This window comes from Cytobacillus sp. Bac17, from assembly GCF_024519925.1.
In the GTDB taxonomy this organism is placed as follows: Bacteria; Bacillota; Bacilli; order Bacillales; family Cytobacillaceae; genus Cytobacillus; species Cytobacillus pseudoceanisediminis.
Window position 1 is genome coordinate 1 of the sequence record NZ_JALJRC010000010.1, and the last position, 57671, is coordinate 57671.

The window sequence follows — 57671 nt, forward strand, 5'->3', positions numbered from 1 at the left end:
GGAATATAACCAGCATCGTTATCAATGGGGCTTAAATAAAATGACCCCGGAGCAAAACCGGGGCCATTTACTAGCCGCATAGGCGCTTTTTAAACTGTCCGTAAATCGGGGCACAGTTCAATAAGGAAAAGGCTGGTTCTTTTTAATTAGCCGCCCAACTTGAAAAATCAACGTACCTTCTTTTCTTATGGGCATATGATGTGTTGATAAATCTGTGAAGGGAATGACATGTATTGTATCATCCTAATGCGTATTCCTATCCATATTACCCTTTAGTAAATGCACCTGTATTCCATACTGACAACATGTTAAGAAGCAATCAGGATCATTTTCAGCAGCTTTGTGAAACGGTCCTTGAAGGGGTCAAAAGGGAAGCTTCGGTACTTGAGCTATACACGCAGCTTGCAGAACAAGCCCCTAATGAAGAGCATAAACAAAATATTATTCAGGCTATTGAAGGAAAGAAAGTCCATTTAACCCATTTTTGCAATCTTTATTACAATTTAACAGGAACACAGCCGGAGTATCAAATTGGCGAAGTATCCATTGATCATTATCGGGATGGCCTGCAGAGGGCTTATCAATTGGAAATGGAGGGCTTCCAGGAGAATCAGCGCGGTTCCGCACTTTCTCAGCTTCCTCAGGTTCAAAATGTGTTCATTTGGGCTATGACAGGGGAACAGGAAAATGCAGCACGCCTTGTTACACTAAATGACCGGATTACCGATTATGGCCCTCAGCCATTTGTCGTTGATATTGAGGAAGCGACAAAACAAAATAACACTTTCCGGACGGCGATTTGGACAGGAGAGCATTTGCAGCTGACATTGATGAGCATAAATGCAGGAGAGGATATCGGACTGGAAATTCATCCTGAACTTGATCAATTCTTAAGAATTGAAGAGGGGGAGGGAATCGTCCAGATGGGAGATAGCAAGGATCAATTAGATTTCCAGCGTAAAGTAGCAGACGATTTTGCCATCATCATCCCTGCAGGAAAATACCATAACGTCATCAATACAGGCAGCAAACCTCTTAAGCTATACTCTATCTATTCCCCGCCGCAGCATCCGTTTGGGACGGTGCATCAGACGAAAGCAGATGCCATGGCTGCTGAGGAAGAGCATCAGCAAGGAAATTAAAAGAAAAGGGATAAAACAAAAGCGGTCAGGGCACATTCGCTTTCGTTTCATCCCTCTTTAATTTGGATTAGAATCTCATTACATAAATTACTCTTGTCTGGTAAGTATATTTAATAAATCTAAAGCTGGAGAATTTTATGAAGAATTTAGTAAAGGTTCTAATACCCAAACAACTATATTTATTAATCATCCTGTCAACAGGCTTGCTAAACCATGTAATATTGATTCCTAATTTATTGACAGCTGCCGGAAGAGATAGCTGGCTGAGTGTGATTGCAGCCTATCCGATTTCACTGTTTTTCATATGGCTTATTTACTACATACTAAAAAACTCATCTGATGAAGGCTTCTTTTTCATGGTGAGAAAGCGTCTCGGACGGACATTTTCCGTGCTCTTATCGGTTCCTGTGATTCTTTTTTTAATTACGGGCTCCTATATAACATTCAGGGATTTAATGATTTGGCTGAATGCGTATTTTCTGGCAGATGCTTCTGTCCTTATGATTAATATAATTTTAATACTGGTATGCATGATTATGACACTTTCCGGTGTGAAATATATGGCTATATCAAGCGGCATACTGCTTCCGCTTGTTATGCTTTACGGCGTATTCATTTCCGTTACAAATACTAGATTGAAGGACCCCGGCCTATTGTTCCCGCTGCTTGCAGACGGAGCAGAGCCGCTCATGTATGGTATTCTCTATACTCTTTCGGGATTGTTTGAGGTTTATATCATCATATTACTGCAGCCGTATTCACAACAAGCCTTTAAGTTTAAGCATCTTGTTATTCTTTTGACGCTTCTGGCAGGATTAATTTTAGGGCCGCTCACAGCCTCGATCATGGAATTTGGACCTGAAGAAGCGACTAAATTTCTTTACCCTGCCCATGAACAATGGAGGGTATTAAGCATTGGAGAGTATATCTCTCATCTGGACTTTCTCGCTTTATATCAGTGGCTAAGCGGGGCATTAATCAGAATCGGCTTATTTATGTATTTAGCAGGCGCATTTTTTCCAGCTAAAAAGAAACATTATCGATTAAATCCGAAGTTGGTCTTTTCTTTATACCTCATCTTGTTTGGGCTAATGAGTATAAAGATTGAAACGTATACCTTTTATCAGGTTATCTATAAGTATTATCTGCCGGTCAGCATGGTGTTTTTTCTGTTGTATATCCTTTTGTCAGCTTTGATTATATTAGTTTTGAAGAAAAGGGATGAAAACCATGGCAAGAACAAGAATTCCAAAGTCCAATCCTCAACATAAAGAGAATGGCTGCATAAAAGCAGAGAAGTTAAAACAGCAGTTTTCCAAAAGCGGGGATTTTGTAAGCAATGTCCATGCTGCTGAAAAAGATGAGTTGGAAATTTTCTATTTCGATACTTTGGCCGATACCAAATATTTGGATCAATATATCTTGCCAAAGCTTGCTGCTGAAAAGGACGGAACTGCAAAAGATAAGCTAAGGATTTTATTCCAAGCTGACCTGGTAACGGAAAAATCAATTGATGACTTGTCTTTATTGCTTTTTGAGGGGAATTTCCTGTTCCTGGCTGATCAGCACTTGTTGAGTATAAAAGCAGCAAACCTTCCAAAACGGCAGCCTGAAGAGTCTGCACTTGAGACTTCCATTAGAGGCCCAAAGGATGGGTTTGTTGAAGATCTGCAAACAAACATATCTTTAATACGCAGAAGGCTCAATACCAGCACTTTATGTGTTGAAAAATATACAATTGGAAAACGGAGCAAAACGAAAGTGGCACTCATGTATATAGAAGATATTATTGATCAGCGTGTTCTGCAGGAAATCCACAAACGAATGGGGAAGGTTGAGCTCGATATCTTGACCAGTATCCATGAACTCGACTCCTTAATAAGGGACCGCCCTTTTTCGATATTCCCCAGTCTTGATTATACAGGCCGTCCGGATTTTATCGTTCAGGCACTGAATCAGGGCCGGTTTGCCATTCTGGTGGAAGGAAACCCCACCGTTACCTTTGCCCCGGTCAGTTTATTGCTGCAGACTAAATCACCTGAAGACCATTACATCAATTATGCGTTTGTAAGTCTGGAAAGAATCATCAGGATGATTGGGATAACGGTATCCGGTTTCCTTCCAGGGGTATGGATTGCATTTTCCGCCTTTAATATTGAACAGATTCCTTACCTGATGGTTGCCACTATCTCCGTGTCCCGATTTGGCCTGCCTTTGAGTGCGCCGATTGAAATGTTTATCATACTGCTTTTGTTTGAGCTTTTTAATGAAGCTGGAATCAGGCTGCCTAGAGCCATTGGACAGACAGTGGCAGTATTGGGCGGTTTAATTGTCGGTGATGCAGCCATAAGGGCCGGATTAACCTCTCCAACCATGCTCGTTGTTTCGGCCATTACGTATATTTCGTCTTTTACCCTAGTGAATCAGTCCCTTAGTTCCGCCATTACCATTGTTAGATTTATCGTTATCATCGTGAGTACTTTTTTAGGCTTGTTCGGTGTTATCGTATGCTATATTCTCACTGTTTTATATTTATCGACACTATCTTCTTTTGGCGTTCCTTATCTTTCATCCATAGCCCCAATAAGCTGGAGGGAAAGTGTAAAGGCATTTCTGATGCTGCCTGTGCAATTTTATAAATCCCGTGCCTCGGCAACTAGCCCTGAAGATCCAACGAGGGGGGATAAATAATGGCAAGGAACGTAATACTGATGATTGCCGCATCCTGTATTTTGCTTTCAGGTTGTGCCGGCATCAAAAATATACAGGATTTAACCTATATTGTATCAATCGGGATGGATTATGATGAAGAAAAAGATGAATATACAGTCTATCTCCAAGGGCTGAATTTTTTAAATGTCGCTAAGCAGGAAGGCGGAAAGACAGCTGAGCCAGTCCCTATATTTGTGGCTTCAGCGAAAGGGGAAACGTTAAATTTAGCTGTAAGGAAGCTGTACAAATTATCCGAACCTCCCTTATTCTTTGGCCATGTAAAGACTCTAGTCATCTCCAAACGGATCGTTCAGCACAAATTTAAGGAGGTGGTGGAGGAGGTTGGGAGGAATCGTTCTATTCGTCCTACACTTCATATCGTGACAACAGACGAATCCATTGAAGAGGTTTTTAATATTAATGCTCTGTTTAATTATCCAGCTATATATACTGTTTTATTTAAAAAGGATTTTTACGAGGTTGCCCAAAATGAAATTCGGCCCGTACCTTTAATGAAGTTTCTGCGGGAATATTATGAACCGATGAATGCAGCGAAACTGCCCTCCGTTAAAATTAATAAATCAGGCTGGAAAGCAGAAAAGGATTACCCGGTATTATATTTTGATGGTTATACCGTTTTTCAAAACAAGAAATATATAAAGGAACTTGCATTTGAGGATTCTTTATTTCTTAACTGGATAATGGAAAATTATATAGCTTTAGATGAAAGAGTCGAAGAAGATGGTAAATTGGCTGCAGCCGTAAAGCTGGAAAGTCCGGAGCTGAAATTTAAGTATGAGGAAAATGCCCCTTCCCCGAAATTCTCCATTGTTTTATCCATACGTGCTGATTTACTGGAAAGAGTAGAGGACATTTCTCCTGATCGATTGAGAAGCTTGGTGGAAGAGAAAATAAAAACAAAACTGCGATCCCTTTATTTGGATGGGGTAGAAAGAAAAATTGACTATCTTAATGCCGGTGAGAAATGGTTTCGTATGCGTCCAGAGAAATTTGCGGAATTAAAAAAACATGGTAATTTTTATTTGGATGAAAACTCTCTTACTGACATTCAGGTGAATGTTCAGATTTTAAATTTCAACAGCTATAAGTTTAATGAATGAAAAATTTCTTCTGGGAAGACGCTGAATACCTCTTCTTTTTTAGCAAATTTTACTCTAAAAAAAGATAAATAATCCTGGACTTTTTTGGCACTAGTCGAAGTATCAGCGGCAAACCCGTTATGGCCAGTAAGACTATAGAGGTGGACCAGTAAGCGAAGGGGCTGGATTCAGGAACAGAGAAACCGCAGTTTTGTCACCCATGGCGCGACAAAGTTAGGTTTCTCCTTTGTTGAGTATAGCCCATTTGTACTTTACCATTAATAATAAAGTACTATATTTTGAAAGGATGAGTGTACATGGCTCAATCTAATCTAAAAGTAGCTGTACAGAAGTTCGGTAATTTTCTGAGCTCTATGGTTATGCCGAATATCTCTGCTTTTATAGCATGGGGTCTTATTACAGCTTTATTTATACCTACTGGGTTCTTCCCAAATGAAAGCCTTGCCAAAATGGTCGATCCAATGGTTAAGTACTTGCTTCCGCTTCTAATTGGTTATACCGGAGGGAAGCTTGTACATGATCAGCGCGGTGCCGTTGTTGGTGCCATCGCGACTATGGGGGTCATCGCAGGCGCGGAAATTCCTATGTTCCTAGGCGCCATGGTTATTGGTCCTCTTGGCGGCTATGTGATTAAGAAGTTCGACCAGATGATCGAAGGCAGGGTGCGTGCAGGCTTCGAAATGCTCGTGAACAACTTCTCTGCAGGAATTCTTGGTGCAATTGTTGCCATCCTTGCATTCCTGGGAGTGGGTCCTGCTGTTGATGTATTTACCGGCTGGCTTGTAGCTGGAGTTGACTGGCTGATTGGCACAGGACTTCTGCCGCTGACAAGCATCTTAATTGAACCGGCAAAAGTATTATTCTTGAACAATGCCATCAATCATGGTGTTCTTTCGCCAATCGGCGTTGAACAGGTAAAAGAAACAGGACAATCCATCCTGTTCCTGCTTGAAGCAAACCCTGGACCTGGTATTGGTGTCCTGCTTGCTTATATGTTCTTTGGAAAAGGCAATGCAAAGAAATCTGCTCCTGGTGCCGGAATCATTCACTTCTTCGGCGGGATTCATGAAATTTATTTCCCGTACATCTTAATGCGTCCTATGCTCATTATTGCTGTCATCCTGGGCGGAATGAGCGGTGTGTTCACACTGGTTCTTTTAGGCGGCGGATTATTCGCTCCTTCTTCACCGGGCAGCATTATCGCCATCACGGCTGTGACGCCTCATCATGCAAGTGCGTATATTGCAAACTTCGCAGGTGTTCTTGTGGCTGCTGCTGTTTCATTCATCGTGTCTGCATTTATTATGAAAACAGGCAAGCAGGGTGAAGAAGATATTGAAGAAGCTGCGAAAAAGATGCAGGAAATGAAAGGCAAGAAAAGCTCTGTATCCAACGTGTTTGAAGGCGGTCAGGCTGCAATGCCCGATAATGTATCCAAAATCTATTTTGCCTGTGATGCAGGAATGGGCTCAAGTGCCATGGGTGCATCACTTCTCCGCAAAAAGGTGAAGGAGGCGGGCATGGAAATTGCTGTTACGAATACAGCGATTTCCAATCTCCCATCAGATGCTGAAATCGTCATTACACAGGAAGAACTGACACCAAGGGCACGCCAGAAAGTGCCGAATGCATTTCATGTATCGGTTGATAACTTCCTGTCAAGTCCGGAGTATGATAAGCTGATCAGCGCACTTCAGTTCCCGGCTAACTCGGAACTGCACGAAATCGTTGAAGATGCTGAAGAAAATGTTCCTGACATCGTGGATGAAGAAATGGCTCATGATGACGATTTATTGCGTCCGGAAAATATTTTCCTGAACAAGGAGTTTGCTGATAAGGAAGAAGCGATCCGCTTTGCAGGAAGAGTGCTTGTCGATGCAGGCTATGTGGAAGAAAGCTATATTGAAGCCATGATTGAACGTGATAATATCACTTCCACATACATGGGAAATGATGTAGCGATCCCGCATGGAACCGAAGAAGCCAAAAAAGCTGTGATCAAATCCGGCTTTACAGTTATCCAGGTGCCAAATGGTGTTGATTTCGATGGCCAAAAGGTCCGTCTGATCTTCGGAATTGCAGGCAAAGACGGTACACATCTTGAAATCCTGTCAGGAATCGCGGTAACATGTTCTGACATGGATAATATCGAAAAATTGGCTGCGGCTGTATCTGTCCAGACCATTATGGATATTATCGGCAAAAAATAAAACTAAAGCTATTTCCGAATAGAAAAGCGTCATTCTGCGCTTTTCTATTCAGTGTTTTTGTCACTAATTTTAGAAATGAGCTGATCTCATGTATATTACATCGAGGGAAAAAGCCATTATTGAATTGATTATAAAAACATCGGGTAAACACACGGCATTGTCGATTGCCTCTTCGTTAAATGTCAGTGCGAGGACGATTCAGAGGGATTTAAAGGCAGTTGAGAAAATCGTCAGTGAGTTCGAATTAAAGTTAACCCGCAATATAAACCAGGGCCTTGCGATTGAAGGGAAAAATGAGCAGATTTTCCGGCTGATCCAGCATTTGACCAGCAGTGAACCGATCGACCAGCCTCCTCAGGAAAAGAAGCTGCGCCTTCTTATAGCCATTCTTGAAGAAGACTTATACAAGACTCAGGTTCTGGCAAGCTACCTCGGCATCAGCACGGCAACCCTATCAGCCTATCTGGATGAACTTGCTGAATGGCTATCTGTATTCCAGGTGCAGCTGACGAGAAAACGGGGAGTCGGTGTAGAGCTTCACGGATCAGAAGCCAACAAACGAAGAGCGCTTGCGCATTTTTTCCTTCAATATTTTCATGAAGAATTAATTGAGAAACTATTTTTGCTGGAAAAAGGAAAGCTTGGTGAAGAAAGGATTCTTCATTACTTTGAACCGGATAATTTTTTCCAAGTGAACAGCATTGTTCAGACTGTTTTTTCTGGTGCACCTGCCCGGTTTGCTGATAGCGGATACCTGGAGGTTGTGCTGCATGTAAGCATTTCTCTGCAGAGGACCCTAAAACAGCTTTTTGTGGATCAGAATGATGCCCTTCCTGAAAAGGAAGTTATTGTTGAATACGGTTTGATGCAGCAGATAACAAGCAAGCTGGAACAAAAATTTGACTGCAGTTTTTCAGAAGGGGATATCCTATACCTCGCACGAATACTTAAAGGGACCAAATTAAGCGGAGCCGAGGCTTTTCCATATGACAGCATTCTGCTCGCCCAAATGATCAAGAACGTGATTAAATCTGTTTCGGAACAGCTGCATGTGGATTTGACCAGGGATTTTTCCTTATTTCAGGGACTGCTGGCCCACATGGAGCCATCCATATTCCGCATGAAACAGAATATGGAATCCTATAACCCGCTTAAAGAAGAAATTATGCGTAAATATCCGGTTCTGTTCATGGCTGTAAAAAAAAGTCTTGAAGAGGAATTTACTGATATTGATCAATTTTCCGATGACGAGATCGCGTTCATCGTCCTTCATTTTGGCTCAGCCCTGGTCATGCAGGAAGAGAATCTTTCCATTAAGGCGCTTGTCATTTGTCCGACAGGCATCGGAACATCCAAGATGCTAAAGAGCAGGCTGAAAAAAGAAGCAGCTGAAATTGATGTGATCGAAATCAAGTCGATGAAGGAAATTTCAGAGGGTGCTGATCTGAAAGAATATGATTTAATCCTTTCTACAGTCAGACTTCCTTTTATAAATGCTGAGTACATATTGGTGAATCCGCTCTTAAGCGATGAAAATATTCTTACCATAAAAAACTACTTGCAAAACAATATTGAAAGCCTGACAAAAGGAAAAGAATATCAGCCGGAGGAAGGGTTCAAACAGGCTGAACAGAGTAACCTTTCTTTATCCGCAATGCTTGAGGAAGTAAGAGATATCCAGGAGAGCATCGAGTCTCTTATTCATAACTTTCGTTTTTACCGGATGGATGGAGGAGATAGCCAGGAGCAGATTCTTAAGAAAATGCTTAGGAATGCCGAAGGAGATAATTTGCTGACGAATGCTGAAGATGTCCTGCAATCATTAAGGGAGCGGGAACAAAAAGGCGGGCTTGGCATACCTGAAACCAATATGGCACTCTTTCATGCCCGCAGTAAAAATGTCCGTGAACTTATTTTTCAGGTTGCCCACCTCCCTGAGCCATGCATGGTAAAGGGGATGGACGGGAGAGATGTTATTCTAAAAAACCTTCTGCTCATGCTGGCACCGTTCGAGCTAAGCAGAAGAGAGCAGGAGATATTAAGCTTAATCAGCACAAATATCATTGAGACAGAGGAAGCGATTCTAATTTTTTCTTCAGCCAATGAAGACATGATTTACAAGAAGCTGGAATCGATTTTTACAGAATACCTGCAGTCCCATTTTAAAATAAATCAGTAAAGGAATGATTTGATGAAACAAGCAGTGCATTTTGGAGCAGGGAACATAGGAAGAGGTTTTATCGGAGCCCTATTTTCACAGTCAGGCTACCATGTAACTTTTGTTGATATTGCCGACGAAATCATTAATCAGCTGAACGAAGAAAAGCATTATCAAGTGCTGCTGGCTGCAGATGAACAGGAATCCATGATAATTGAAAATGTTTCAGGATTGAATAATCTAAAACAGGAGAATGAAGTGATAGAGGCCATTAAGCAGGCTGACTTCTTAACAACAGCGATTGGCCCTAACATCCTTCCGCGGATTGCCCCATTAATTGCAAAAGGCCTGGCTGCAAGAGCAGCTGCAGGAAATAACGAAAAGCTTTATGTCATTGCATGTGAAAACCAGATCTCTGCGACTGACCTTTTAAAAGGCTACATTATGGAGCATCTTGACAGAGATGTAAATCTGGCCGGTGTATCTTTCTTAAACTCCGCCGTAGACCGAATTGTCCCAATCCAAAACAACCAGGGATCACTGGATGTTCTTGTTGAACCGTACCATGAATGGGTGGTGGAGGTGACTGAAGATATTCCGCATATCGAAGGAATGAAAATTGTTCCGGAGCTTGCGCCATTTATCGAAAGAAAGCTGTTCACGGTTAACACAGGACATGCTGTTATTGCTTATTTCGGATACCTGGGCGGAAAAGAAACCATCGACCAGACACTTGCAGATGAAGAAATTTATAAGCAGGTTCAGGCAACACTCCGAGAAACAGGTGCCTATTTGATTAATCGATATGATCTGAATCCGGAGGGCCATCAGAAATATATTGATAAAATTATCGGCCGGTTCCAAAATGCCCACTTGAATGACGGTGTCACACGAGTAGGACGCTCGCCGATAAGGAAGCTTGGCCCTGAAGACAGACTGGTTCGTCCGGCCCTGCAGGCACAAAAAGCAGGCTTTTCTTACACAAACCTGGCTAAAGCCATTGCTGCGGCACTAATGTTTGATAACAGGGAAGACGAGGAAGCAGTAAAGCTACAGGAGATGATTCAAGAAAACGGAGTGCCAAACGTGCTGAAAGAAGTATGCGGACTTGAAGAATCAAGCGAGCTTGCTATAGAAGTACTGAAACAGTATGAAGCATTGAAATAATAAATTGGATTAGAGGCTGCTGAAATGATTCGGCAGCCTTATTTTTTTGGAGTTTTTCGGTGGGGTGGGGTGCGGCAATGAAATTTTACTAAGATTTTACTGGGGTAAAGGTAGCCAGTTTTGGTTGTGCATGATGGGCAAAGTTGGTGGACAGTCAGGAAAATAGGTTTCATGGAGGGCTTATGAAGCCCAAAATGGGTGGAGTGATAAGAAAATGGTAGTCATGTAGTACTCATGAAGCCCAAAATGGATGGAGTGATGAGGAAAAGGTCGCCATGGCGAGCTTATGAAGCCCAAAACGGATGAGGTGCCGAGGAAATGGTAGCCATAAAGTGCTCATGAAGCCCAAAATAGGTGGAGTGATAAGAAAATGGTCGTCATGTAGTGCTCATGAAGCCCAAAACGGGTGGACCGTGGAGGAAAAGGTCGTCACGGAGGGCTCATGAAGACTAAAAAGGGTGGAGTGATAAGAAAATGGTCGTCATGTAGTGCTCATGAAGCCCAAAACGGATGAGGTGCCGAGGAAATGGTCGCCATAGAGAGCTTATGAAGCCCAAAATTCATAAAGTCCATAAATTCAGTCTTCATCAGGTGGCAAAGGTGAAGTGAACTTCTATAATAAAGCCGAAATCCCAGAACCAACCATCAAAATGGGAGTTAATCAAAGGGAATAAAGCCGAAATCCCGGAGCCAGCCACAAAATGGGAGTTAATCAAACGGAATAAAGCCGAAATCCCAGAGGCAGCCAACAAACTGGGAGTTAACCAAAAGGAATAAAGACGAAAACTCGAAGCCAGCCACAAAATGGGAGTTAATCAAACGGAATAACAACAAAACCCAAGAGTCAGCCATCAAAATGGGAGTTAATCAAAGGGAATAACGACGAAACCCCGGAGCCAGCCATCAGAAGGGGCGTTAATCATAAGGAAGATCATCGAAACAAGGAAATTTTTAAAACTGGATTAATCAGATTCCAGTAAGATTGAACTGAACAATGCTGTTTAAATTAAATACTCGTTCTAAATATTTAATTTTCAAAAAATATTGACAACTATCTAAAAAACAGATAAATTATAAAATAATATAAAGTTATAACATTATATTCTTTCAAGGGAGATACATAAATGCAGATAGATAAGAGTCTACATATACCTCTTTATAGACAAGTAGAGCAGATTCTGGAAGAGAAGATCATTTCAGGCCAATGGGAGGTGGGGAGCCAGCTGCCGACTGAGCAGGAGCTGTCCGATCGATTCGATGTTAGCACCATTACTGTTAAAAGAGCTGTGATTGAGCTTGTGAATAAAGGTTATCTCTTCAGACAGCGAGGCAAGGGAACCTTTGTATCCGGATCTGCAAAAGAGCAGGACCTTAATTCCATCATTTCGCTTTCCGGTGCGGAACAGGAACATCCGCATGAAATGCTCAGCTTTAAATATGAAACAGCAGGTTCTGAAATTGCCCAGAAGTTACGGATTGATCCTGAGGATGAGGTGATCAAAATTGAGAGATTAAAAGTGGAAAACAATGATCCTCTCGCATTGGAATATACCTATCTTCCGGCGGATAAATGTCAGGGGCTTACACCTGAAATGATCAATAACGACTTAATTTTTAACATCTTAAAAAATAGATTCCATATAGCACTAAAACGAGCCAGGGTATTTATCCGGCCGTATATTCTTCCTGATCATCAGGCTAAGCTGCTTCATGTGGAACCGGGGACCCCAGTATTTGAGTGGGAGCGTACTACATACACAAAGCAAGAAGACATCATTGAATTCTCTAAATTCTATATCCGCAGTGATAAAGAGGTTTATTATACAGAGGTTCAATTGTAAAAAAATGCTGAAATACAAATGAACGTTTTATAAATATAAAAGATATAAAGTTATAATATTATATCTTTATATTTTATATATAAATCAATCTCTTTAAATAGATTGATCCAAATTTAAAAGGGGGTATCGCTTTTATCAAGTCTTCATCTTAGAACAGCTCCTTAAGTTCACAAAAGCAAAAATAAACGAGGGGGAAATGAGTTGAAAAAGAAAGCTTATTTAATTGTATTGCTTTGTTTATTGCTTGTCACGGCTGCAGGATGCAGCGGCCAAACTGGAAGCTCTGCAGATGAAGGATCAGGAAAAAGTGATGAAAAGACACTTGTATTAGCGGCTTATGGAGGAAGCTATGAGCAAAAAATGAAGGAGGACTTGATCCCAAAGTTTGAGAAAGAGCATGGCGTAAAGGTGAAATATATTACGGGAAGCTCTGTTGATACCTTATCTAAGCTTCAGGCTCAAAAGGATAATCCTCAGATTGATGTAGCTTTCCTTGATGATGGTCCTCAAGCTCAGGCAAAGGCGTTTGGATTGCTGGCGCCATTGGATGAGAGTGTTGTTACGAATCTGGCAAATGTCTATGATATTGCAAAAGACAAGGATAATGTCGGCGTTGGATTCGGAATCATCTCAACCGGCTTGGCTTATAACAAGGATGTCTTCGAACAGAATGGCTGGGAACCGCCGACTTCCTGGAATGATTTGGCCGACCCGAAGTTTAAAGGAAAACTCGTACTCCCTTCCATTGCCAATACGTATGGGGTTCATTTCCTGCTCATGACAGCGATTGCCAATGGCGGAGATGAAGAAAACATTGAACCAGGCTTTGAAAAGATGAAGGAAATTGCCAAAAACGCGATCACTTTTGATAAAACAGCTGACGTTTCAAATTACTTCCTTCAAGGGCAGACAGTCGCAAGTGCATGGGGAAGCAGCCGGGTATTTACCCTTCAGGATAGCGGATTCCCAATTGAGTATGTCATTCCGGAAGAAGGGGCTCCAGCGTTGATGGCAACCGTCAGTGTGGTGAAGGATGCTCCAAACGGCGATCTTGCACAGAAATTTGTCAATTTTGTTCTGGATGAAGAAGCTCAGCTTCTATTTGCCAACTCCTTGTTTGACGGTCCTGTTAATAAGAATGTAAAGCTTGAAGGTGACATTGTCGATAAAGTGGCTTATGGGGAAGAGGAGATTGCCAAATTGATCAAAGTCGACTGGGAAGCTGTAAATGCAAAACGAGCAGAGTGGACAGAACGGGCCAATAAAGAAATCGAAGTAGCCCATTAAAAGAGAGGGGAAGCGAATGAGTTACTTAAGCCTGGAAAACGTGGTCAAGACCTTTAATAAAACAGAAGTGGTTAAAAAGCTCAGCCTTGACATCCAAAAAGGGGAACTGGTCTCCTTTTTGGGGCCATCGGGCTGCGGAAAAACGACAACACTGAATATGATCGCCGGATTTCTGGAGGTGGATGGCGGGAAGATTGAGGTGGACGGCAAACCCGTTCACCTGCTTCCTCCCAATAAAAGAGAAATGGGCATGGTGTTCCAAAATTATGCTTTGTTTCCGCACATGACGGTTTTTGATAATGTCGCCTATGGACTTAAGCTGCGTAAAGTGCCAAAAAATGAAATAAACAAAAGGGTTCTGGAAGCATTGGAAATGGTACGTCTGGCTGGCTATGAAAAACGCTATCCAAAGGAATTATCCGGGGGACAGCAGCAGCGTGTTTCATTGGCAAGGGCCCTGGTCATTAAACCGAAGGTGCTTCTCCTTGATGAACCACTCAGCAATCTTGATGCAAAGCTGCGCCAGGAAATGCGTGAAGAAATAGTGGATATCCAAAAGCAGGTGGGGATTACAACGATATTTGTCACACATGACCAGGAGGAAGCATTGGCCATATCGGACCGAATCGCGGTCATGTACGAGGGCCGGATTGAACAGGTAGATGATCCGGCATCCATATATAACCATCCAAAGACTGATTTTGTGTCTCAGTTCATAGGGGAAGTCAACCACATTCAGGGGAAAGTCCTGGAAACCTATGAAAATAAGAAATGCAAAATGCACTTTTTTGGGAATGAACAGATCGTTTCAGTTCCATCTGTAAAGAATTCCGAAGTTCACTTTTTCATACGGCCGGAAAAAATCCAAATCGCCTTAGCACAATCAAATGATAGAAATGAGGCTTTTCAAACCAAGGTGGAAAGGAAAATGTTCCTCGGAGCCAAGACACGGTACATTCTGAAGGTACAGGACCGGCATCTGATTGCAGATATTTCCAATACCGTTTTAAATCCCACCGAAATTAAAGAAGGAAACAGTGTCTACACGTATTGGAACCCTGAAGACCTGCTGCCTTCCAGAATGGCGAGGTGACTCACATGCAAGCCGGAATCGGAACGGAACATGACTTATTGCTTCAGCAAAAGAAAAAGAATTTGAATAAAAAACGGCTTGATACGTGGCTGCTTTTACTTCCGACGCTGGGGATCTTCATTTTCTTCTTTTTGCTGCCATTGTTTTTCTTATTTATTACAAGCTTTAAAAATTTTGATGCAAGCACCGGAGTGGGAAATGAGTGGACACTTCAGAACTACATCAAGTTCATGTCAGATCCTTTTTACCTTGGAGTGGTCTGGCGCACTGTGAAAATTGCTCTTTTAACGACTTTGATTACCATCATCATTTCTTATCCCGTAGCTTTTCAGATTTCCAGAGCAAAAGGAAGAACCAGGAATTATTTAACCCTTCTTGTGCTTTCCCCGCTTCTGATCAGCATGGTTATACGCTGCTACGGCTGGGTGATTCTTTTATCCAACAACGGTGTTGTTAATAATACTCTATTAAAGCTGGGCTGGATTGATCAGCCTTTAACCCTCTTATATACCGAACTGAGTGTGGTCATCGGGATGGTGCATGTTCTTTTCCCGTACATGGTGCTGAGCATCATGGGATCTCTTGAAAAAATAGACCCTTCTGTCATCAGAGCCTCGCAGAATCTTGGGGCAAGCTCCTTCAGAACTTTCTTTTCCATTTTGCTGCCGTTAACCTTGCCAGGCGTTTTCGCCGGTTCTGTTATGGTGTTCAGCTTAAGTGTCAGCTCATTTGTTACACCGGCTATTCTTGGCGGCCCGCAGGTGAAGGTTATGTCCTATTTAACGTATGAACAGGTAGCTGTCATGCTGAACTGGCCGTATGGAGGCGCAATTGGCTTCCTGCTAATCCTGATTGCCACCATTACCATCATCGCATACAGCAAAATCCTTGCCAGGTCTGAGAAAGGAGTGGCCATACAATGAGCAGGAAGCTGCCCAAGTATTTCTTTAACTTTGCTTGTTTACTGGTGTATATTTTCCTTCTGGCGCCAATCGTGGTTGTATTACTTTCTTCCTTAACAACTACCGAATACATTGTATTCCCGCCAGAAGGCCTGACCCTCAGATGGTACACAGAATTAATTGAACATCCGGAATTTATGCAATCCTTTACACTGAGCATTATTGTGGCGTTCGGAACCGCCATTATTTCCACCGCCATTGGCACTTTGGCTTCACTTGCGGTCGTCCGGCGCCAATTTAAAGGGAAGACAGCGATTGTTCAATTAGTGGGTTCGCCTCTCTTGATTCCATCTGTTGTGTTTGGTGTGGCTCTCTTGCAGTTTTACTCATGGATTGGCTTAGCTGCGAGCCCGCTTGCATTGATTTTGGGTCACATCATCTTAACGGTTCCATTTGTGATGCGCCTGGTTGTTGCAAGCCTTGTAGGCTTTGACCGTTCTATCGAACAAGCGGCCCTGAACCTTGGTGCAGGACCGATGAAAGTCTTCTTTCAAATCACACTGCCAATCATTAAATCAGGCGTGATAGCAGGCGCCATTTTTGCCTTTATTACTTCATTTGATGATTTAACAGTTGCTTTATTCATTGTCAGCACCGACGTTGTGACACTGCCAGTGCGGATCTACACATACATGCAATATCAATATGATCCGATTATTACATCCGTATCAAGCATTATGATTCTATTCACTGTTGTATTAATGCTTGTAATTGAAAGAGTGCTTGGTGTAGGGAAAGTGTTTTCCTCGAAAAATTAGATAGGAGAGGTCTTTATGCACATTGAGAAACATCCCGTTCTAAGCAGGCAGCTTCTCAAGCCTGTAACCATTTATTTCAATGATCAGCCATATCAGGCCTATACGCAGCAATCGGTCGCTGCCGCCTTAATGGCAAATGGAATTAAAAAATTGGGTGTCAGCAGAAAGCTGGTCCAATCAAGAGGATTATTCTGCTCGCGCGGGAGATGCTGCAGCTGCTATATGACGATTGACGGTGAGGATCATGTACGGAGCTGCATGACAGAAGTTGAAGAAGGCATGCGAATATACCCGAATATGGATGACCCCGAGGTAAGGAGGGAGTTTGATGAAGACTGATGTACTGATCATTGGAGGCGGTCCTGCAGGTCTATCAGCAGCAATTGAGACGGCATCAAGGGGACTGGATGTAACAATAGTTGACGAAGCTTCCAAACTCGGCGGGCAGCTTAACCAGCAGACTCAAGAGATGCGTCCGCTTCCTTCTGTATATGAACCCATGCGTGGCTTTGAATTGGCAAATAAACTAATCCAGCAGATTAAGGATTTTAATGTGAGGCCGCTCCTGAAACACCGTGTGGTTGGATTTTACGCAGATGGAAGTGCCGGAATTACCGATGAAGAAAATGTATTCCCTGTAAAAGCAAAAAAGATTATTGTGGCTTCCGGAGCGGCTGAAAAGGCTGTGGCATTTTCAAAATGGACATTGCCGGGGATTATGACAATCGGTGCTGCACAGACATTGATCAATCGTGATTTTGTGTTGCCTGGGAGAGAAGCTGTTATTATGGGCTCTAGTGATTTTGCCATGGAAACGGCAATGCAGCTAATGGCTGTGGGCACTCGGGTGAAAGCGATCATAGAAAAACAAAGTGAAGCTTCAGCAAAAGAGCAGGAAAAAGTAAGTGAATTATCACGGAATGGAATTCCTTTTTATTTTAATAGTTTTATAAAAGAAGCAAGAGGAAATGGGCAGGTGGAACAGATTGATATTGAGATGCCAGACGAAGTCATTACCCTGAATGTGGACCTCATTTGCATGGATGGAGGCAGGATGCCCATACTGGATGTTTTTTACCAGCTGGGATGTTCCTTTGGCTTTCAAGAGGAGCTGGGCGGCTGGGTCCCGCAATATAGTAATACATTCCAAACCGACAGGGAGGATGTATTCATAGCTGGGAATGCGGCTGGCATTAGCACTCAGGGTGCGTTGCTTTTAACAGGAATGATTGCCGGCATCAGTGTAAGTGAAGAACTGCAAACAATCAGCCCGGCAGAGGCAAATGAGATGAGAGAGGCACTTTGGAAAGAACTCGGATTATTGGAGTACAAAGAAGTGTACAGCGGAAGAGTTAAACATCTCGAGAACTTTACAAGCCCGGTACTGAAAGATCAATTTATCTCCTAGATAGGAAAAGAGAGAAGAAGGTGAATTAGTTGGATAAAACGACGATCATCTGCAGATGTGAAGAAATCAGCTGTGAGGAAGTGGAAGAGGTTATCAGCAATGGAGGAAGGACCTTTGATGATGTTAAGAGGATTACCCGCTGCGGAATGGGTCCTTGCCAGGCTAAAATCTGCACCAGCATGGTGGCAGAAATTATTCACCAGCAGACTGGGCTGCCACCTTCAGAGATTCCCCTGCCGAGGATGAGAATGCCGCTTTCCCCTATTAAGCTTGAAACACTGGGAACGAACAGTACATCCTTTAGTGCCGTCAAGTCTGTTCTGGATGAGGTGGAAATTGAAGAAGGGAAGGTGAGGTAATTGGAAACAAATTATGAAACCATTGTTATTGGAGGGGGTGTAGTGGGCAGCGGAATTGCTTACCACCTTTCTGAGCGATACAAAGAAGGCGTGCTTGTGCTTGATAAAAAATACCCCATGTCAGGCACCTCCGGATCCACCCAGGCCTGGGTATGGGTACATAATAAAACTCCTTCCTGGTATGCGGAATTTAGTATGTACAGTGCCGAACTCTATCCTTATCTGTCTAAAAAGATTGGAGACGTAGAATACAAGCGGACAGGCGGACTTTCACCTTTTTTCAATGAAAGTGATCGTGAAAAAGCACAGAAGCTCGCGGAATCTTATCGAAAAATCGGCATCAAAATCAAAGTCTTATCCAGGGAAGAAGTTCTCGAAAAAGAACCCTATATGAATCCGGAAGTAGCCGGGGCTACCTACAGCTCTATTGATGGCAATGTCAATCCATTCCGCCTTATTGATATGTATATGAGAGCAGCTAAAAGAAATGGCGTCCGCTATTCTGCTTATAATAAGGTAACTGAGATTAAAAAGCAGGATGGAACATATTTAGTAGTATCAGATAAGGGTGCGTTTAAATGTAAAAACCTTATTCTGGCTGGCGGAACCTGGTCGAGAGAAATCGGTGACATGATTGGAGTTAAGATTCCTGTTAATCAATTAAGGGGGCAGATCCTGGTGTCTGAACCATTGAAGCCTTTCTTAAATTTTACAATCAGCGGATTAAGGCAGGCAAACAATGGGGAAGTTCTGATGGGCTATTCAATGGAAGAAGCAGGCTTTAATCGGGCAACAACGCTTGATGTGATTCAGGAAACAGCCAATATGGCAGTCCGATATGTACCCGGATTAAGAAAAGCTAAAATTGTCCGCGCTTTTTCCGGAATTCGGGCAATGCCTGAGGACGGCTTTCCGATTCTTGGTAAAGTACCAGGCCATGAAAACCTTTATGTAGCCGCCACCCATAGCGGAGTAACACTATCTCCTTTAATTGGTACTCTTATAACAGAGTTAATCACAGAAGGGGAAACTTCAATTCCGATCGAAAGGTATTCTTTAAGCAGATTTGGTTAAAGAAAATAGTATTAAGTTATAATATTATAACTTTTTTAATAAGGTTGTCAGGAAAAACATTATGTAAACAAAATTGGAGGAAATAGGATGCCGCATTTGTATATAAGAGGAATTTCAGTGGATCAGACGAAGGAAATCAGTACCCAGCTGGTGAAAGACCTGGCTCGGCTTTGTGAGTGTGGAGAAGATAACTTTACATTGGAAGTTTTGAATTCAACTTTTGTGTTTGATAATAATGAAGTTCCAGCATATCCATTTATAGAAGTTAAGTGGTTTGACAGGGGCAAAGCAATTCAAAACCAATTTGCCGGGATTATTTCGAAACACGTTCGGTCGCTTGAAGTGCCGGAGGTAGAAGTTGCATTTTCAGCCTTTTTAGAGGCGGATTATTATTTGAATGGGAAGAGTTTTGCGGAAGAGTAAGCAATGAAGCAAAAATTATAATGTTATATTTTTATAACTTTGATTCCTGAAGTGTTACCGGAAGGGGAAACTTGTTCATGAATAAAGTCTACCAATTTATTGAGGAAAACTCAGATATGTATATCGAATGGCTGATTGAAGCATGCAATCAGCCTAGTGTTTCGGCTCAAAATAGAGGGATGCTCAAGATGAAAGAACTTGTAAAAACTTTTTTGCAAAGAGTGGATGCAAGTGTAGAAGAAATTGAAACTGATGGTTTTCCTATTATTTATGCACATCTTGATAGTGAAAAGGAAAAGACATTAACTTTCTACAATCACTATGATGTGCAGCCTGAGGTCCCTGTTGAACAGTGGCTCAGTGATCCCTTCAAGGCAGATATAAGAAATGGCCAAATTTTTGCACGTGGTGTTGCGGATAACAAGGGTAATCTTATAGCTAGAATTTGCGCAGTACATGCATACCAGCAGGTGTATGGCAAACTGCCGATAAATATCAAGTTTATATTTGAGGGAGAGGAAGAAGTAGGAAGCCCTCATTTGGAATACTTTGCAAACCAATTCCCTGATAAGTTGGAAACTGATGGCATTATCTGGGAAGGGGGGACTCGAGGGGTAAAGGATCGGAGACCACACGTCGGTTTAGGGGTTAAGGGAATTTGCTATGTTGAGCTAATATGCAAAGGAGCCAAACTTGATCTTCATTCCTCTGAGGCTGCAATAATAGAGAACCCTGCATGGAGATTAATATGGGCGCTAAACTCACTAAAAGATGAACAGGAAAACATTTTAATTGAGGGCTTTTATGACGATGTGATTTCACTTAGTGAAAAAGATAGAATCTTTATTCAATCGATGGATTTTAATGAGGAAGAAATAAAAAAACTATATGGCATAAAAAGCTTTCTAAAAAATGTTACTGGAAATGAATTAAAAGAAACTCTAACCGCTGAACCAACCTGTACTATTTGCGGTATAAATTCGGGATATACAGGTGAAGGCACCAAAACAGTCCTGCCATCGACTGCAATGGTCAAACTTGATTTTCGCCTAGTACCAAACCAGACACCTGAAAAAATAGCAGATCTACTAAGGAAGCATTTAGATAAGAGCGGGTTTCATGATATAGAGATAAGGCAATCTCATGGGATTCATCCGTTTAACACTGATCCATCTAACCGTTTCGTTGAAGTTGTGCTTGAAAGTGTAGATCAAGTTTATGTTGAACCGCCAGTTATTCTCCGAAACTTAGCAGGTTCAAGCCCTATGTATAAAATGCTGAAAACTACCGGCATTCCTGCGGTGCAAATTGGTGTAGCCAATTTGCAGTCAAACTACCACGCTCCAAATGAAAATATTTTTATCGATGACTATATTCAAGGCATTAAAGTGACTGCAGCAGTGATGAAGAATTTCAGTCAATAGTCAATTATCTGAAATATATAAAAATAGTAACAGGGGGAAGATGTAAATGAAAAAAACATTAAATTATCTAATTGTTTTTTTGCTTATTTCAGTAATAGTTGTTTCTGGCTGCAGCAGTAACACTGAATCCACTGGCGGTAATGATAATGGAAAAGAAGGCAGTGAGAAAACAAGCCTGGTAATTGCGCAAAGTGCTGATATTACTACTCTAGATCCCCAGAATTCATTAAGTACCAATGGAGATCGTGTTTTCAGAAATATGTTCAGCAGATTGTTTAGTCGTGATAGTAAAATGGAGATTCAACCGGAACTTGTTGAAAAATATGAAAATATCGATGATGTTACTTGGCAATTTAAATTAAAAGAAGGTGTTACTTTCCATAATGGAGACCCATTAACAGCCGAAGATGTTAAGTTTAGCCTTGAAAGAGTAATGAATGATGAATCTTTAAAGGAGTATCCTTATTTCACTCAAATTAAGGAAGTAAATTCCATTGACGAATTAACTGTTGAAATTGTGACAGATGGACCTATGCCAACGTTATTAAGATTATTGGCAAAAAGTGGTGCGGATGTAATTCCCAAAAAGTACTTCGAGGAGATGGGACTTGAGGAATTTCAAAAGAATCCAATTGGTTCAGGACCATACAAATATGTGGATTGGAAACGGGATGATAGAGTCGTCCTCGAAGCGTATAATGATTATTTTGGTGATAAACCAAAATGGAAAGAAGTTGTAGTCAGAGCCATACCTGAGAGCTCTACCCGTGTAGGAGAATTGCTGACTGGAGGCATAGATATTGCAACCGACATTCCACCTAATGAGTGGGATCGGGTGAATGGAGAGAGCGGGATATCACTTATAAATGGGGATACAACACGTGTCATGCTTTTAATGCTTCGCCATACAGAGGGTACTGTTACCGCAGACCCCAAAGTTCGGGAAGCCATTGATCTTGCTATTAATGAGCAGGCTATTGTTGATTCTGTTTTAAAGGGAACTGCTGTACCAGTTCAATCCCGAGTTCCAGAAGGTGTATTAGGATCAAATCCAGATTTATATGATTCATATGCTTATGATTTAGAAAAAGCGAAATACCTGTTAGCAGAAGCAGGATATAAAGATGGGCTGGAACTAACATTTACAGCACCTAAGGGCAGGTATCCGCTGGATGGTGAAGTAGCACAATTGGTTGCGAGCATGCTTGGAGAAGCAGGGATTAAAGTGAATTTACAGCTGCTTGAGTCTAGCGCCTTCCTGGATGTATATAACTCCAAATCTAATAAAGAATTAATCATGATAGGATTGGCGGATGGTCTCCTCGATGCATCTTATTCATTAGTTCATTACACAAAAGAACGTGCAGCCGGGCAAACAGATTATTATAACGAAGAAGTTGAGAAGCTTTTCCACGATGCAGGCCGTAATCTTAATGAAGATGAGAGGGTAAAACAATATCAAAAAATACAAGAGATTGTAGCTGAAGAAAGACCTCACATTTTTCTTTTCCAGCAAGGAGCCAATTATGGGGTTAGTGATAATGTACAATTTGAACCGAGGTTGGATGAAGTCATAAACTTCTCAGATATCACTTTAAAATAATACTATTTGCGGGGCTGGAAAGTTGAAAGGTCCAGTCCCGCTTCATAATATAGGAGGTCTGGCCTTGAAAAAGTATCTTTTAAGAAGATTTCTGCAAATTATACCAGTCCTATTTATAATCACATTTGTTGTATTTGTATTGGTATATTTGGCAGGTGACCCAGTCTCTTTAATGCTGCCTGAAGATGCGTCTGAAGCAGATAGAGAGGCTTTGAGAGAAGCCTTAGGTTTAAATGAGCCTTTTGTATATCAGTATTTCCATTTTATTGGAGATTTGATCACAGGAAATTTTGGGACATCTTTCAGATATAATCAGGAGGCATTGCCCCTGGTTTTAGAGAGGCTTCCAGCAACATTTGAATTAGCTGCAGCTTCGATGCTGGTAGCTATTATTATCGCAATACCCTTAGGAATATATTCAGCAAAAAAGAGAAATAGCTTCATTGACTTGTTTATTACAGGTGGATCTGTGCTGGGAAAAGCCATGCCGAATTTCTGGCTTGGAATCATGCTGATATTATTATTGGCCGTAAATTATCAGCTATTCCCCGTTTCCGGCAGAGGATCTGTTATGCATATGGTTTTACCTGCGATAACCCTGGGAACAGGCATCGCTGCAGAAATGACAAGGTTAATTAGATCAAGTATGTTAGAAATTTTAAATCAAGATTATATTCGTACAGCTAAAAGTAAAGGTGCAAGTGAAATGAGCGTAGTCTTTAAGCATGCCTTCCGGAATTCCTTAATCCCCGTAGTAACCATAATGGGGCTGCAAGTGTCACATCTTGTCAGTGGAGCACTAATAACTGAAACTGTCTTTTCATGGCCAGGGTTAGGTCTGCTTTTGGTTCAAGCAGTTAATGGAAGAGATATGGCTGTCGTCCAAGCTGCCGTTTTTGTGATTGCCATATTGGTTATTGTTGTCAACCTGCTTACTGATATCGTTTATCGTGTTTTGGACCCAAGAATTAATTATTCATAGGAGGTGTATCTCATGGAAGCAGAAGTAAAAATGAGTTCCGAAACTACCATAAGCACCGCCCAGAGAAGAAAACCATGGGTAAGATGGATAAAGCTGCTGCTTCAAAGCAAAACAGGAACTGTGGGGTTCTTAATTGTTTCTTTAGTTATATTTGTTGCTATATTCGCTGATGTTTTGGCTCCGCATGATCCAGCATCGAATAATTTGGGTGATATGTTAAAGCCCCCTGTGTGGCTAGATGGCGGTTCACAAAATTATATTCTAGGAACAGATAATTTAGGGAGAGATATATTGAGCCGTATTATTTATGGCTCGCGTGTTTCCTTGCTTGTTGGGGTTTTTTCTGTTATTTTAGCCGGCTTCATAGGTATAATTATCGGACTAATATCAGGATATTATGGTGGAGTTATAGATAACTTATTAATGAGAATTGTAGATTCATTCTTGGCGATTCCCAGCATTCTTTTCATCCTTGTCGTTCTTGCCGTCTTTGATCCTAGTATTTTGGTTCTGATTATTGTAATTGGGTTAACTAATTGGGTTACATATGCCAGAGTTGTCAGGGGAGAGGTCTTAAGTATTAAAGAAAGGGAGTTTGTAAAGGCTTCAAAATCAATAGGTACAAATAGTTTAACCATTATGCTGCAGCATATCCTTCCTAACATCCTTTCTTCATTTATTGTGATATCAACTTTAAGCGTTGCTACGACTATAGTTTTAGAAGCATCGCTAAGTTTTCTTGGATTGGGGATTCAGCCTCCAGATGTTTCCTGGGGCGGAATGTTAACAGATGGAAGAAACTATCTAGCAACTAATTGGTGGCTTGCTACTTTTCCTGGCATTGCCATAACAATCACAGTCCTTGGGATTATCTTTTTGGGGGACTGGCTGCGAGATGTACTTGATCCACGAACACAGGTGAAAAAATAGGAGGGATGATCTCTTGGGTGAAACTGATACGTTATTAGAAGTGAAGGATTTGAAAACTCACTTTTTTACAGAGGACAGTGTAATTCCCTCGGTAAATGGAGTTTCTTTTACCGTAAAGAAAGGGGAAACAATTGGCATAGTAGGTGAATCTGGGTGCGGAAAAAGTGTTACTTCACTGTCAATTCTTCAATTGGTAAGTAAGCCAGGGAGAATTGTAGGAGGACAAATATTATTAAATGGAACTGACTTAACGAAAAATTCAAATAAACAGATGAGGAAAATCAGAGGAAATAAAATATCGATGATTTTTCAAGAACCTCTGACGTCCCTAAACCCTGTCTTTTCGATTGGCAGGCAAATATCAGAATCAATTAGACTTCATCAAAAGATTGATAGAAGAAAAGCGAAAGAACTGGCAATTGATATGCTCTCAAAGGTGGGTATATCAAATGGAGATAATTTATACAACTCTTTTCCTCATCAATTGAGTGGGGGTATGAGACAGAGGGTAATGATTGCAATGGCTTTATCGTGCAGACCTCAATTATTGATTGCCGATGAACCAACTACTGCTTTAGATGTTACGATTCAGGCACAAATCCTTAAACTCATGAAAAATTTAAGGGAAGAATATAATACCTCTATAATAATGATCACTCATGATTTAGGAGTAGTGGCAGAAATGGCAGATCGTGTGATTGTTATGTACGCTGGACAAATTGTAGAACAAAATAATGTATTTGAACTTTTCAAAAATCCAAAACACCCATATACCCAGGGTCTTTTGAACAGTACCCCAAAAATTCATCAGTTAAAGGACCAATTAGAATCAATAGAAGGGAATGTTCCCACTCCATCCAACTTGCCAAAAGGCTGCAAATTCCATCCAAGATGCCCGTTTTCAATGGAAAAGTGCAGTCAGCAAGATCCACCTTTACTTCAAGTGAATGCAGAATCTTCAGTGAGATGCTGGATTCATGAAGATAAAGAGGTGATAGGACTATGAATAGCATACTGGAAGAAAATAGTGTTAATCAGGAGTGCTTATTAAAAATTGAAGGGCTGAAAAAGTATTATGAAACTTCTTCTGATTTTTTTGGCAGAAAAAAGAATTACGTAAAAGCTGTTGATAATATTAGCCTATATGTCAATAAGGGCGAGACATTAGGCATAGTAGGGGAATCAGGCTGCGGCAAATCTACAACTGGCACTACTATCTTAAGAATGCAGGAGCCCACTGAAGGAAAAATTTATTTTGAAGGAACAGAATTAACATCGCTGAATCACAATGAAATGCAAAAAATTAGAAAAGACATACAAATGGTCTTTCAAGATCCATATTCATCATTAAATCCAAGAATGAGAGTCTTTGATATTATCGCTGAGCCCCTGAGAACCCATAAAACTGCTAAAGGGAAAGAGCTTGAAAACATAATATTTGACCTTATGGAAACTGTTGGCCTAGATCGCTCCTTCTCCAAAAGGTATCCACATGAATTTAGTGGTGGACAGCGGCAACGTATAGGTATTGCTAGAGCACTTGCTCTAAAACCAAAATTAATTATTTGCGATGAGCCGGTTTCTGCTCTTGACGTTTCAATTCAGGCGCAAATATTAAATTTGCTAATAGATTTACAGAGGAAATTCAATCTAACGTATGTATTTATTGCGCATGGAATTCCTGCTGTTAAATATATTAGCGACCGAATTGCGGTCATGTATATGGGGGAAGTTGTGGAACTGGCTTTAAAAGAAGATTTATTTAATGAGACCATGCATCCATATACCAAAGGATTAATTTCTGCTGTTCCGGTACCAGATCCAACTTTAAGGGACAGAAAGGACAAAGTATATATTCACGGCGACGATCTTCCAAAACAGGTGGAGGATGCAACTGGATGTAAATTTTACTCGCGTTGCCCATTCAGGCAGCAAGTATGTAAAGTCGAAAGACCAAAATTAAAACAAGTAAGACATGATCATTTTGTATCCTGTCATTTTCCATTACAGTAAATAAATTTTATTAGAGAGGAATGTTTAATCCATGAAAATAGCAGTCATAGGCTCAGGAATTACAGGTGCAAGTGCAGCCTATCACCTCACAAGGGAAGGTGCAGAGGTAGTTATTATTGATAAGGCACATCAGGGACAGGCAACTGCAGCAGGCGCAGGAATCATTTGCCCGTGGATTTCCCGAGCAGATCACAAAGACTGGTACACCATTGCAAAACGAGGCGCTCTTTATTATCCATCTTTAATAGCGAACCTTAAACAAGATGGCGAAGAGGATTTTGGATATGGCATGGTAGGAGCTCTGGCAGTCAGCAGCAGTTCTGATGAACTGGATGCGATCGAGCAAAGTGTTCGGCAAAAAAAAGCTGAAACCCCTGAGGTTGGAGAGATTACGAGATTAACAGCAGAGGAAGCCCGGGAACTTTATCCGCCGCTCCGTGAGGATCTGCAGGCTATCCATGTTACAGGAGCAGCCAGGCTCGATGGGAGGCTGTTAAGAGACGCCATGCTAAATGGTGCAAAAAAACATGGTGCAGCAATAATTGAAGGTGAAGGTGATCTTGTATTTCAAAATAATAAGGTTACAGGAGTAATAGTGAACGGGGAAGTCATTGCTGCCGATGCAGTTATCGTTACTGCCGGTGCATGGGCTAAAGCCTTACTTAATCCGTTAGGCATTGATCTTAAAGTCGAGCCTCAACGTGGGCAAATTGCCCATCTGGAAATAGGCAGTATGGACACCTCCAGCTGGCCGGTTGTCCTTCCGCAAAGCTCACACTACTTAGTGGCTTTCGATCATTCCAAAGTGGTGGTTGGAGCTACCAGGGAAACGGGATCCGGGTTCGACTATCGACTTACAGCGGCAGGTGTGAAAGAAGTTCTGGATGAAGCATTAACAGTGGCACCAGGATTAGCTGAAAGCACACTAAAAGAGGTAAGAATTGGCTTCCGTCCGGCTGGACCTGATATTTTGCCGCTGCTGGGTACGGTTCCAGCTGCAGAGGGGCTGGTTATCGCAACAGGATTAGGGGCATCAGGGCTTACAATGGGACCTTATGTGGGCACCTTGGCTGCAGATCTTGCTTTGAAAAGGGAGATGGAAATAGATCTATCACCTTATGATCCATTAAGAAAAGGCTTGGAAGCAGGAGTAAAGTGAAATTAATAAGCAGAAGCTGCCATACTGTTTTTGTGGCAGCTTATCTCTTTTTCCTATTCCTTCAATCGATCCGGCAATCCCTGAATGGAAGAAACCACAACATCAAGTTTCGCTTCGATCCGGTTCAGCAAAAAAAACGTGACAACGATCGGGAAGCCGAGTTCGCTGATCAATGTAATCATCTGTTCCATGGCAGCTGCTCCTTTCTTGTGAATTTACAATAAGCATTTTAAAAATGGCCGGGTTCCAAAGAATCCGGCCACTGCACCTTAAATTAATTCATAATCAGTTACATTACGCTCAACCAGCCTGACACTATCATCTGTAATCAAGTCACCGCCATTGCCGTCAAAAGCGTTGGCAGCAATGATTTGTTCCATAGCTGCCTTCACAGCTGCAGGATCAATCGGCTCGATGGGGTTATCGACGGATAATTTCGTTGGCTTGCCCAGTTCTGACAAAAAGGTCATTTCTAATGTTTTAGCCATTATAATTCCCTCCTTTAATTTTTTTGTATTTTAATAGAATGAATTAGCCCAGGATTTCGAAGCTGTCATTTCTGTTCATTTCAGCCAATGGATAGCTGCATAGTCCAGAAATCGCTTGTCCCACTGAGAAAAGCTGGTCTGCTGTTGCCGATTGTTTTACGCTGCTGTAGGTTTTGGATTTGTGAATTGGCTTGCCCTGCTCGTTAAGTCCTGTTTCAAACACTAGACGAAGTTTAGAATCAGTGATAATTGCTTGTGCCATCTTTGTTCACCTCCTTTCACCCTCTATATACGTATTGCGGGGTGATAAGGACAGGGTAAAATAAATTAATCTTCAAAAAAGCGATTATTTTCCATTATAATTCTTAGCTTCTCACGGGCACCATGCCGCCAGTTTTTGACTGCTGACGGGGTGACTTGTTCTTTTTCAGCTATTTCCTTGACAGACATTTGATCACATAAGGTATACTGCAGCCATTTCAGTTGATTGGCAGATAGGAGTCTGCATCTTTTAAGCATCTCGTGTGTATGATCTATGGCGGGGAATGGGGAGGGGTCTTCAATAAGTTCCCAGAATTCATCTTTCGGATAGAAATATTGCTGGCTTTGTTTATTTTGATTGGTTAATTCGTTCATGATTTTTCCTTTTATCATACTGTAAGCATAGGAAAGCAAGGTCCCTTTTTCAGGGTCATGATTTTTCCACGCCTCCCAGAGTGTAATTAATCCCAGCTGGTAGAATTCCTCTTTGTTTTTATAGATGTTCAGGCTATGCATAATTTTATGAATCATCGTCTCATATTGGGCTGCTAACTGTTCAAAACTCTCCATGAATACGGTCCCTTCAAGGAAAGCGCGCTCTCTAAGTATTCCCGGGTAGCTCAAACATAGCGTGTAAACATTATTTTGGCCAATCAAGAAAAAGTGCTGGATCAGTCAGTTAACCCCCGTAACTCTGGAGTTAAGGGGTCTAAGTCCGGAGTTAGGGGGTCTAACTCACGAAAAACCGGGAGTTAGCCTGTTTTTTTTATTATTTGTAAAAAAAATTCATGAAGAAGTCATTTTCTTCAGCTGAAAATCCCATTTTAAACAAATCCTCAAAGTACATTTCTTCAAATTTCTTAGTCAAGATTCCATAGAAATAAGCGACAGGATTAGTAATTGCGCGGGTTTTCATCTTCCCGATCAGCTGCTTAAACGAATGGATGGCTGTAGCCAAAACAGCGTTCAAATTTTGGTCACAATTGTTTTTATATGCTGCAGTGGATGCCATTCTCCAAAACTCCTCAATTTGCTTTGCTTCCGGAAAAAAGTATTTTACAGTGCTGGTGAATGATTCTGGTACACGATCATTTGTATAGGTGTGATCGAGGACGGTATCGTTACGTTTATTTATCTTTTGATTTTTATTAGCTTTAGAAAGATTAATAGTTTTATTAGGGTGGTTCAATTTTTCTTTTTTAGGTGGTTCACTCTTGGGAAAACGATTAAAAACATACAAATTACTCGACTGGGACCCGTTTTTTCTCTCAGTTTCAAGGACAGTGATAATCCCTAACTCTAAAGCTTTGGCAATCATCCTTTTAAAAGTGGATCGGGAAATGCCACTGCCGTTATATTCGTCGTGAATGGCTTTTAAAACGGTCCCGATTTTAGCATTGGAGACTCCAGGAATTTTCGCAGCAAAACGAACCAGCCTCTTTAAACCAACTAGCTCACCCTTTGAAAAGTTTTTCTTATGGACCGAAAGCCACATCTCCACATGAGCATTAAACTCCTTAAGATTTCTAAATTGGGAATATCCTTCAAAATGCTCAATTCTGCCTGATTTTAAATTCATTTAAATGCACCACCCTTTCACCTTCTAAATACAAATGAAGGGGTGGGGAAGGACAGGGGGTTTTTTGACGGATTGTGACGGAATCGTGAACGGGGGTGTTTTTTTGAAATGCATGTGGAAAGCATGGAGGCGAAAGAACAAATTTTCATAGAACAAAGTCGCCATATAAGATTTATGACGACGCAGCTTCGTTGGTTCAAAGAAAAATGTACGTCATTTGAGATTCATGTCTACGAAACCTCGGAGGTCCAAGTAAAAACGGTCGCCATAAGAGGTTCATGACGACGAAAAATTGGAGGTCCAAGTAAAAACAGTCGCCATAAGAGGTTCATGACGACGAAACCTCGGAGGTCCAAGTAAAAACGGTCGCCATAAGAGGTCTATGCCGACCAAAATTCGGAGGCATCAGGGAAAACGGTCGCCATAAGAGGTTCCTGACGACGAAATACGGAGGTGCAGATAAAAACGGTTGTCATAAGAAGTCTATGACGACGAAAATACGGAGGTACAAGTAAAAACGGTCGCCAAAAAAACCATAAAACTAAATCATCATAACTTCTCCGATTTCCTTGACAATGATAATCATTTTCACTTAAAATAAATTTTATCAATGATAATCATTATCACTTAATTTGGTTTACATAGTAATAATCTACTCTGAGGGAGGGATATAAGTCGATTAAACATCACATTTGCGGCTGGTGCGGTTTTATTGCGGATAATGAATCTGATGAAAATAATGAAGCCCAATGCCCTTGCTGCGGTTTGGATATTATCGAGGCAGCTGAATATGACATGTAGGAGGGTTGAAAAATGAGTGAGCTTTATATCGCAATAGATCATTTTGATCATCAAATCGATTGCTTTTGTCCGGATGCTGATCATGTGAATATACTACATTTTCAAAAGGGGGATTTAATGGAGGTCACTCCAGAGCGTAAATATACAATGCTGGGATGGTATGCGCTTGTGGTGATTAATGGACAGCAGGCATTTTATATGGCTATAGAGGATATTGAGAGATATTTCATGAGTGAATGCATATCATCACAGTTAGATATAGACCTGAAAATCAATTATCTGCAATATAAAATTGATCAGGATCTTGAAGCGGGGGACAAGGACTCTTTTGCGGAGAATAGCAGAAGGCTGAACGAAACCTGCAGCCTGAAAGAGGAATTGGAATATTACATAGCCAAGGCCATCTAAAATGAGTAAAACAGGAATAAAGCTAACGTATCTGAGCGTTAGCTTTATTTATCTTTATTCCGTTTCTATATCCCAATATGCATATAGAAAATTTCCACGCACGAAAACTGGTCGTTTGTTAATTGCCTTTTCTTTTAGATGTAAGGATATGATTAGGGAATAGAAGAATAATTCCGCACGAGGTTTTGTAAAGAAAAGCTGCCATCTGCTGGCAGCTTTTCTTTTTGGCTAAAATCAGCCCAGTTTATCAAAAATGAGAACGTCCTTTATGACTATTTTCCCGTTTTCGTAAGATAAACCATGCGATTAAGCTCAGAATTAGCAGTAAGCTCTCCAAAGAGAAGATATACCATGGATAGGGACCCAATACGTCAAAGAAACTTGGGGTTTCAGGTTTATGACGCAAAAACCAATAATTTCCTTTCGTTTGGTTGTTAATCAGGAGGATCACAGGCAAGAGCAAATTGATAAATACAATTAGCTTTATGACCGATTGAAATGATGGATAGTAATTTCTAGCCCACAAAAAATATAAGGCTGCCCATACAACCATCATGTGTGCATAGAAAAAGTGAAAAAAGCGAAAGTGAGGAAAGTCGTATGTTAAAGCTGGAGTAAGTATAGCTTGAGTAGCACCCAATATCGCAATAAAAAATAATAGTTCAAAAATAATCTTTTTCCTGGTCATGAGTAAAAGGATACATAAAATAAGTCCAATATTACACAATTCCAATGGCATGGATCGTCCAAATTTCCAGACTCCATTCTCTAACATCCATACGTGATTCGATATCTCGACCATTATTAAGGAAATGGCTGATCCAACTTCAAACCTTCTCCATCCAGCACCATTCAGCTTTTTCCGGTATAGAAAAATGGCGGATGAAACCAAAAAAAAGATTGCCAATGTAACAAGATGACTGGCTGAAAACATTTCAAAATTGTAATACTTATGACTTTTGCCAAACCACTCCATCCATGCACACCTCATGTCTTTTTAATGAATCAGGCATAAGTTGTGCATCTATTCTATTTTTTATACAGCTTTTCTGCTCCTTCGAAGATCAAGCTTATTTACAACTGCTAAGTTAACTCATTATGCAGTACATATTTTTTCCCTTTGCTTTTTTTATCACATTAATCAGGAAAAAGGTCACAAAATTAAAATATTCATTGACATTGATAATCATTATCACTTATGATTAATTTAATAATAATTGAAAATCATTATCAATTAGGAGGCTGTGAAATGAAGGCTTTCATTGGATATTTAAGTATGTCAGGAAATACAGAAGATATGGCATCCATTCTGAAAAAAGTTCTTGAATCTAAAGGATGTGAAGTGTATATGGATAGCCTGGATTTGACAGATATTCATAGTATCCTTGCCTATGACTGTATTTTCATTGGTGCTTATACATGGGGGGATGGCGATCTTCCTTATGAAGCTGAGGATTTTTTTGAAGAATTGAATGATCACGATTTAACAGGAATACATGCTGCATGCTTTGGTTCTGGTGATCATGCTTATCCAAAATTTTGTGCAGCAGTGGATACGCTTGCTGACAAATTGAGTGAAAGAGGAGCCAATGTTTTTCAGCAAGGGTTAAAAATAGAACTTAACCCTGAAACAGATGAGCAGATTCTTGAGTGTCAGCAATTTGCCGAATCTGCCTATGAATGGATAGTGAAAAATGAGGAGATGGAACATGTTTGATAAGGGCTCCACAGCAGTGCTATCAACCCCAAATCTTCCTTTCATAGTAGCAGTAAAGCAGGCGGGCATTTATTCCTTTGAGGATGGAGACTGGTTCCTTCAGTATGGGTTAACACAAAATATATACAAACTTGTGCAATTAGGTCATTTCATATTCGGAATCGGTGACAATGGCACAATTATCCGATACGATCTGCAGCGAAAAAAATGGAATCAGACCTCATTCCCAACCGCCCGGCGGCTGTGGGATATTACAGGAAACCAGATGGGATATATCGTAACTCATGGCGGCAGCAGCTTATACATATCAACTAATTTTGGTTCTGATTGGTCTGTCTTAAGTCCATTTCAAAATATGTCCCAAAAGCCCCTTATCCGATCTCTGCTATATCATCAGGGGAGCATTTATATTGGAACACAAATCAACTCCCAGAATGGAGGGGTATGGAGATATTATGTTGGAAGCGGGGAATTACAGCTCATAAAAAAAGAAAAGCATTCAATGATTTCCTCCATTTATAGAAATGAAAATGACCTTCTCATCATTGCAAAGGGAAACGCTCGGTCCGGTATGGGAACGATTGAGATTCTGAATCCATTTACAAATAGGTGGAGTGTATGCCAGCAGCCTATCTCAGAAAGAGCTTTCCTGGATATTTTTGAGGCGAATGAAAAAGTATATGCCACGACAAGTCAGGATGAAGACGGTTTTTCAAGAATCTACGAAGTCCATAAGAAAAGCATGTCCCTGATTCCCATTGAAACCGTAGCTGGACATGGATTCAGGGGTGCGGGCTTTAAAGACCAGCTTTTTATCTGTTCACATAGAGAAAGTAAATGGATCACCCACAGATATAACCCAACAGCATTAATTCATTGATAGGAGTGAAGAGGAATGAAAATTGGCGTATTTTATGCAAGTATGTCGGGGAACACAGAAGCCATTGCGGACATAATCGCAGGGGAGCTGAAGGATCAAAATCATGATGTGGATTTAGAAGATTTTATGAGTGTTCAAAGTGCTGCTGAACTACTAAACTATGATCTTACTTTTATTGGATTGTATACATGGGGAGATGGGGACTATCCTGATGAATGTCTCGATGTCATTGAAGAAATCGAACAGCTGGATCTCGAAAATCATCCCTTTGCCATCTTTGGATCAGGAGATACCTCCTACCCTGAATTTTGCGGCGCCCTTGATCACCTTCAAAAACTTATAGAAGAACAAGGGGGAACAGTTGTCGGCAGTCCCCTGAGGATAGAGTTCAATCCGGAACCGGAAGACGAAGAGGAAATAAAAAAGTTTGTCTCTGAAGCTTTGATGTTAAAGGAAACCTGCTGAGTATGGCGGCAAGCTTAGAAAGGATGGCCTTAATGAAAAAGAAAACATTTCATAAACTAGTAGAAGAAAACATGAAAAATATCCTAAAAGATAAAGATCAATTGGAAGAAATATATCGAAGGGTTGATGAAAATATTTTGATGGAGACAGAAAAAACAAGAGTTAATCACTAGGAATATTCAGGCTGGAAAAGGAAAGAATTATGCGTTTCTGCAATGCAGGGACGCATATTTTAATGTCGGCAGTCCGTTGTTTATCATTTGGGGAAAACTGTATCTGTGTTATATTTCAAAAAAAATCCCCCCATGGGGAATGAAAGAGTAACTCATTATTTTGATTTTTTCTCATTCGACTTTTCCTTTTGAAGCTTTTCTTTTTCCAGACGTTCAGCATCCTTCTTAAACGCCTCCATCGCTTTGTAAAAAAGGAGAGTCATCGTTTTTTCACCTCCTTACCTGTTTACTTCGTTATCTGAATTCTTTTTACCTCCTTCTATTTTTTGTGAAATCAAAATTTTGACAACTGGCGTTACTTTTAAGTACAAACAGCATCCTTTGAGTAAAAGGAATACTTCGATAAAGGCAGGTGGAATAAAGTGACAAAATTGTCACATCCAAGGGGGGGATTGTAAGGTATTGCGATGGTGATTGTATGCTTTTTTTCATAATGTAAGAGTAAGCTGGATTTTTCATGGGAGGGAAGAGATATGCTGGAATGGGCACAAGATGCACCTATATACATGCAATATACAGTATTATTTTTGCTTGCGGCAGCACCCTGGATGGATGTATCAATTATTGTCCCTCTTGGGATTCTTTGGGGACTATCGCCTATCGGAGTCAGTCTCACTGCATTTACGGGAAATCTTCTGTTAATCCTTTTGCTCGGTGCCTTCTTTAAACAGGTTGAAAGCTTGCGGCAGGCAAGGAAATTAAAAAAGGGCATTACAGAACCAACAAGAAAAGAAAGGCGGTCAAAGGAGATTTGGCAAAAATACGGGATCCCGGGATTAGCATTATTAGCTCCAATCATTGTTGGAACCGATATTGCGGCCATTATTGCTCTGGCATTTGGGGCATCAAAATCGGGAGTGATAAGGTGGATGACCATAAGTTTGGCACTCTGGACTATCATTTTTGCTGTGGGTGCAGTGTATGGATTCAGCTTTTTAAATCTTTTATAAATAAAGTGGCAGGAATTTTTTATTTTGGGTTGAATATGAAGTGGTGTCCGGAAGCTGAAAAAGGGTTTTAAAAGGGGTGATTGTTCTGAGAAGTACAGCAAACTTTACGGATAGGATGAAAATAATCATGAAACATGCCGAACGGGAAGCCGGCTTTTCAGAACAAAAAGTGCTCCATCCAGTTCATCTGTTTATCGCATGCCTGGGAGAAAAGACAGGAGCACTGGGTGAAATTTCTTTGAAAATCAATTTGAATAAACTTTCTTTAAGTGATTTGACTGGGAATATAAATGGCAAAACGCAAAGCGAATTTTTTAGCATGACGGTTACAAAAGAAGTAGTGCAGATTTTTGAATCTGCCTTTAAGTATATGAAAAGGTATAATCAGGTTTATGTTAACGAAGGTCATCTTCTTAAAGCTTTATTAACAGACTCCTCCATAAAACACCATTTATCTGAAGAAGATAAGCATACCATTTTAACCCTTGGTACAACCTCCAGGGACATGATCGCTCACCTTGGCAGATATACCTTCCCCAGGTTAAACTTCCAGACTATTCGTAAAGCAAAAAAAGATGATCAAATTATACTGGGAAACTTTGTTGAAGAGCATTTCTCCAAGGAATGGTCTTATACGATCCGCAGCGGATTCCAGCAAGAGAAGCCTTCCATTTATATTGCGCTTAATCAAAATGATGAAATAATTGGATTCGCAGCATTTGATGTCTACCGGAACAAAAAGGGATATTTCGGCCCTATGGATGTAGTAAAAACCAGCAGGGTTAAAGGCGTAGGAAATGCATTGCTTCATCACTGCTTAAGAGATATGAAAGAAATAGGATATGAATATGCAATTATTGGTGGAGCAGGGCCAATTGAGTTTTATGAGAAAGCTTGCAGGGCTGTTGTCATTCCTTCTATATAATCTATCAATTACCGGCAGCAGTGGCCTGAGTTTATGGAAAGGACCGTTTTCCCCAAAAACTTTAAATGAATTAGAGAATATTGTTGCAATTTGATTTTCATTATTGGTATGATTGTTCTCCGCGCATATTTCATACATAAGAAAATTGATTTCAAAAGGAGCTGATTGTGTGAAGCAGGAATTCATCGAAATTTTCAATGCCAGAGTTAACAACCTGAAAAATATTGGTCTGAAGATTCCAAAAGGAAAGATCACAATATTTACAGGTGTCTCCGGTTCAGGCAAATCATCTATAGTGTTTGATACGATTGCCCAGGAGGCAGGCCGCCAGTTAAATGAGACGTACAGCAGTTTTCAGCGGCTTTTTCTTCCGAAATATAGCCGTCCGGAAGCAGATGAAATCAACAATCTTTCTACTGCCGTTGTAGTCGATCAAAAACGGCTCGGCGGAAATGCCCGATCCACACTTGGAACCGCTACAGATATTAATCCTCTTCTTCGCCTGTTATTCTCCCGGTTTGCAGAACCTCATTTAGGTTACAGCAACGCATATTCATTTAATGATCCCAGCGGCATGTGCCCGAAATGTGAAGGGATTGGGAGAATTATTACGCTAAACCTTGATGCTGCTCTTGATAAGGAAAAAAGCTTAAATGAAGGAGCTATTCTGCTTCCGGGGTTTGGACCTGGAACATGGCAATGGAAAGCGTATGCTGAATCCGGATTCTTCGATATTGATAAGAAAATTAATGATTATACAGAAGAAGAATTTAATAAGCTTGTCTATGCAGAGCCGCAAAAAGTAACAGTCAGTTATATGAATAATGATATGAATGCAACCTATGAGGGCCTGGCAGTCAAATTTATGCGGCAGCATGTAAAGAGGGACAAAGAGACTTCAAAATCAGGCGAGAAGCTCCTGAAGAACTTCAGCACCATGACGGAATGCCCTTCCTGCGGAGGAAAACGCTACAATGAGAAGGTGCTTTCATCCACAATCAAAGGCTATTCCATTTTTGACTTGACGTCCATGCAATTGGATCAGCTAATCGAAACCCTTCCCCAGGTTACATCACCGGAAGCTAAGCCAATCGCTGACGGGATCATGGAACGATTGGAAAACCTTTGTGACATTGGGCTCGGCTATATGGATTTGACAAGGGAAACGCCAACACTATCGGGCGGTGAATCCCAAAGGGTGAAAATGGTCAAATATTTATCCAGTAACTTAACCGGTCTTATGTACATATTTGATGAACCCAGCACCGGCCTGCATCCGCGGGATGTCCACCGGTTAAATGAATTGCTGGTTCGGCTGCGTGACAGGGGCAATACCGTACTAGTTGTGGAGCATGATCCAGATGTCATCCAAATAGCCGATTATATTGTTGATGTTGGGCCTCAAGCCGGAACACACGGGGGAGAGATTATGTATACCGGCAGTTATCAGGATTTCTTATCTTCTGACACATTGACTGCCAATTATTTAAACCGAAGTGCAGAGATCAACGCCAATCCGAGACCGGTTTCCGAGTTTATGGAAAGCAGGAAAAGCACCCTTCACAATTTGAAGAATGTGAGTCTTTCAGTTCCAAAAGGGATTTTTACTGTTATTACAGGAGTAGCTGGTTCCGGGAAAAGCACACTTGTGAACGAAGTGTTTGCGAAAGATTTTCCGGAGGCAATCCGTATTGATCAAAGCCCGGTCCACGCGAACGTACGGTCCAATCCGGCAACTTTCACTGGTATTATGAATTCGATTCGCAAGTCTTTTTCAGATGCCAATGGAGTGGAGAGCGGATTATTCAGCTATAATTCGACCGGGGGCTGTCCGTCATGCGGAGGCACTGGGACGGTTGAAATCAATTTATCCTTTATGGATACAATGGAAGTCGAATGCAGCGAATGTCATGGAAGCCGTTTTAGGCAGGACGTGCTCCAATACCTATATAAGGGAAAAAATATTGTTGAAATCATGGAGATGTCTGTAGCGGATGCTGTAGAGTTCTTTGATGCAAAAGATGTTCAGAAAAAACTCAAAGCACTGGAAACTGTCGGTCTTGGCTATTTGACATTGGGACAGCCTCTGACCACCTTGTCAGGTGGCGAATGTCAAAGGCTTAAGCTTGCAAAGGAACTGAATACTAAAGGAAACATTTATATACTTGATGAACCAACTACTGGATTGCATATGTCCGATGTCGCTAATATTCTGGAAATCATTAATAAATTGGTGGAAAAGGGTAATACCGTTATAGTCATTGAACATAATCTGGATGTTATCCGCAAAAGTGATTGGATCGTTGACTTGGGTCCGGATGGAGGTGCTGGAGGCGGTGAAGTGCTGTATGAAGGACCGCCAGCAGGAATTTTGGAATGTGAACGTTCGGTTACTGCTCGGCATCTGTAATGGAATAAGGATAAGACACCAAATGGCCTTGGAATTTATTCAATGGCCATTTTCTTTATTTCTTAAGTGGAGGTGATTACTATGGAGGAACTATTAAAAGACCTGAAAGCAGCAGGTGTACACAGTATAAAAAGTGATTCCGAAATTATTTTGGAAATCTTTCAAGATGAACTAAGAAGTCCTAATAAAGTAGATTATTTAATAAATAGGCTTCTTACCCTGGATAAGAGCAGAATTGAAAAAGTAAAGATTGAGTGCCCTCAAGGAATTTTGGATAAATTAGTTGTCACTCGAGGAAAAATGAAAGTGATTGGTGAAAGACTTATTTTTAAAAAGCAGTTTGCAGAATGTGAGAATAAAAAGGTCCCTCCTTATGAAGTTTGGCCGCTCCTTAACAAAAGTTCCATTACTTTCTTATCTGAGGTTATGAATTTTACTTATGAACAAACTGAGAAGTTTTTAAAGAGCATGAAAACAGAGCTCCCTGAACAAGCAGATAAAATGTTTACGGTTTATACGGTTCATTCTGAACCGGCAGGAGTCGTTTTTCCTCATTTGGAACCTGGCCGGGATCGGGAAGGAAGGATGTTTTGGATCGGCATCCACCCTGATTTTAAGGGTAAAGGGTATGGTAAGAACCTGCATTTAATTGGACTCCATAGATTGCAGCATGATTTTAAAGCTGAAACATATCTCGGGGTAACCCGGGCCGATAATGCTGCCATGAGAAAAGTAATGGAAGCAAATGGATGTCTTCAGGAGAGTAATTCTGTCTTTTCCTTAGAGTATTCTTTTTCTGGATAATCAAGAATGATGTATGAAAACACGGTTGGAGAGAATAGAACAATGAAAAGAGCAGCAGCCATTTTTATCTTAATAATAGTATTGTTATTGCTTTGGCTGATAGGGATATTAAGTCAGCAGGCTCAGGTTAATGAGGGAGCGGCAACTTTGGAAGGAACAATCGTTATGAAAGAAAATATCATACTGCTTATTGAAGATAAAGGATTTACGTTGGCAGATGCAGAAACACAATCCGTCAATGAATTAATAGGAAATTATAAATCTGTGTATAAATTGAATAATGCTGTTTTGAGTGGAATAAAGAGTGGAGATATGGTGGAAATCTGGTACACAGAAATACTGGAATCCTTCCCGGCACAAATCAATGTGATAAAAATAAAGAAATTGTAAACCGGCTTTTTCATTACACTGGAGCTCATTTTTATTTTTGCCGTTTTCAGCAAGTATATATTCCGGTGGGTAAAAAGCGTCATCGTTGCCTGATGTATAGTGGTTTCCTATTATTTTATTACTGTAATAAACAGAATTGACGAGGAATTAATTCAGGTTGGGTTGACACAATCACGAAACTTAAAAGAATGTCCCATACACATCTGGGACATTCTTTTAATCTTTCAAAATTTGTTTATTATCCGATCAGGCAGTCTATTTATTCAGGTTTTCCTGCAGATCCGAGTTCAGAAAGTTTTCTGTGGCATAAGCTGAAGCCCCAAGTGCTGTTGAGTAGATCGATAAATCTGCAAATGTAATGTTTACGTTTTCCTGATTGAATCTTAAGGAATGAGTCTTGACAACTTCCATTATTGAATCCAGTAATAATTCTTTGGCGATTGCTAAGCGATTTCCGATAATGATTTGCTCGGGGTTGAATGTATTAATGATATTGTTTATGCCAATGCCAAGGCATCGGCCGATTTGATGGAACAGATCCTTTACTTCCTCATCTTCTTCGGCCATTTCAACTAATGACTCCAGGTTCAAATCATCCCGTTTTAAGTATGATTCAATATTCTTTGCCTGGTTTAGCAATGCCTGTTCAGAAGCGTACAATTCCCAGCAGCCTTTGCTGCCGCATCTGCATTCTATTCCATCTATATCGATCACCATATGGCCCATTTCACCGGAGAATCCTTCAGCGCCACGGTAAAGGCTGTTTTGTAAAATAAAGCCGACTCCAATGCCAATTCCAGCGCTAACATAGATGAGATTCTCAAAGTTTTTCCCGGCTCCGAAACGCTTTTCCCCGTATGCTCCGGCGTTCGCTTCGTTGTCGATAATAACGGGAAGGTGAAACTCTGTCTCAATTTCTGCCTTTAAATGGATATCTGTCCAGCCCAGATTAGGTGCCAGCAGGATATTGCTGCCTTCCTTATTTACAATTCCCGGCACTCCAATACCGATTCCAATCACGCCATAGGGGCTCTCAGGGGTTGTATCCAATAAGGATTGGATGACTTCTTTTATGACAAGAATGGTTTCTTCATACCTCATGCTATTCATATGCTTCAAATGTTCGCTCACAATATTCCCCGATAAATCAGTCATGACACCTAAAATATAGTTAACCCCTAAATCAATTCCAATGGCATATCCTGCTTGTTCATTAAAGAGAAGCATCACAGGCCGCCGTCCTCCGCTCGATTTGCCCGGTCCTGTTTCGGAACAGATTTGTTCTTCTATCAGCTCGTTGACTAAAGAGGAAACAGTTCCTTTAGTCAGTCCCAAATGCTGTGAGATATCAGCCCGGGAGATAGGGGATTGGTCGATGATCGTCTGCAGAACGCGTGATTTGTTTTTCATTTTTACCAGCTGCTGATTCCAAGTCATTATCTTTCTCCTCAAATCCTCAATTTCTTTGTCTATTACAATCATATTCCATTTATACCATAATTAAAAATAAAAATAAAACTTAGTTCATTCAATAGACAAACTAAGTTTATGGTGGTAAAATCGATTTGTAATCAAATGAAAGCGATAACAAATGAAAAGAGAAGATGGAGGAATGAAAATGAACTACTTTAATAATGTGAGTGGAGTAAAATACGAAGGTCCAGATTCTAATAATCCATTGGCTTTTAAATATTATAATCCTGAAGAAATGATCAACGGCAGAAAAATGGAAAACCTTCTCCGTTTTGCAGTGTCTTACTGGCATACGTTTACTGCGGAAGGCACAGATCCTTTCGGAAATGGAACGATGATCCGTTCCTATGACAGATTTTCCGGAATGGATTTGGCCAAGGCGCGTGTTGAAGCATCCTTTGAATTCTATGAAAAACTGAATGTTCCGTTTTTCTGTTTCCATGACGCTGATATTTCGCCTGAAGGCGATTCATTAAGCGAAACTTTTAAGAACTTAGATGAGATTACGGCCATGATAAAGGAATACATGAAGTCCAGCAAAACAAAGTTATTATGGAATACCGCTAATATGTTTTCGCATCCGCGCTGGCTGCACGGTGCGGCTACAGCACCTAATGCTGATGTATTTGCCTATGCTGCTGCAAAAGTGAAAAAGGGACTTGAGATCGGCAAGGAGCTGGGTGCTGAGAACTATGTGTTCTGGGGCGGCCGCGAAGGATACGAAACACTGCTGAATACGAACATGAAGCTTGAACTCGATAATCTTGCGCGGTTCTTCCATATGGCAATCGATTATGCAAAGGAAATTGGGTTTGACGCACAATTCCTAATCGAGCCAAAACCGAAGGAGCCCACCAAACATCAATACGATTTTGATGTGGCAACCAGTTTATCATTCTTGCAATCTTACGGCTTAAAAGACTACTTTAAATTCAATATTGAAGCAAACCACGCGACCCTTGCCGGCCATACATTTGAGCATGAACTGCACACAGCACGCATAAATGGAATGCTTGGTTCAGTGGATGCAAACCAGGGTGATACCCTGCTGGGATGGGATACTGACGAATTCCCGACAGACATCTATTCTACAGCACTGGCAATGGTTGAAATTCTAAAAAATGACGGCCTTGGAACAGGCGGCCTTAACTTTGATGCGAAAGTACGAAGAGGATCATTTGACCCTGAGGACCTGTTCTATGCTCATATTGCAGGAATGGACACATTTGCGGTTGGCGCAAAGGTTGCACAGCGTCTAATTGAAGATAAAGTATTAGACAATTTTATTGCTGACAGATATAGCAGCTATACAGAAGGCATCGGCCTTGAAATCGTTGAAGGAAAGGCAGACTTCCGCAAGCTTGAAAAGCATGCCCTTCAGCTTGAAAAGATTGAAAATAAATCAGGAAGACAGGAACAGCTAAAAGCTGTCTTAAATAAATACATTCTCGAAGCTCATGCGAGTGTAAAAGCGTAATAGATTAATATAAAAAGATTAAATGTACTGGGAATACAAAATTGTCCCAGTACATTTTTAAAAACTAAAACTTAGCATACATTTCATTATCTAAAGGATGATCAATCATGAAATATGTAATCGGGATTGACCTTGGCACGAGCTCGGTAAAAGCTTTATTAATGAATCAAAAGGGAGTAGTATGCAGCGAAGTTTCCAGGTCTTATCCGCTCATTCATGAAAAGTCGGGTTATAGTGAACAGGACCCTGGTGAATGGGTTGATAAAACAGTGGCTGCTCTTAAAGAACTTACAGAGCAGTTTGATGGAAGTGCGGAAGACATTCAAGGAATCAGTTTTTCAGGCCAAATGCACGGTCTGGTCCTTCTGGATGAAGAGAATAAGGTTCTGCGTAATGCAATCCTTTGGAATGATACCCGCACGACAGAGCAATGTAAACAGATCTATGACATGGCTGGTGAGAAGCGTCTGCTTGAAATCACAAAGAATCCGGCATTGGAAGGCTTTACTTTACCAAAGCTGCTTTGGGTGAAGCAATACGAGCCGGAAGTTTTTGAAAAAGCGGCTGTATTTATGCTCCCTAAAGATTACCTGCGCTTTAAACTGACTGGCAGGATTCATAGTGAATATAGTGATGCAGCCGGTACTTTGCTGCTGAATGCCTGCCGGAAAATGTGGAGTGAAGAGATTTGCGGGCTAACGGGGATTGATGTGAATATCTGTCCGCCTTTAGTTGAATCCCATGAATGTGTAGGAACGTTAAAGCCTGAGATTTCTGAGAAGACGGGATTATCTCCTTTAACTAAGGTATTTGCAGGAGGAGCTGACAACGCCTGCGGTGCGATCGGTTCCGGCATTCTGTCGGAAGGCAAAACATTATGCAGCATTGGGACATCCGGGGTCGTTTTATCCTATGAAGAACAAAATGACAAGGATTTTCAGGGGAAAGTCCATTATTTTAATCATGGTGAAGAAAATGCCTATTACACAATGGGCGTAACCCTGGCAGCAGGACATAGTTTGAGCTGGTTTAAAGATGCGTTTGCAGAAATGGAATCATTCGATTCCCTGTTGGCTGGAATGAGCGAGGTTCCGATTGGGTCGAACGGCCTTTTATTTACACCCTATTTAGCGGGTGAGCGCACACCATATGCAGATTCACAAATTCGGGGAAGCTTTATCGGCATGGACTCCTCACATAATCGAAATGATTTTGTACGATCGGTCATTGAAGGTATTACTTTTTCTTTAAATGAATCGATTGAAATATTCAGGGAAAGCGGAAAGCTTGTCGATACCATTATTTCAATCGGCGGAGGAGCTAAAAGTGAGGCCTGGCTGCAAATCCAGGCCGATATCTTCAATTGCACAATTGTAAAGCTTTCAAGTGAACAAGGACCTGCTGTAGGTGCGGCTATGCTAGCGGCATACGGATGTAAATGGTATGAATCTCTGGAAGCCTGTGCCGAAAACTTCATAACATACGAAAAGACATATACTCCAATCCCTGAAAACGTTAAGAAATATCAGGAGCTTTTCCAGTTATACAAAGAAGTTTATGCGCAAACCAAAAAGCTGAATGAGGGTTTGGCCGGGTTTAGAAAAAAGTAAGCTGACTTGAGGGAGATCGACATGAACATAACTGAAAGTATATTCGGCGAATGGAATGGACACAAGATTAAATCCTATACAATCAGCAATGATCATGGAATGGAAGTATCGTGTATCGAATACGGGGGAATCATTACCGGGTTATCTGTCCCTGACAGTAAAGGAAATATAGAGAATGTGGTCCTGGGGTTTGACACTCTTGAAGAGTATATTAATTATTCACCATTCTTCGGCGCTATTATCGGAAGGGTGGCCGGAAGGATAGCGGGCTCGGCTTTCACTCTTGATGGAACTGCTTACCAGCTGCAAAAAAATGATGGGGAACACCATCTGCATGGAGGTTCAGGCGGCTTTCATCATGTTATTTGGGACTCTACCGCCGAAAAGAGCATGAATGAGGCGAATATCAGGTTCTCCTATGTAAGCCCGGATGGGGAACACGGGTATCCTGGGACACTTGAGGTAACGGTAAACTATACACTGAACAATGAGAATGAACTGGTCATTAGTTATGAAGCGATATCTGATGAAAAAACGATCATCAATCTGACAAACCATACTTATTTTAACCTAAGTGGGGACTTAAAGAGGGACATTCTGGAGCACGAGGTGACCATGCAAAGCGATCACTTTCTGGAGCTTGATGAAACATTGATTCCTACTGGGAAACTCATACATGTTGAAAATACACCGTTTGATTTCAGAGCAGGGAAGAAAATCAAAGAAGGCGTAAAGTCCGGCCATCAGCAGAACATGCTTGCGGGCGGAGGTTATGATCATCCATTTCTATTAAATACAGGTGAAATGACTGTAGTGGATTCTGCCAGCGGACGAAAACTGACAGTGAAAACGGATAGGCCGAGTGTTGTTTTATATACAGCGAATATGCTCGGAAATGATTTTCAAATTAGAGGTGTTCAGTCAAGAAGCCATTTGGGGCTGTGTCTTGAAACTCAATGTCCGCCTGATGCTGTTCATCATGAACACTTTCCTTCTATTGTCCTGGAGAAAAATGAGGTCTTCAAAACAAAAACCAGTTTCAAGTTTCTCGTTGTTTAATCATTTCTAATAGAAAGGAGTGAAGATGGATTTGAATTATTAATGTAAAATTGTAAGCGCTCTATTTTGGTTCAAATCTGTCTTTTACAATCTATGAAACAGAATCGGAACTCTCTATATATTGGTTCACTTACATTGGTTGCTGCGATAGGCGGTTTGCTTTTCGGATATGATACGGCTGTTATTTCAGGAGCTGAAAAGTCACTGGAAATCTATCTGATTAATAGTTTGGGATTAGGATCGCTGGCTCACGGGGCGACAACCTCAAGTGCATTGATTGGCTGTATCATTGGCGGTTTAATATCCGGTTATTTTGCGTCGAAATTTGGGCGGAAAAAATCGCTGATAGCCGCGGCTGTACTATTCTTCTTATCTGCATTAGGATCCGCTTTCCCTGAATTTTTATTTTTCACTAAAGGGGAACCGACCATCTCGCTATTATTGACTTTTAATCTTTATCGCATTATTGGCGGAATTGGGGTTGGTCTGGCGTCAGCTATTGTTCCCATGTATATCGGCGAAATTGCACCTGCCGATATCCGCGGACGCCTTGTTTCATTCAATCAGTTTATGATTATCTTCGGGATGCTTGTCGTGTACTTTGTAAACTGGGGCATTGCCAGCGGCCGTCCATTGGAATGGATCAATGATGTTGGCTGGAGGTACATGTTTGCTTCAGAAGCTATTCCGGCCCTTGCCTTTGGTCTTCTGCTGCTCCTGGTTCCGGAGACACCACGTTACCTGGCCATTCATAATCATGATGATAAAGCTTTAGCAGTCCTTGCGAAAATTAATGGTGCAGCAGAGGCTAAAACGATCTTGGGTGAAATCAAAAAATCGGTAGCAGCCTCAGCAAATGTTCCAGCAGAAAAGCTGTTTGCATACGGAAAATTAGTGATTGTTATAGGAATTCTGCTCTCTGTATTCCAGCAATTTGTCGGAATCAACGTTGCTTTGTACTATGCACCGCGAATTTTTGAAAGCATGGGAGCAGCAAAGGATGCCTCGATGCTGCAGACGATTGTTATGGGTGTCATAAATGTCATCTTTACAATTGTGGCAATTTTAACTGTAGATAAATGGGGACGCAAGCCATTATTGATCACAGGTTCCATTGGCATGGCCATCGGGATGTTTGGAGTAGCAGGAATGGCTTTCTCCAATATAATCGGCATGGGCACATTAATTTTTATCATCGTTTACACAGCTTCCTTCATGATGTCATGGGGACCGATATGCTGGGTATTGATCTCTGAAATTTTCCCAAACAAAATCCGAGGACAGGCAGTTGCGGTAGCTGTAGCAGCACAATGGGCGGCAAACTATTTTATTTCATCGACCTATCCGATGATGATGGAATTCAGCGGCGGCTTAACTTACGGCTTCTATGGACTGATGAGTGTTCTTTCAGCCATTTTTGTATGGAAGTTTGTACCTGAAACGAAAGGGAAGACTCTTGAGAACATGGAGAGTATTTGGAAAAGAACTGCCTGATTAGCTTATTCAACCATGAAAAAAGAATGTCCCGATGAATATCACATGCAGAAGGGACATTCTTTTTTCTGTTATCTGCTTGTTTTTATCATTTCCTTCACTAGTTCTTCTATCTCTTCTGCACTCTTATCCAATGAAAGTGACAATTCCTTAAATAAGATTTTTTGAACTGCATTCAGAAGTATCATCAACTCTGAAGGTTCAGTGGGCTGAATAAATCATCAGGACAAAAAAACGCTTGAATATTCAAGCGTTTTTCTTATGATTTTCTATAAAGCTCTTAATTTTAAAAACAACTTCCGTACCGATATGCATTTCAACTTCCCTAACTTTCTTTTTGATCAGTTTCTCTTCAACCCCGATTATTTGATAAAACTCCATTAAAACCTGATGATCTTGGAAGAGTTTTTTGGCAATTTCCAATCCGGCTTTTGTCAAAGTAACTGTTCCATAGGGCTGAAAATGAATGTAACCGTCTGTTTTAAGCTTTCCGGCCATTTTAGATGCAGCTGAGACGGTGACCCTCAATACCTTTGCAATGCCGGAAATGGTCGCATGCCCATGTGCTTCCTGTAATAAATAAATCTCGAGAATATACCTCTTTGAACTAATGGGGATCACATGTTTCACCTGCTTGCTGGAATAGTGACCTTTATTACCGGGTCAAGCCTTTTTTAATGGTTTTAATATTCCATTCCATCATCGAAATATAAGTATCGCCATCTTCACCCGGCTTTGCCAAGGAGTCTGTAAATACCTTTCCCATGATTGGAACATTGGTTTCATCGGATACAGCTTCCATGCTTCTTGCGTCAATGCTTGTTTCCAGGAATAGTCCTGTAATTCCTTTTTCATTAATAATATCTGTAATTCTTGTAATTTGGTCTGGTGTTCCCTGGTTTTCCTGGTTGATTTCCCAGATGTATTCTGCCTGGAATCCGTAGGCTTCGCTGAAATATTTAAAAGCACCTTCACTTGTTACGAGAACACGTTCGTTTTCTGGAATTTCATTAAATTGTTCGACTGCTTCATCATGCAGCTCTTGAAGCTTTGCAATGTATTCTTCAGCGTTTTTTTCGTAAATCTCTTTATTGTCTGGATCTGTTTTGATAAGTCCATCTCTGGCATTTTCCGCGTATTTGATCCCATTTCGGATGTCCAGCCAGGCATGGGGATCTTCTTCACTTTCTTTGCCCTTTGTGGTTAAGTGCATGGCATCAACGCCTCTGCTCATTAGGAAGACAGGCGCATCTTCACCGTCTTTTCCGGCAGTTTCCATCAGCTTATTGAACCATGAGTTGCCGGCTTCCAGGTTCAGCCCGTTGTAAAATACTGCATCTGCATCCGTTGTTTTTTTCACATCCTCAGGAAGGGGGTCATATTCGTGGGGATTGGAGCCAATGGGTGCTAAACTATGAATCTCAACCAAATCCCCGCCTACATTTTTAACAATGTCATACACAATCGAATAGGTAGTCACAACTTGGATTTTCCCATCTGCATTGGACGAGGTGCTGCTTGTTCCGCTGCTGCAGGCTGACAGGAATAACACAGACAGAAGGAATGCAGCTAATAAAAGAAAGCCTTTTTTAATCATCGGTTTTCCCTCCTAAAAAAATTTGTTTTTATTAAAATTAAACTAATGAAGCTCTCTTTTTCTTTACTTTCAGCGTTTTCCATATTAGCCCATGCTTAGGTGAAAATAAAAAAACGAGAATGAAAATAGCAGTGGATGATATGACTATTGTTGCTCCTGAAGCTAAGTTGTAGGTAAAGCTAAAGTATAGTCCCACGATGGATGAAATTACACCAATGCCAGACGCAAGGAAAATCATCATCCACAGCCGCTCGGTTAACAGATAAGCTGCCGCTGCAGGGGTGATCAGCATGGCAACAACCAGGACAATACCTACTGTCTGGAGGGATGCAACGGTTACCATCGTCAAGAGAGTCATTAGGAAATAATGAATGAAACGAACTGGCAGTCCGTAAGCTGCTCCCATCGTTTCGTCAAACGAGGTGACCAATAATTCTTTGTAAAAGAGGTATACAGCCCCCAATACAAACAGGCTGATGCCCAGTGTGATCCACATGTCGGATAATCTTACTGCCAGTACATTGCCAAATAATATATGGTAGAGATCTGTACTGCTTTTAAGCATGGTAATAATAATGATTCCTGAAGCAAATGCCGCTGTAAACATAATTCCAATCGAGGTATCATGCTTTATCCGGCTGTTTTGGGATACAAACCCAATGGCGATAGCTGTAATCACTCCGCTTATGACTGCTCCAAAGAAGAAGTTAACTCCCAGCATATATGAAATAGCGACGCCCGGAAGGACAGCATGTGATATGGCATCTCCCATGAGAGCCATTCCTCTGAGGATGATAAAGCACCCAATGACTCCGCAGATAATTCCTACCATAACCGAGGTTAATAACGCTTTTTGCAGAAAACCATATTGCATGACCGCTTCAATAAAAGCCATTATAGCGACACCCCAATCTCATTCATAAAAGCAAATTGCCCCTTGTATGCTTTTGCAATTACTTCAGGTTTAAACACTTCTTCAACGGTCCCAAAACTGATCAATTCCTTATTTAACAGAATTATCTGATTGAAATAATCATTTGCTTTACTTAAATCATGGTGTACAACAATCACTGTTTTTCCTTGTCTGCAGAGCTCCTTCAAAATGTTCACAATGGTTTCCTCACTGGATACATCTACTCCAACAAATGGCTCATCCAGAAAGAACAAATCCGCTTTTTGAGCAAGTGCTCTCGCAAGAAAAACTCTCTGCTGCTGGCCGCCTGATAGTTCCCCAATCTGCCTTTTGCTGAACTCCTGCATGCCAACTCGCTGAAGACATTCCATGGCCCACTCTTTATCCTTTTTCTTTGGACGGCGGAACAGTTTTAAATGGGGGTAGGTCCCAATAAGAACCGCATCATGCACAGTGATTGGGAAATCCCAGTCAATGTCATTCCGCTGCGGCACATAGGCGATGCTCTTGCGAACTTCAGCAATGGATTTTCCCATCACTCTAACTGCACCTTTATCCTTTGGTATAAGATTTAGCATGGCTTTTAAAAAAGTCGATTTACCTGCGCCGTTCGGCCCTATAATTCCAACCAGATTACCTGTATTAACAGTAAGGCTGACTCCTGTCACCGCTTCATTTCCGAAATAGGAAACATGCAAATCCTCTATGCTAATTGCCGGATCCTTCATCATTTTATCCCCCTTTATTTTCCAAATTTAAATTGATTCAAATTAATTGTTTATATGCAATTATACGTCACGCGGACAAGATTTATGGATAAATTAAAAAGTTTTGCCTTAATGCAAATTATATGCGATTGATAAACAAAGTCAACACAAAAAATAATTTTTTCAGAAAGTTTAAGGTTTGCAGTAAAATAGGGGAATTATGAAATCAGGCTCTGGCATTCAATTTGTTTAATGGTAAAATAAGGGGTGTTATACTATCTTTATCAGTTAATAGATTGTAATTTTGTAAATATATGAAACTTTTTACCCTTTTTGATCGTTTAATTAGTAAAGGGCGGGATAGGTGCTTATGATCGATGATGTGTGGACTGCCCTGATGGTTATGATCTTTTCCTACACATTTGGGAGCGTAGCCGGGGCTTATTATGTGGTTAAATACATAGCAAAAGAGGATATAAGAAAAAAGGGGAGCGGGAATGTAGGGGCTACTAATGCAGGGAGAGCAACCGGCAAGAAGGGGTTCTTGCTGACAATTGCAATTGATGCTGGAAAGGCATGGACAGCTTTATATGTAACTGGACTTATGTTTGAAGGTGATGGTTTATTAATTCTTAGCGCTTTTTGTGTTCTTATTGGCCATTTGTTTCCAATTCAGCTGGGGTTTCATGGTGGAAAAGGAGTGGTTGTCTACTTGGCTTCTGCCTTGTTTTTGGAACCACTAACAATAGCGATAATGGCTATCACGATGGGAATTGCCTATGCAGTTCTCCGGAAGTATACACTATCAGGTTTTATCGCCATGGCTTCCATTCCCATTACAGCCTGGGTGATTGGTGATTCATTCATCATTTCGGCAGGCCTCCTGCTGCTGCTTTTGATTGTTTTCATTTCCCATACCCATTTCATCATGCCTAAACATAGGAGGTAAACTGTGAATATTATCTGCAAAATCGCAACCGAACTTAATGAATTTAAACAAATTCATCAGCTGAACTACCAGACATTTGTGGAAGAAATTCCTCAGCATAAGCAAAATGATGATCAGCATTTAATTGATAAATTTCATGAAGAAAATACATATGTCATTGCCAAGGCTGGCGAGGAAGTTGCCGGAATGATCGCGATCCGTGCCAAAAGGCCATTTTCGCTTGATTATAAGCTTCCTAATCTCGAAGAATACTTGCCTGTTAAGGGAGAATTTTGTGAGATCCGCTTGCTGTCAGTCAAAAAAGAGTTTCGCAGCACCCGTGTTTTTTATCAGCTTTGTGAAAAGCTTGTAGAGCATTGCCTCGAAAAAAATTATACGATGGCGCTGATATCGGGTACGGTCAGACAGCTGAAATTGTATAAGCGGATGGGATTTCTGCCTTTTGGTCCTCTGACAGGAGAGGAAGGAGCCCAGTTTCAGCCCATGTATTTAACAAAAGAGAATTTCGAACGTTCAACGAAAGCATTTGAACGCTTAATGGCCAGAAATTCAGTGCCCGCCGATCAGCATTCCTTTTTGCCGGGTCCGGTGCCCATTCATGCAAAAGTGAAAAGGGCTTTTTCAAAAGAAGCCGTATCTCATCGCAATCATGATTTTATCAGCGGTTTAAAAGACTTGCGTTCTCAATTATGCAAGATGACAGATGCCTCACATGCTGAAGTTGTTGTTGGCACGGGAACACTTTCCAATGATCTTGTGGCAGCACAGCTGAAAAACATCGAAGGGGATGGGCTGATCCTGGCCAATGGCGAATTTGGCTTTCGTCTCATAGATCATGCAAGAAGGTTTCAATTATCTTTTCAAACGATTGAAAGAGAGTGGAATGAACCGATTACCCACGAGGAAATAGCCTGCATGCTGAAAGAAAACCCCTCCATAAAATGGGTGTGGACCGTGCATTGTGAAACTTCAACTGGGTATGTATTCGATATTAGCGGCATTCAGGAGATTTGCGGGGAGCATGGTGCCGAGCTTTGCGTGGATGCATGCAGCACGGCCGGAATTTTGCCGTTGAATCTTAAGAATATATATTTTGCATCGACCGTCAGCGGAAAGGGATTTGGTTCCTATCCGGGTTTGGCAATCGTATTCCATCGTGACAAAATTAAAGGGAACAGTGCAGTTCCAAGATACTTGGACTTAAAGATGTACGAAGAAAACCAAAGCATTCCATACACCCATTCGTCCAATCTGGTCTACGCATTAAAAGAGAGTATAAAGCTGATAGATTATGAGAAATTAAAGCTTTTGTCTGGAAAAGCAAGGATGAGGCTGAAAGACAGCGGATTTTCTGTTCTGGGAGACGATGATTATTCCCCTGGCATCCTGACTATCAGTTTGCCGCTGAGCATTTCCAGCAGGGAATTTGGCGACACATGCAAACAGAAAGGAATTCTTCTAAGCTATGAAAGCGGGTACCTGCTTGAGAGAAACTGGGTTCAGGTGGCTCTAATGGGGGCACAGGAAGAGCAGAAGGTCAGGGCATCACTCGAAATGCTGGCAGGTATTTTAGAAAAACAATATGAAAAGCGGTATGATTATGAAGTTATTTAAAAGGCTTTCACCCATTTGGTTTGCCGTCATTTTAATCTGGATTAAAACGGTCATTGTATCCTTTATCGGATTTAATCTGCATCCGGAGAACTGGACTGATATTTTATTTATGATTTTAAGCCCGATTGGGGCCATAATGGTCATTCTTGGAATTAATATTTATTTTAAGCGAAAGGTGAAACCGGCAGCCATTTTTGCAACGATGGTCATTTTGACCGGCATTCTTTTTGGGGATCTGCTTTATTATCGTTTTTATACTGATTTTGTAACCGTTCCGATTCTTTTTCAGTTTAAAAATGTCGGAGGGATTGGACCGAGTACACTTGAATTGATTAGCCCTTGGGATCTTCTGTTATTTGCTGATCTGGCCGTTTTTTGGCTTTTATATATAAAACGGAAGTCAGTACATGAGCAAATCACAGCAAAATCAAAGGGATTTTACACGGCTGTCAGTGTGTTATTTGTATTCATGACCATCGTTCTCGGCATGGTGAAAGTGCCTCATTTATTTTCGGAATCATATAATCGCCAGCAGCTTGTTAAGCATATTGGCTTGTATCAGTATCATCTCTATGATATTGGCATCGCTGCATCATACCCGCTCAATCGCGCTTTTGCCAGTCCATCTGACGCAGAAGCCTCAGCGGAGTATGTCCAATCTCAAGAAGATAAGCCATCAGATTACTTTGGTGCGGCAAAAGGAATGAATGTCGTTCTGATCAGTATGGAGTCCACCCAGAATTTTGTTATCAATCAGAAGGTGAATGGCCAGGAAATAACGCCATTCCTTAATTCTCTGATTGAAGACAGCTTTTATTTCAGCCGTGTCTATGATCAGACAGCACAGGGGAAAACATCCGACTCGGAATTCATGATCGATACAGGCCTTTATCCATTATCCAGCGGATCGGCGTTTGTCAGAAAAACGGAAAACGCTTATCGAAGCCTGCCGCATATTCTATCTGATGAGAAGTATTACTCAGCTGTTTTCCATGGGAATGACGCTTCGTTCTGGAATCGGGAGGCCATGTATGATTCTCTGGGGTATAATCGTTATTTTTCAAAAGCCGATTATGTGGTCACAGAAGAGAACTCAGTGAACTACGGCATAAAAGATATCCCATTCTTCCAGCAGTCCATTCAGCATCTGGAGAAACTGCAAAAGCCTTTCTATGCCAGGTTTATCACATTGACAAACCATTTCCCATTTTTGCTGGAGGAGGAAGATCAGTTCATTCCTGAGGCCAGCACGAGTGAAATGGTTGTCAACCGCTATGTGACAACCGTTAGATATCAGGATGAAGCCATTAAAACATTTTTCCAGGATTTAAAAGCAAGCGGACTTTATGAAAATACGATGTTTGTATTATACGGCGACCATTATGGCATCTCGGACAAATATGAACATGGCGTTCTGGAGCTGCTGGGACAGGAAGATACCATTGTTAATCGCATGCAGCTGCAGAGTGTGCCGCTGATTATCCATGTACCTGGTGTGGAAGGCAAAACGTTTTCGAATATTGGCGGGGAAATCGATATCAGGGCAACGATCCTTCATCTGCTCGGCATTAGTGCTGAGGATAACTTCAGCTTCGGGCATAACCTTTTTACAAGGGATCCCCATCATCCAGTTATTTTTCGGGATGGAAGCTTTATAGCTAAAGACTATTTTTATAAAGCCGGTAAATGCTTCAATAGCAAATCGGAAGAAGAAACAGATATTAATAGCTGTGAACCGTTAATGGATATCTCGAGAAAAGAGCTAAGGCTGTCTGATGACATTGTACATGGGGATTTGATGAGGTTTATGGAATAATTCTTGGAGGATAAGCATGGAAGTATTCGGGTTTATATTCTTGTGGGGAATCCCTTTGCTGCTGCTTTGGAGCTTTATTTTAACACTTGTGGAAGTTAAGAGAGCTGGCAGCGAAGGACAGTTTCTGGGCAGGACGCTGACATTTATCGGCGGAATTTATCATTACACCATTTCTTCATTTGCAGCATGGATTGGTTTGATTGCCATCGCATTCGGAATTGCAGCCCTGGTAGAGGGATCCATTTTAGGAGCATTATTTTTTGGTTTATTTGGTGTTTTTATGGTTTATAACTTTTTTCCGAGATTGAATATGCCGGAATGAGATGGAGGTATGTCCTTTTGGGCATGCCTTTTTTTATTGGCAGCACCGAAAGATTTTTCAATTCAATCAATGTAATCATTGAACCGTTGAGGGGGAAAGTTGATGCGGCATCGGACAGAAGAAGCGAAAAAGGGAGAGAAGGAGTCCGAAGTTGGTGCGAGTTCGGACAGGAAAAGCGAAAAAGGGAGAGAAGGAGTCCGAAGTTGGTGCGACTTCGGACAGAAGAAGCGAAAAAGGGAGAGAAAGAGTCCGAAGTTGGTGCGACTTCGGACAGGAAAAGCGAAAAAGGGAGAGAAGGAGTCCGAAGTTGGTGCGTCTTCGGACAGGAAAAGCGAAAAAGGAAGAGAAAGAGTCCGAAGTTGGTGCGAGTTCGGACAGAAGAAGCGAAAAAGGGAGAGAAGAAGTCCGAAGTTGATGCGTCTTCGGGCCGAAAATAAAGAAATCCAGCAAACAAGTCCTAACAGTTTGCTGGATTATTGCTATAACGGCAGTCCCATATATATGAATCTACCTTGTAATAGAACGATAAATCTGTTTAATCGTTTCCATGTGCATCGCTTCATGATAAAAGCCGAATAAATAAGCTTCTCCGGTTGTGTAGAAAGTAATGCCGCCGCGGTTTGTAAAGGGACTTGGCAGTTTTTGCTCCATACGCCCACGAAGAAATGTCTTTATTCTTTGTTTTTGTTCATTTAAGACAGATGCAATTTCGTCGAAAGAAGGCGGTGGTTCGGTCCAATCGGCAGGCTTAGTTCCAGCGCCAAATAACCGTTCATAGTTCATCGGGACGTTCATTTCTTCACCTGATATCCCAAAGACAAGCTTTTCCTGCACAAATGCAATATGCCCAAAGTTCCAGCGGATACTATTGTTAAACCCTTCTGGAATGATATCTGCCATTTCTTCAGGAATCCGCTTGAACGATTTTTCAGTAATGCCCCGCACTGTTTCCATATGGTCAAAAATAGTCTGTTCCAATACACTCACCCTCCATATTCATGCTCATTGGATAAAGTTCTAGGAATTCACTTCATTTTCCTACATCTATATTTATTTTTATCTAAAAGAGCTATGTATGAAAATTAATAACCTTAAGTCTCAAGTCCTATAAGCATATACAGCGCAGGCTTCTTAATCTAAGGACCGTGTTTCCTTATTATAAAAATATAATCATATTTTTGATAAGGAGATACGTTATGTCTAATCAAAAAATCTATATACTCCTTACGGATACCGGAACGTTATTTACACGGCTTATTAAGCTTTACACAAAAAAGCCGTATAATCATGCTTCTATCTCACTCGATCCTGAATTAAAAGAAGTTTACAGCTTTGGCAGAAAAACGGCGAAAAATCCATTCATAGGCGGTTTTGTTAAAGAAAATATACGAGGAGAATTTTTTAGTGATTCAAGATGTACAGTCATTAGCTGCTCTGTTACAGATGCACAGCAGAACAAGCTTAAAGCATTCATAAATAAGATAGAATCTGAGAAAGACGATTACAGCTATAATCTGCTTGGGCTTTTTGCAATCATGTTTAATAAACAACTCTCCAGAAATAATGCTTTTTTCTGCTCCCAATTTGTAGCAACTGTCTTACAGAGGTGTGAGATTGTTCATTTTACTAAACCAGCCTCGCTGGTTATACCGCATGAGTTTATGGAAATGGAAGATTTCCAGGTTGTTTTTCAGGGAAACCTGAAAGAGTATTTTCTGAATAAAGACAGCCGGACCATAGAAATAAACACATACATTTCAGCCCATGAGCAGGAACAGTTCGGACAATCAATGGCCATTTCCTAATGTGCTGCAATTAATTTCGATTCTTTTTATACGCTAAAGGAGTCATATTCATAGACTTGCGGAATTTTTCAATAAAGTAACTGCTGCTGTTGAATCCTACTTTAAAGGCAACTTCTGTTACATTCGAGTCTCTCTCTTGAAGCAGGGGGAGACTTTTTTGTATGCGATAATGAATCAAATAGTTAATGGGTGTCGTCTTTAAGATTTTTTTAAAGTATCTGCAGCATTCTGAATTGCTCAGTCTGCCGGCTTTGGCAATATCCCCAAGAGTGATTTTTTCTGCGAAATGCTGATGGATCCAATTCAGCATTTCCTTCATCCGCATATGCTTTTCAACTTCAGCCTGGCTGAATTCCAATTGGAAGCCGTTCCTGATTAACTGCTGCCAGATAAATGTCAGCAGACTGGTTATGTTAATCTCATAAAATGGAGAAATCTCATTAATCAATTTCTTAATTTCCATGATGCTGTCTAATATGTTTTTCCCCCATTCCTCTCTGGGGTTCAGGGATATGTAAGAAAGGTTTGTTGCTGATATGTATGGATAAATATAGCTGCTGAATAATTCCTGCGGAAGCAGGAAATGAGGGGAGACATTTAAACAAATATAGACGCAATCTCCGCTAACATCCTCGGCGGAATGAAGACACCCGCTATTGATGAAAATGCCGTCTCCTTCTTTTACCGCCAATTTTTCT

General features: G+C 41.0%; 57 protein-coding genes (1 of these 57 running past the window's edge). 44 read left to right on the forward strand and 13 right to left on the reverse strand.

Annotated features, from left to right (window positions below):
• Positions 1-233: 233 nt before the first annotated feature.
• From NR125_RS13565 to NR125_RS13680, 24 genes are all read left to right on the forward strand, one after another.
• Positions 234-1142 carry a cupin domain-containing protein gene (locus NR125_RS13565; protein WP_019383432.1) on the forward strand — a complete coding sequence of 303 codons (909 nt, stop codon included), beginning with the start codon at positions 234-236 and terminating at the stop codon, positions 1140-1142.
• 137 nt (positions 1143-1279) lie between these two features.
• The gene (locus NR125_RS13570) at positions 1280-2413 is read left to right on the forward strand and encodes an endospore germination permease (RefSeq protein WP_009334204.1); all 1134 of its coding nucleotides are present in this window, start codon (positions 1280-1282) and stop codon (positions 2411-2413) included.
• Entirely contained in the window at positions 2373-3833 is a 1461-nt protein-coding gene (locus tag NR125_RS13575; RefSeq protein ID WP_009334205.1) for a spore germination protein, read from the forward strand. Before NR125_RS13570 ends, NR125_RS13575 begins: the two co-directional genes overlap by 41 nt.
• Positions 3833-4975 carry a Ger(x)C family spore germination protein gene (locus NR125_RS13580; RefSeq protein ID WP_019383434.1) on the forward strand — a complete coding sequence of 381 codons (1143 nt, stop codon included), beginning with the start codon at positions 3833-3835 and terminating at the stop codon, positions 4973-4975. Before NR125_RS13575 ends, NR125_RS13580 begins: the two co-directional genes overlap by 1 nt.
• 296 nt (positions 4976-5271) lie before the next feature.
• A complete protein-coding gene (locus NR125_RS13585) occupies positions 5272-7185 on the forward strand; it encodes a PTS mannitol transporter subunit IICBA (protein WP_192908700.1) in 1914 nt (637 codons plus the stop codon).
• An 88-nt stretch (positions 7186-7273) separates the two neighbouring features.
• Positions 7274-9364 carry a BglG family transcription antiterminator gene (locus NR125_RS13590; protein ID WP_192908699.1) on the forward strand — a complete coding sequence of 697 codons (2091 nt, stop codon included), beginning with the start codon at positions 7274-7276 and terminating at the stop codon, positions 9362-9364.
• A gap of 12 nt (positions 9365-9376) precedes the next feature.
• Positions 9377-10510 carry a mannitol-1-phosphate 5-dehydrogenase gene (locus NR125_RS13595; RefSeq protein ID WP_192908698.1) on the forward strand — a complete coding sequence of 378 codons (1134 nt, stop codon included), beginning with the start codon at positions 9377-9379 and terminating at the stop codon, positions 10508-10510.
• Positions 10511-11634: 1124 nt separating this feature from the next.
• On the forward strand, positions 11635-12351 hold the full coding sequence (locus NR125_RS13600; RefSeq protein ID WP_009334210.1) for a GntR family transcriptional regulator: 717 nt from the start codon (positions 11635-11637) through the stop codon (positions 12349-12351).
• A gap of 201 nt (positions 12352-12552) precedes the next feature.
• Positions 12553-13638, forward strand: a complete 1086-nt coding sequence (locus tag NR125_RS13605) for an ABC transporter substrate-binding protein (RefSeq protein WP_256815489.1) — start codon at positions 12553-12555, stop codon at positions 13636-13638.
• Between the two features lie 16 nt (positions 13639-13654).
• On the forward strand, positions 13655-14731 hold the full coding sequence (locus tag NR125_RS13610; protein ID WP_256815490.1) for an ABC transporter ATP-binding protein: 1077 nt from the start codon (positions 13655-13657) through the stop codon (positions 14729-14731).
• A 5-nt stretch (positions 14732-14736) separates the two neighbouring features.
• Positions 14737-15654, forward strand: a complete 918-nt coding sequence (locus NR125_RS13615; RefSeq protein WP_009334213.1) for an ABC transporter permease — start codon at positions 14737-14739, stop codon at positions 15652-15654.
• Entirely contained in the window at positions 15651-16451 is an 801-nt protein-coding gene (locus NR125_RS13620) for an ABC transporter permease (RefSeq protein ID WP_256815491.1), read from the forward strand. Before NR125_RS13615 ends, NR125_RS13620 begins: the two co-directional genes overlap by 4 nt.
• Positions 16452-16466: 15 nt before the next feature.
• Positions 16467-16790, forward strand: coding sequence for a (2Fe-2S)-binding protein (locus NR125_RS13625; RefSeq protein WP_019383441.1), 324 nt, complete (start codon positions 16467-16469; stop codon positions 16788-16790).
• On the forward strand, positions 16780-17859 hold the full coding sequence (locus NR125_RS13630; protein WP_256815492.1) for an NAD(P)/FAD-dependent oxidoreductase: 1080 nt from the start codon (positions 16780-16782) through the stop codon (positions 17857-17859). Before NR125_RS13625 ends, NR125_RS13630 begins: the two co-directional genes overlap by 11 nt.
• Positions 17860-17888: 29 nt before the next feature.
• Entirely contained in the window at positions 17889-18218 is a 330-nt protein-coding gene (locus tag NR125_RS13635; RefSeq protein ID WP_256815493.1) for a (2Fe-2S)-binding protein, read from the forward strand.
• Positions 18219-19292 (forward strand): NAD(P)/FAD-dependent oxidoreductase, encoded by a 1074-nt coding sequence (locus tag NR125_RS13640; RefSeq protein WP_256815494.1) that lies wholly within the window; start codon positions 18219-18221, stop codon positions 19290-19292. It abuts the gene before it with no gap.
• A gap of 87 nt (positions 19293-19379) precedes the next feature.
• Complete coding sequence (locus NR125_RS13645; RefSeq protein WP_256815495.1) at positions 19380-19715, forward strand: DUF1904 family protein; 336 nt, start codon at positions 19380-19382, stop codon at positions 19713-19715.
• A 77-nt stretch (positions 19716-19792) separates the two neighbouring features.
• Positions 19793-21139: a M20 family metallopeptidase gene (locus NR125_RS13650; protein ID WP_256815496.1), complete on the forward strand. Its 1347-nt coding sequence runs from the start codon at positions 19793-19795 to the stop codon at positions 21137-21139.
• A gap of 46 nt (positions 21140-21185) precedes the next feature.
• Complete coding sequence (locus NR125_RS13655) at positions 21186-22742, forward strand: ABC transporter substrate-binding protein (protein ID WP_256815497.1); 1557 nt, start codon at positions 21186-21188, stop codon at positions 22740-22742.
• Positions 22743-22806: 64 nt separating this feature from the next.
• Complete coding sequence (locus tag NR125_RS13660; RefSeq protein ID WP_009334222.1) at positions 22807-23724, forward strand: ABC transporter permease; 918 nt, start codon at positions 22807-22809, stop codon at positions 23722-23724.
• A 12-nt stretch (positions 23725-23736) separates the two neighbouring features.
• A complete protein-coding gene (locus NR125_RS13665) occupies positions 23737-24654 on the forward strand; it encodes an ABC transporter permease (RefSeq protein WP_372675460.1) in 918 nt (305 codons plus the stop codon).
• Between the two features lie 13 nt (positions 24655-24667).
• On the forward strand, positions 24668-25660 hold the full coding sequence (locus tag NR125_RS13670) for an ABC transporter ATP-binding protein (RefSeq protein ID WP_009334224.1): 993 nt from the start codon (positions 24668-24670) through the stop codon (positions 25658-25660).
• Positions 25657-26667: an ABC transporter ATP-binding protein gene (locus tag NR125_RS13675; RefSeq protein ID WP_009334225.1), complete on the forward strand. Its 1011-nt coding sequence runs from the start codon at positions 25657-25659 to the stop codon at positions 26665-26667. Before NR125_RS13670 ends, NR125_RS13675 begins: the two co-directional genes overlap by 4 nt.
• Positions 26668-26698: 31 nt before the next feature.
• Positions 26699-27826, forward strand: coding sequence for an NAD(P)/FAD-dependent oxidoreductase (locus NR125_RS13680; protein WP_256815498.1), 1128 nt, complete (start codon positions 26699-26701; stop codon positions 27824-27826).
• Positions 27827-27879: 53 nt separating this feature from the next.
• Here NR125_RS13680 and NR125_RS13685 read toward each other — a convergent pair whose 3' ends face one another.
• From NR125_RS13685 to NR125_RS13705, 5 genes are all read right to left on the reverse strand, one after another.
• Entirely contained in the window at positions 27880-28017 is a 138-nt protein-coding gene (locus tag NR125_RS13685; protein WP_019383447.1) for a YvrJ family protein, read from the reverse strand.
• A 78-nt stretch (positions 28018-28095) separates the two neighbouring features.
• The gene (locus tag NR125_RS13690; protein ID WP_256815499.1) at positions 28096-28314 is read right to left on the reverse strand and encodes a DUF2922 domain-containing protein; all 219 of its coding nucleotides are present in this window, start codon (positions 28312-28314) and stop codon (positions 28096-28098) included.
• A gap of 43 nt (positions 28315-28357) precedes the next feature.
• On the reverse strand, positions 28358-28576 hold the full coding sequence (locus tag NR125_RS13695) for a DUF1659 domain-containing protein (RefSeq protein WP_009334228.1): 219 nt from the start codon (positions 28574-28576) through the stop codon (positions 28358-28360).
• Between the two features lie 65 nt (positions 28577-28641).
• Positions 28642-29145: a sigma-70 family RNA polymerase sigma factor gene (locus tag NR125_RS13700; RefSeq protein ID WP_019383448.1), complete on the reverse strand. Its 504-nt coding sequence runs from the start codon at positions 29143-29145 to the stop codon at positions 28642-28644.
• A 199-nt stretch (positions 29146-29344) separates the two neighbouring features.
• Complete coding sequence (locus tag NR125_RS13705; protein WP_256815500.1) at positions 29345-30154, reverse strand: hypothetical protein; 810 nt, start codon at positions 30152-30154, stop codon at positions 29345-29347.
• Positions 30155-30967: 813 nt separating this feature from the next.
• Here NR125_RS13705 and NR125_RS13710 point away from each other — a divergent pair.
• On the forward strand, positions 30968-31363 hold the full coding sequence (locus tag NR125_RS13710) for a hypothetical protein (protein ID WP_009334231.1): 396 nt from the start codon (positions 30968-30970) through the stop codon (positions 31361-31363).
• Between the two features lie 247 nt (positions 31364-31610).
• On the opposite strand, the gene NR125_RS13715 is transcribed toward NR125_RS13710, so the two are convergent.
• The gene (locus NR125_RS13715; protein WP_251174460.1) at positions 31611-32339 is read right to left on the reverse strand and encodes a YwaF family protein; all 729 of its coding nucleotides are present in this window, start codon (positions 32337-32339) and stop codon (positions 31611-31613) included.
• 273 nt (positions 32340-32612) lie between these two features.
• On the opposite strand from NR125_RS13715, the gene NR125_RS13720 reads away from it, so the two are divergent.
• The 9 genes from NR125_RS13720 (at position 32613) to NR125_RS13760 (ending at position 40137) form a co-directional block, all read left to right on the forward strand.
• Entirely contained in the window at positions 32613-33080 is a 468-nt protein-coding gene (locus tag NR125_RS13720; RefSeq protein ID WP_009334233.1) for a flavodoxin, read from the forward strand.
• Complete coding sequence (locus NR125_RS13725; RefSeq protein ID WP_071157675.1) at positions 33073-33960, forward strand: hypothetical protein; 888 nt, start codon at positions 33073-33075, stop codon at positions 33958-33960. Before NR125_RS13720 ends, NR125_RS13725 begins: the two co-directional genes overlap by 8 nt.
• Positions 33961-33975: 15 nt before the next feature.
• Positions 33976-34425, forward strand: coding sequence for a flavodoxin (locus NR125_RS13730; protein ID WP_019381255.1), 450 nt, complete (start codon positions 33976-33978; stop codon positions 34423-34425).
• Positions 34426-34457: 32 nt separating this feature from the next.
• Complete coding sequence (locus tag NR125_RS13735) at positions 34458-34598, forward strand: FbpB family small basic protein (RefSeq protein WP_157380234.1); 141 nt, start codon at positions 34458-34460, stop codon at positions 34596-34598.
• Between the two features lie 533 nt (positions 34599-35131).
• Positions 35132-35608: a small multi-drug export protein gene (locus tag NR125_RS13740; RefSeq protein WP_009334237.1), complete on the forward strand. Its 477-nt coding sequence runs from the start codon at positions 35132-35134 to the stop codon at positions 35606-35608.
• 76 nt (positions 35609-35684) lie between these two features.
• Positions 35685-36533 carry a GNAT family N-acetyltransferase gene (locus tag NR125_RS13745; RefSeq protein ID WP_483863887.1) on the forward strand — a complete coding sequence of 283 codons (849 nt, stop codon included), beginning with the start codon at positions 35685-35687 and terminating at the stop codon, positions 36531-36533.
• 169 nt (positions 36534-36702) lie between these two features.
• Positions 36703-38943 carry an ATP-binding cassette domain-containing protein gene (locus NR125_RS13750; protein WP_256815502.1) on the forward strand — a complete coding sequence of 747 codons (2241 nt, stop codon included), beginning with the start codon at positions 36703-36705 and terminating at the stop codon, positions 38941-38943.
• An 81-nt stretch (positions 38944-39024) separates the two neighbouring features.
• Entirely contained in the window at positions 39025-39747 is a 723-nt protein-coding gene (locus tag NR125_RS13755; protein ID WP_071157679.1) for a GNAT family N-acetyltransferase, read from the forward strand.
• Between the two features lie 6 nt (positions 39748-39753).
• Complete coding sequence (locus NR125_RS13760) at positions 39754-40137, forward strand: DUF3221 domain-containing protein (protein ID WP_226280731.1); 384 nt, start codon at positions 39754-39756, stop codon at positions 40135-40137.
• Positions 40138-40392: 255 nt separating this feature from the next.
• On the opposite strand, the gene NR125_RS13765 is transcribed toward NR125_RS13760, so the two are convergent.
• A complete protein-coding gene (locus tag NR125_RS13765) occupies positions 40393-41574 on the reverse strand; it encodes an ROK family transcriptional regulator (RefSeq protein WP_192908688.1) in 1182 nt (393 codons plus the stop codon).
• A gap of 181 nt (positions 41575-41755) precedes the next feature.
• Between NR125_RS13765 and xylA the strand changes: the two genes are divergently transcribed.
• The 4 genes from xylA (at position 41756) to xylE (ending at position 47250) form a co-directional block, all read left to right on the forward strand.
• Positions 41756-43087 carry a xylose isomerase gene (gene xylA, locus NR125_RS13770; protein WP_071157683.1) on the forward strand — a complete coding sequence of 444 codons (1332 nt, stop codon included), beginning with the start codon at positions 41756-41758 and terminating at the stop codon, positions 43085-43087.
• Between the two features lie 107 nt (positions 43088-43194).
• Positions 43195-44697 carry a xylulokinase gene (gene xylB / locus NR125_RS13775; protein WP_192908687.1) on the forward strand — a complete coding sequence of 501 codons (1503 nt, stop codon included), beginning with the start codon at positions 43195-43197 and terminating at the stop codon, positions 44695-44697.
• Positions 44698-44718: 21 nt separating this feature from the next.
• On the forward strand, positions 44719-45756 hold the full coding sequence (locus NR125_RS13780; protein WP_071157687.1) for an aldose epimerase family protein: 1038 nt from the start codon (positions 44719-44721) through the stop codon (positions 45754-45756).
• A 93-nt stretch (positions 45757-45849) separates the two neighbouring features.
• A complete protein-coding gene (xylE, locus tag NR125_RS13785; protein WP_026041671.1) occupies positions 45850-47250 on the forward strand; it encodes a D-xylose transporter XylE in 1401 nt (466 codons plus the stop codon).
• Positions 47251-47496: 246 nt separating this feature from the next.
• On the opposite strand, the gene NR125_RS29915 is transcribed toward xylE, so the two are convergent.
• The 4 genes from NR125_RS29915 to NR125_RS13805 are packed head-to-tail and all read right to left on the reverse strand — an operon-like array spanning position 47497 to position 50488.
• Entirely contained in the window at positions 47497-47880 is a 384-nt protein-coding gene (locus NR125_RS29915) for a metal-dependent transcriptional regulator (RefSeq protein ID WP_009334249.1), read from the reverse strand.
• Between the two features lie 25 nt (positions 47881-47905).
• Entirely contained in the window at positions 47906-48847 is a 942-nt protein-coding gene (locus NR125_RS13795; protein WP_009334250.1) for a metal ABC transporter substrate-binding protein, read from the reverse strand.
• Between the two features lie 37 nt (positions 48848-48884).
• Entirely contained in the window at positions 48885-49742 is an 858-nt protein-coding gene (locus NR125_RS13800) for a metal ABC transporter permease (RefSeq protein ID WP_009334251.1), read from the reverse strand.
• Positions 49742-50488, reverse strand: coding sequence for a metal ABC transporter ATP-binding protein (locus NR125_RS13805; protein ID WP_034296985.1), 747 nt, complete (start codon positions 50486-50488; stop codon positions 49742-49744). The genes NR125_RS13800 and NR125_RS13805 overlap by 1 nt, the downstream gene beginning before the upstream one ends.
• Positions 50489-50837: 349 nt before the next feature.
• Between NR125_RS13805 and NR125_RS13810 the strand changes: the two genes are divergently transcribed.
• Genes NR125_RS13810 through NR125_RS13830 form a run of 5 tightly spaced genes read left to right on the forward strand, consistent with a single transcriptional unit; the run spans position 50838 to position 55605 of the window.
• Positions 50838-51416 (forward strand): glycerol-3-phosphate acyltransferase, encoded by a 579-nt coding sequence (locus NR125_RS13810; protein WP_019381295.1) that lies wholly within the window; start codon positions 50838-50840, stop codon positions 51414-51416.
• A 3-nt stretch (positions 51417-51419) separates the two neighbouring features.
• Complete coding sequence (locus NR125_RS13815; RefSeq protein ID WP_256815506.1) at positions 51420-53030, forward strand: aminotransferase class V-fold PLP-dependent enzyme; 1611 nt, start codon at positions 51420-51422, stop codon at positions 53028-53030.
• Positions 53017-54846, forward strand: a complete 1830-nt coding sequence (locus tag NR125_RS13820; RefSeq protein WP_071157690.1) for an LTA synthase family protein — start codon at positions 53017-53019, stop codon at positions 54844-54846. The genes NR125_RS13815 and NR125_RS13820 overlap by 14 nt, the downstream gene beginning before the upstream one ends.
• A 16-nt stretch (positions 54847-54862) precedes the next feature.
• A complete protein-coding gene (locus NR125_RS13825) occupies positions 54863-55168 on the forward strand; it encodes a hypothetical protein (RefSeq protein WP_009334256.1) in 306 nt (101 codons plus the stop codon).
• Positions 55169-55185: 17 nt separating this feature from the next.
• Positions 55186-55605, forward strand: coding sequence for a hypothetical protein (locus NR125_RS13830; protein WP_071157692.1), 420 nt, complete (start codon positions 55186-55188; stop codon positions 55603-55605).
• Positions 55606-55675: 70 nt separating this feature from the next.
• Here the strand turns inward: NR125_RS13830 and NR125_RS13835 are convergent, their stop codons facing one another.
• Complete coding sequence (locus NR125_RS13835) at positions 55676-56146, reverse strand: DinB family protein (protein WP_071157694.1); 471 nt, start codon at positions 56144-56146, stop codon at positions 55676-55678.
• Between the two features lie 218 nt (positions 56147-56364).
• Between NR125_RS13835 and NR125_RS13840 the strand changes: the two genes are divergently transcribed.
• Positions 56365-56973, forward strand: a complete 609-nt coding sequence (locus tag NR125_RS13840; protein WP_256815508.1) for a hypothetical protein — start codon at positions 56365-56367, stop codon at positions 56971-56973.
• A gap of 10 nt (positions 56974-56983) precedes the next feature.
• On the opposite strand, the gene NR125_RS13845 is transcribed toward NR125_RS13840, so the two are convergent.
• On the reverse strand, positions 56984-57671 hold the 3' portion of the coding sequence (locus NR125_RS13845; protein ID WP_009334259.1) for an AraC family transcriptional regulator. The gene runs 191 nt beyond the window's last position; only the last 688 of its 879 coding nucleotides appear in the window; the start codon falls outside the window, past its right edge; its stop codon occupies positions 56984-56986.

Bases quoted from the DNA above. Each gene is read 5' to 3' on its own strand.
- NR125_RS13570 (WP_009334204.1), top strand. From the start codon at position 1,280: ATGAAGAATTTAGTAAAGGTTCTAATACCCAAACAACTATATTTATTA.
- NR125_RS13575 (WP_009334205.1), top strand. From the start codon at position 2,373: ATGGCAAGAACAAGAATTCCAAAGTCCAATCCTCAACATAAAGAGAAT.
- NR125_RS13580 (WP_019383434.1), top strand. From the start codon at position 3,833: ATGGCAAGGAACGTAATACTGATGATTGCCGCATCCTGTATTTTGCTT.
- NR125_RS13585 (WP_192908700.1), top strand. From the start codon at position 5,272: ATGGCTCAATCTAATCTAAAAGTAGCTGTACAGAAGTTCGGTAATTTT.
- NR125_RS13590 (WP_192908699.1), top strand. From the start codon at position 7,274: ATGTATATTACATCGAGGGAAAAAGCCATTATTGAATTGATTATAAAA.
- NR125_RS13595 (WP_192908698.1), top strand. From the start codon at position 9,377: ATGAAACAAGCAGTGCATTTTGGAGCAGGGAACATAGGAAGAGGTTTT.
- NR125_RS13600 (WP_009334210.1), top strand. From the start codon at position 11,635: ATGCAGATAGATAAGAGTCTACATATACCTCTTTATAGACAAGTAGAG.
- NR125_RS13610 (WP_256815490.1), top strand. From the start codon at position 13,655: ATGAGTTACTTAAGCCTGGAAAACGTGGTCAAGACCTTTAATAAAACA.
- NR125_RS13615 (WP_009334213.1), top strand. From the start codon at position 14,737: ATGCAAGCCGGAATCGGAACGGAACATGACTTATTGCTTCAGCAAAAG.
- NR125_RS13620 (WP_256815491.1), top strand. From the start codon at position 15,651: ATGAGCAGGAAGCTGCCCAAGTATTTCTTTAACTTTGCTTGTTTACTG.
- NR125_RS13625 (WP_019383441.1), top strand. From the start codon at position 16,467: ATGCACATTGAGAAACATCCCGTTCTAAGCAGGCAGCTTCTCAAGCCT.
- NR125_RS13630 (WP_256815492.1), top strand. From the start codon at position 16,780: ATGAAGACTGATGTACTGATCATTGGAGGCGGTCCTGCAGGTCTATCA.
- NR125_RS13645 (WP_256815495.1), top strand. From the start codon at position 19,380: ATGCCGCATTTGTATATAAGAGGAATTTCAGTGGATCAGACGAAGGAA.
- NR125_RS13650 (WP_256815496.1), top strand. From the start codon at position 19,793: ATGAATAAAGTCTACCAATTTATTGAGGAAAACTCAGATATGTATATC.
- NR125_RS13655 (WP_256815497.1), top strand. From the start codon at position 21,186: ATGAAAAAAACATTAAATTATCTAATTGTTTTTTTGCTTATTTCAGTA.
- NR125_RS13665 (WP_372675460.1), top strand. From the start codon at position 23,737: ATGGAAGCAGAAGTAAAAATGAGTTCCGAAACTACCATAAGCACCGCC.
- NR125_RS13675 (WP_009334225.1), top strand. From the start codon at position 25,657: ATGAATAGCATACTGGAAGAAAATAGTGTTAATCAGGAGTGCTTATTA.
- NR125_RS13680 (WP_256815498.1), top strand. From the start codon at position 26,699: ATGAAAATAGCAGTCATAGGCTCAGGAATTACAGGTGCAAGTGCAGCC.
- NR125_RS13685 (WP_019383447.1), bottom strand. From the start codon at position 28,017: ATGGAACAGATGATTACATTGATCAGCGAACTCGGCTTCCCGATCGTT.
- NR125_RS13690 (WP_256815499.1), bottom strand. From the start codon at position 28,314: ATGGCTAAAACATTAGAAATGACCTTTTTGTCAGAACTGGGCAAGCCA.
- NR125_RS13695 (WP_009334228.1), bottom strand. From the start codon at position 28,576: ATGGCACAAGCAATTATCACTGATTCTAAACTTCGTCTAGTGTTTGAA.
- NR125_RS13700 (WP_019383448.1), bottom strand. From the start codon at position 29,145: ATGGAGAGTTTTGAACAGTTAGCAGCCCAATATGAGACGATGATTCAT.
- NR125_RS13705 (WP_256815500.1), bottom strand. From the start codon at position 30,154: ATGAATTTAAAATCAGGCAGAATTGAGCATTTTGAAGGATATTCCCAA.
- NR125_RS13710 (WP_009334231.1), top strand. From the start codon at position 30,968: ATGAGTGAGCTTTATATCGCAATAGATCATTTTGATCATCAAATCGAT.
- NR125_RS13715 (WP_251174460.1), bottom strand. From the start codon at position 32,339: ATGGAGTGGTTTGGCAAAAGTCATAAGTATTACAATTTTGAAATGTTT.
- NR125_RS13720 (WP_009334233.1), top strand. From the start codon at position 32,613: ATGAAGGCTTTCATTGGATATTTAAGTATGTCAGGAAATACAGAAGAT.
- NR125_RS13725 (WP_071157675.1), top strand. From the start codon at position 33,073: ATGTTTGATAAGGGCTCCACAGCAGTGCTATCAACCCCAAATCTTCCT.
- NR125_RS13730 (WP_019381255.1), top strand. From the start codon at position 33,976: ATGAAAATTGGCGTATTTTATGCAAGTATGTCGGGGAACACAGAAGCC.
- NR125_RS13735 (WP_157380234.1), top strand. From the start codon at position 34,458: ATGAAAAAGAAAACATTTCATAAACTAGTAGAAGAAAACATGAAAAAT.
- NR125_RS13740 (WP_009334237.1), top strand. From the start codon at position 35,132: ATGCTGGAATGGGCACAAGATGCACCTATATACATGCAATATACAGTA.
- NR125_RS13755 (WP_071157679.1), top strand. From the start codon at position 39,025: ATGGAGGAACTATTAAAAGACCTGAAAGCAGCAGGTGTACACAGTATA.
- NR125_RS13760 (WP_226280731.1), top strand. From the start codon at position 39,754: ATGATGTATGAAAACACGGTTGGAGAGAATAGAACAATGAAAAGAGCA.
- NR125_RS13765 (WP_192908688.1), bottom strand. From the start codon at position 41,574: ATGACTTGGAATCAGCAGCTGGTAAAAATGAAAAACAAATCACGCGTT.
- xylA (WP_071157683.1), top strand. From the start codon at position 41,756: ATGAACTACTTTAATAATGTGAGTGGAGTAAAATACGAAGGTCCAGAT.
- xylB (WP_192908687.1), top strand. From the start codon at position 43,195: ATGAAATATGTAATCGGGATTGACCTTGGCACGAGCTCGGTAAAAGCT.
- NR125_RS13780 (WP_071157687.1), top strand. From the start codon at position 44,719: ATGAACATAACTGAAAGTATATTCGGCGAATGGAATGGACACAAGATT.
- xylE (WP_026041671.1), top strand. From the start codon at position 45,850: ATGAAACAGAATCGGAACTCTCTATATATTGGTTCACTTACATTGGTT.
- NR125_RS13795 (WP_009334250.1), bottom strand. From the start codon at position 48,847: ATGATTAAAAAAGGCTTTCTTTTATTAGCTGCATTCCTTCTGTCTGTG.
- NR125_RS13800 (WP_009334251.1), bottom strand. From the start codon at position 49,742: ATGGCTTTTATTGAAGCGGTCATGCAATATGGTTTTCTGCAAAAAGCG.
- NR125_RS13805 (WP_034296985.1), bottom strand. From the start codon at position 50,488: ATGAAGGATCCGGCAATTAGCATAGAGGATTTGCATGTTTCCTATTTC.
- NR125_RS13810 (WP_019381295.1), top strand. From the start codon at position 50,838: ATGATCGATGATGTGTGGACTGCCCTGATGGTTATGATCTTTTCCTAC.
- NR125_RS13820 (WP_071157690.1), top strand. From the start codon at position 53,017: ATGAAGTTATTTAAAAGGCTTTCACCCATTTGGTTTGCCGTCATTTTA.
- NR125_RS13825 (WP_009334256.1), top strand. From the start codon at position 54,863: ATGGAAGTATTCGGGTTTATATTCTTGTGGGGAATCCCTTTGCTGCTG.
- NR125_RS13840 (WP_256815508.1), top strand. From the start codon at position 56,365: ATGTCTAATCAAAAAATCTATATACTCCTTACGGATACCGGAACGTTA.